The 57,260-nt window shown below is 63.7% G+C and carries 51 protein-coding genes (1 of these 51 running past the window's edge); 28 read left to right on the forward strand and 23 right to left on the reverse strand.

Annotation, left to right across the window (positions count from 1 at the left end; translation table 11 throughout):
• Positions 1-450 precede the first annotated feature (450 nt).
• Positions 451-1,650: a tyrosine--tRNA ligase gene (gene tyrS, locus L6D77_RS12420; protein ID WP_232883847.1), complete on the reverse strand. Its 1,200-nt coding sequence runs from the start codon at positions 1,648-1,650 to the stop codon at positions 451-453.
• A gap of 213 nt (positions 1,651-1,863) precedes the next feature.
• On the opposite strand from tyrS, the gene L6D77_RS12425 reads away from it, so the two are divergent.
• Both L6D77_RS12425 and L6D77_RS12430 read left to right on the forward strand, forming a co-directional pair.
• Positions 1,864-3,291: a peptidoglycan DD-metalloendopeptidase family protein gene (locus tag L6D77_RS12425; RefSeq protein WP_232883846.1), complete on the forward strand. Its 1,428-nt coding sequence runs from the start codon at positions 1,864-1,866 to the stop codon at positions 3,289-3,291.
• Between the two features lie 4 nt (positions 3,292-3,295).
• A complete protein-coding gene (locus L6D77_RS12430; protein WP_232883845.1) occupies positions 3,296-4,387 on the forward strand; it encodes an anhydro-N-acetylmuramic acid kinase in 1,092 nt (363 codons plus the stop codon).
• 60 nt (positions 4,388-4,447) lie between these two features.
• Here L6D77_RS12430 and erpA read toward each other — a convergent pair whose 3' ends face one another.
• A complete protein-coding gene (gene erpA, locus L6D77_RS12435) occupies positions 4,448-4,798 on the reverse strand; it encodes an iron-sulfur cluster insertion protein ErpA (protein ID WP_125462372.1) in 351 nt (116 codons plus the stop codon).
• 145 nt (positions 4,799-4,943) lie between these two features.
• The gene (argC, locus tag L6D77_RS12440; protein WP_232883844.1) at positions 4,944-5,978 is read right to left on the reverse strand and encodes an N-acetyl-gamma-glutamyl-phosphate reductase; all 1,035 of its coding nucleotides are present in this window, start codon (positions 5,976-5,978) and stop codon (positions 4,944-4,946) included.
• 140 nt (positions 5,979-6,118) lie between these two features.
• Between argC and hemJ the strand changes: the two genes are divergently transcribed.
• The 7 genes from hemJ to L6D77_RS12475 all read left to right on the forward strand — a co-directional run bounded on the left by hemJ (position 6,119) and on the right by L6D77_RS12475 (position 10,963).
• Positions 6,119-6,544 carry a protoporphyrinogen oxidase HemJ gene (gene hemJ, locus L6D77_RS12445; protein ID WP_110994259.1) on the forward strand — a complete coding sequence of 142 codons (426 nt, stop codon included), beginning with the start codon at positions 6,119-6,121 and terminating at the stop codon, positions 6,542-6,544.
• A 30-nt stretch (positions 6,545-6,574) separates the two neighbouring features.
• A complete protein-coding gene (locus L6D77_RS12450) occupies positions 6,575-7,531 on the forward strand; it encodes an NAD(P)H-dependent flavin oxidoreductase (RefSeq protein WP_232883843.1) in 957 nt (318 codons plus the stop codon).
• A gap of 51 nt (positions 7,532-7,582) precedes the next feature.
• The gene (locus L6D77_RS12455; RefSeq protein ID WP_232883842.1) at positions 7,583-8,359 is read left to right on the forward strand and encodes an SDR family NAD(P)-dependent oxidoreductase; all 777 of its coding nucleotides are present in this window, start codon (positions 7,583-7,585) and stop codon (positions 8,357-8,359) included.
• A 64-nt stretch (positions 8,360-8,423) separates the two neighbouring features.
• On the forward strand, positions 8,424-8,762 hold the full coding sequence (locus L6D77_RS12460; protein ID WP_232883841.1) for a histidine triad nucleotide-binding protein: 339 nt from the start codon (positions 8,424-8,426) through the stop codon (positions 8,760-8,762).
• Between the two features lie 65 nt (positions 8,763-8,827).
• Positions 8,828-9,475 carry a 2-polyprenyl-3-methyl-6-methoxy-1,4-benzoquinone monooxygenase gene (gene coq7, locus L6D77_RS12465; protein ID WP_110994262.1) on the forward strand — a complete coding sequence of 216 codons (648 nt, stop codon included), beginning with the start codon at positions 8,828-8,830 and terminating at the stop codon, positions 9,473-9,475.
• Between the two features lie 10 nt (positions 9,476-9,485).
• On the forward strand, positions 9,486-10,523 hold the full coding sequence (locus tag L6D77_RS12470) for a DUF2157 domain-containing protein (RefSeq protein WP_232883840.1): 1,038 nt from the start codon (positions 9,486-9,488) through the stop codon (positions 10,521-10,523).
• A 74-nt stretch (positions 10,524-10,597) separates the two neighbouring features.
• On the forward strand, positions 10,598-10,963 hold the full coding sequence (locus L6D77_RS12475; RefSeq protein WP_232883839.1) for a hypothetical protein: 366 nt from the start codon (positions 10,598-10,600) through the stop codon (positions 10,961-10,963).
• Between the two features lie 20 nt (positions 10,964-10,983).
• Here L6D77_RS12475 and L6D77_RS12480 read toward each other — a convergent pair whose 3' ends face one another.
• Positions 10,984-11,406: an OsmC family protein gene (locus L6D77_RS12480; protein WP_004376171.1), complete on the reverse strand. Its 423-nt coding sequence runs from the start codon at positions 11,404-11,406 to the stop codon at positions 10,984-10,986.
• 190 nt (positions 11,407-11,596) lie between these two features.
• Between L6D77_RS12480 and crp the strand changes: the two genes are divergently transcribed.
• Complete coding sequence (gene crp, locus L6D77_RS12485) at positions 11,597-12,241, forward strand: cAMP-activated global transcriptional regulator CRP (RefSeq protein ID WP_232883838.1); 645 nt, start codon at positions 11,597-11,599, stop codon at positions 12,239-12,241.
• On the opposite strand, the gene L6D77_RS12490 is transcribed toward crp, so the two are convergent.
• The 4 genes from L6D77_RS12490 to L6D77_RS12505 all read right to left on the reverse strand — a co-directional run bounded on the left by L6D77_RS12490 (position 12,238) and on the right by L6D77_RS12505 (position 15,510).
• The gene (locus L6D77_RS12490) at positions 12,238-12,942 is read right to left on the reverse strand and encodes a lipoate--protein ligase family protein (RefSeq protein ID WP_232883837.1); all 705 of its coding nucleotides are present in this window, start codon (positions 12,940-12,942) and stop codon (positions 12,238-12,240) included. The genes crp and L6D77_RS12490 overlap by 4 nt on opposite strands.
• Before the next feature lie 85 nt (positions 12,943-13,027).
• Complete coding sequence (gene trpC / locus L6D77_RS12495; protein WP_232883836.1) at positions 13,028-13,861, reverse strand: indole-3-glycerol phosphate synthase TrpC; 834 nt, start codon at positions 13,859-13,861, stop codon at positions 13,028-13,030.
• Positions 13,858-14,907 (reverse strand): anthranilate phosphoribosyltransferase, encoded by a 1,050-nt coding sequence (gene trpD / locus L6D77_RS12500; RefSeq protein ID WP_232883835.1) that lies wholly within the window; start codon positions 14,905-14,907, stop codon positions 13,858-13,860. Before trpD ends, trpC begins: the two co-directional genes overlap by 4 nt.
• A 9-nt stretch (positions 14,908-14,916) precedes the next feature.
• Positions 14,917-15,510, reverse strand: a complete 594-nt coding sequence (locus tag L6D77_RS12505; RefSeq protein ID WP_125857222.1) for an aminodeoxychorismate/anthranilate synthase component II — start codon at positions 15,508-15,510, stop codon at positions 14,917-14,919.
• Between the two features lie 369 nt (positions 15,511-15,879).
• Between L6D77_RS12505 and estP the strand changes: the two genes are divergently transcribed.
• Entirely contained in the window at positions 15,880-17,769 is a 1,890-nt protein-coding gene (estP, locus tag L6D77_RS12510; RefSeq protein ID WP_232883834.1) for an esterase EstP, read from the forward strand.
• Positions 17,770-17,835: 66 nt separating this feature from the next.
• Here estP and trpE read toward each other — a convergent pair whose 3' ends face one another.
• The 9 genes from trpE to L6D77_RS12555 form a co-directional block, all read right to left on the reverse strand.
• On the reverse strand, positions 17,836-19,317 hold the full coding sequence (gene trpE, locus L6D77_RS12515; RefSeq protein WP_232883833.1) for an anthranilate synthase component I: 1,482 nt from the start codon (positions 19,315-19,317) through the stop codon (positions 17,836-17,838).
• Between the two features lie 70 nt (positions 19,318-19,387).
• On the reverse strand, positions 19,388-20,206 hold the full coding sequence (locus L6D77_RS12520; RefSeq protein WP_232883832.1) for a phosphoglycolate phosphatase: 819 nt from the start codon (positions 20,204-20,206) through the stop codon (positions 19,388-19,390).
• Positions 20,203-20,877 carry a ribulose-phosphate 3-epimerase gene (gene rpe, locus L6D77_RS12525; RefSeq protein ID WP_232883831.1) on the reverse strand — a complete coding sequence of 225 codons (675 nt, stop codon included), beginning with the start codon at positions 20,875-20,877 and terminating at the stop codon, positions 20,203-20,205. Before rpe ends, L6D77_RS12520 begins: the two co-directional genes overlap by 4 nt.
• 220 nt (positions 20,878-21,097) lie before the next feature.
• Positions 21,098-21,925, reverse strand: coding sequence for an ABC transporter permease (locus tag L6D77_RS12530; RefSeq protein WP_232883830.1), 828 nt, complete (start codon positions 21,923-21,925; stop codon positions 21,098-21,100).
• Between the two features lie 11 nt (positions 21,926-21,936).
• A complete protein-coding gene (locus tag L6D77_RS12535) occupies positions 21,937-23,184 on the reverse strand; it encodes an ABC transporter permease (RefSeq protein ID WP_110994272.1) in 1,248 nt (415 codons plus the stop codon).
• 217 nt (positions 23,185-23,401) lie between these two features.
• Entirely contained in the window at positions 23,402-24,436 is a 1,035-nt protein-coding gene (locus tag L6D77_RS12540; protein ID WP_232883829.1) for an ABC transporter substrate-binding protein, read from the reverse strand.
• Between the two features lie 40 nt (positions 24,437-24,476).
• Positions 24,477-25,589, reverse strand: coding sequence for an ABC transporter ATP-binding protein (locus L6D77_RS12545; protein WP_110994274.1), 1,113 nt, complete (start codon positions 25,587-25,589; stop codon positions 24,477-24,479).
• Positions 25,590-25,883: 294 nt separating this feature from the next.
• Positions 25,884-26,516 (reverse strand): response regulator, encoded by a 633-nt coding sequence (locus tag L6D77_RS12550; RefSeq protein WP_232883848.1) that lies wholly within the window; start codon positions 26,514-26,516, stop codon positions 25,884-25,886.
• Complete coding sequence (locus L6D77_RS12555) at positions 26,510-28,909, reverse strand: PAS domain-containing sensor histidine kinase (protein ID WP_232883828.1); 2,400 nt, start codon at positions 28,907-28,909, stop codon at positions 26,510-26,512. Before L6D77_RS12555 ends, L6D77_RS12550 begins: the two co-directional genes overlap by 7 nt.
• Positions 28,910-29,004: 95 nt before the next feature.
• Here L6D77_RS12555 and L6D77_RS12560 point away from each other — a divergent pair, with 95 nt between their 5' ends.
• Positions 29,005-30,006 (forward strand): alpha/beta hydrolase family protein, encoded by a 1,002-nt coding sequence (locus tag L6D77_RS12560; protein ID WP_232883827.1) that lies wholly within the window; start codon positions 29,005-29,007, stop codon positions 30,004-30,006.
• Between the two features lie 33 nt (positions 30,007-30,039).
• Here L6D77_RS12560 and L6D77_RS12565 read toward each other — a convergent pair whose 3' ends face one another.
• Genes L6D77_RS12565 through L6D77_RS12575 form a run of 3 tightly spaced genes read right to left on the reverse strand, consistent with a single transcriptional unit; the run spans position 30,040 to position 32,493 of the window.
• Positions 30,040-30,804, reverse strand: coding sequence for a TerB family tellurite resistance protein (locus tag L6D77_RS12565; RefSeq protein ID WP_232883826.1), 765 nt, complete (start codon positions 30,802-30,804; stop codon positions 30,040-30,042).
• Between the two features lies 1 nt (position 30,805).
• A complete protein-coding gene (gene murU, locus L6D77_RS12570) occupies positions 30,806-31,477 on the reverse strand; it encodes an N-acetylmuramate alpha-1-phosphate uridylyltransferase MurU (protein ID WP_232883825.1) in 672 nt (223 codons plus the stop codon).
• Positions 31,474-32,493, reverse strand: coding sequence for an aminoglycoside phosphotransferase family protein (locus tag L6D77_RS12575; protein WP_232883824.1), 1,020 nt, complete (start codon positions 32,491-32,493; stop codon positions 31,474-31,476). The genes murU and L6D77_RS12575 overlap by 4 nt, the downstream gene beginning before the upstream one ends.
• A gap of 131 nt (positions 32,494-32,624) precedes the next feature.
• Between L6D77_RS12575 and L6D77_RS12580 the strand changes: the two genes are divergently transcribed.
• The 11 genes from L6D77_RS12580 (at position 32,625) to L6D77_RS12630 (ending at position 46,603) form a co-directional block, all read left to right on the forward strand.
• Positions 32,625-35,432 carry an LPS-assembly protein LptD gene (locus L6D77_RS12580; protein WP_232883823.1) on the forward strand — a complete coding sequence of 936 codons (2,808 nt, stop codon included), beginning with the start codon at positions 32,625-32,627 and terminating at the stop codon, positions 35,430-35,432.
• A complete protein-coding gene (gene surA, locus L6D77_RS12585; protein WP_232883822.1) occupies positions 35,413-36,732 on the forward strand; it encodes a peptidylprolyl isomerase SurA in 1,320 nt (439 codons plus the stop codon). Before L6D77_RS12580 ends, surA begins: the two co-directional genes overlap by 20 nt.
• Positions 36,729-37,718, forward strand: a complete 990-nt coding sequence (gene pdxA, locus L6D77_RS12590; protein WP_232883821.1) for a 4-hydroxythreonine-4-phosphate dehydrogenase PdxA — start codon at positions 36,729-36,731, stop codon at positions 37,716-37,718. Before surA ends, pdxA begins: the two co-directional genes overlap by 4 nt.
• Positions 37,715-38,518 carry a 16S rRNA (adenine(1518)-N(6)/adenine(1519)-N(6))-dimethyltransferase RsmA gene (gene rsmA, locus L6D77_RS12595; RefSeq protein WP_232883820.1) on the forward strand — a complete coding sequence of 268 codons (804 nt, stop codon included), beginning with the start codon at positions 37,715-37,717 and terminating at the stop codon, positions 38,516-38,518. The genes pdxA and rsmA overlap by 4 nt, the downstream gene beginning before the upstream one ends.
• 162 nt (positions 38,519-38,680) lie before the next feature.
• The gene (gene apaG, locus L6D77_RS12600) at positions 38,681-39,061 is read left to right on the forward strand and encodes a Co2+/Mg2+ efflux protein ApaG (protein ID WP_110994284.1); all 381 of its coding nucleotides are present in this window, start codon (positions 38,681-38,683) and stop codon (positions 39,059-39,061) included.
• Positions 39,061-39,942, forward strand: coding sequence for a symmetrical bis(5'-nucleosyl)-tetraphosphatase (locus tag L6D77_RS12605; protein ID WP_232883819.1), 882 nt, complete (start codon positions 39,061-39,063; stop codon positions 39,940-39,942). The genes apaG and L6D77_RS12605 overlap by 1 nt, the downstream gene beginning before the upstream one ends.
• A complete protein-coding gene (glpE, locus tag L6D77_RS12610; RefSeq protein ID WP_232883818.1) occupies positions 39,939-40,268 on the forward strand; it encodes a thiosulfate sulfurtransferase GlpE in 330 nt (109 codons plus the stop codon). The genes L6D77_RS12605 and glpE overlap by 4 nt, the downstream gene beginning before the upstream one ends.
• Positions 40,269-40,551: 283 nt before the next feature.
• Positions 40,552-42,474, forward strand: coding sequence for a PrkA family serine protein kinase (locus L6D77_RS12615; protein ID WP_236170059.1), 1,923 nt, complete (start codon positions 40,552-40,554; stop codon positions 42,472-42,474).
• A 134-nt stretch (positions 42,475-42,608) separates the two neighbouring features.
• Positions 42,609-43,880 carry a YeaH/YhbH family protein gene (locus tag L6D77_RS12620; RefSeq protein WP_232883816.1) on the forward strand — a complete coding sequence of 424 codons (1,272 nt, stop codon included), beginning with the start codon at positions 42,609-42,611 and terminating at the stop codon, positions 43,878-43,880.
• The gene (locus L6D77_RS12625; protein ID WP_232883815.1) at positions 43,877-45,445 is read left to right on the forward strand and encodes a SpoVR family protein; all 1,569 of its coding nucleotides are present in this window, start codon (positions 43,877-43,879) and stop codon (positions 45,443-45,445) included. The genes L6D77_RS12620 and L6D77_RS12625 overlap by 4 nt, the downstream gene beginning before the upstream one ends.
• Before the next feature lie 60 nt (positions 45,446-45,505).
• Entirely contained in the window at positions 45,506-46,603 is a 1,098-nt protein-coding gene (locus L6D77_RS12630; RefSeq protein ID WP_232883814.1) for a multifunctional CCA addition/repair protein, read from the forward strand.
• 48 nt (positions 46,604-46,651) lie between these two features.
• Here the strand turns inward: L6D77_RS12630 and folK are convergent, their stop codons facing one another.
• Positions 46,652-47,161 carry a 2-amino-4-hydroxy-6-hydroxymethyldihydropteridine diphosphokinase gene (folK, locus tag L6D77_RS12635; RefSeq protein WP_232883813.1) on the reverse strand — a complete coding sequence of 170 codons (510 nt, stop codon included), beginning with the start codon at positions 47,159-47,161 and terminating at the stop codon, positions 46,652-46,654.
• Positions 47,152-47,508 (reverse strand): dihydroneopterin aldolase, encoded by a 357-nt coding sequence (gene folB, locus L6D77_RS12640; RefSeq protein ID WP_232883812.1) that lies wholly within the window; start codon positions 47,506-47,508, stop codon positions 47,152-47,154. The genes folK and folB overlap by 10 nt, the downstream gene beginning before the upstream one ends.
• Before the next feature lie 74 nt (positions 47,509-47,582).
• Between folB and plsY the strand changes: the two genes are divergently transcribed.
• Positions 47,583-48,152: a glycerol-3-phosphate 1-O-acyltransferase PlsY gene (gene plsY / locus L6D77_RS12645; protein WP_232883811.1), complete on the forward strand. Its 570-nt coding sequence runs from the start codon at positions 47,583-47,585 to the stop codon at positions 48,150-48,152.
• Between the two features lie 26 nt (positions 48,153-48,178).
• Here the strand turns inward: plsY and tsaD are convergent, their stop codons facing one another.
• Complete coding sequence (gene tsaD, locus L6D77_RS12650; protein WP_232883810.1) at positions 48,179-49,204, reverse strand: tRNA (adenosine(37)-N6)-threonylcarbamoyltransferase complex transferase subunit TsaD; 1,026 nt, start codon at positions 49,202-49,204, stop codon at positions 48,179-48,181.
• Positions 49,205-49,409: 205 nt separating this feature from the next.
• Between tsaD and rpsU the strand changes: the two genes are divergently transcribed.
• The 4 genes from rpsU to L6D77_RS12670 all read left to right on the forward strand — a co-directional run.
• Positions 49,410-49,625: a 30S ribosomal protein S21 gene (gene rpsU, locus L6D77_RS12655; protein WP_003255575.1), complete on the forward strand. Its 216-nt coding sequence runs from the start codon at positions 49,410-49,412 to the stop codon at positions 49,623-49,625.
• Between the two features lie 275 nt (positions 49,626-49,900).
• Positions 49,901-51,886, forward strand: a complete 1,986-nt coding sequence (dnaG, locus tag L6D77_RS12660; protein WP_232883809.1) for a DNA primase — start codon at positions 49,901-49,903, stop codon at positions 51,884-51,886.
• Between the two features lie 67 nt (positions 51,887-51,953).
• Entirely contained in the window at positions 51,954-53,804 is a 1,851-nt protein-coding gene (rpoD, locus tag L6D77_RS12665) for an RNA polymerase sigma factor RpoD (RefSeq protein WP_232883808.1), read from the forward strand.
• 119 nt (positions 53,805-53,923) lie between these two features.
• On the forward strand, positions 53,924-57,260 hold the 5' portion of the coding sequence (locus L6D77_RS12670; protein ID WP_232883807.1) for a bifunctional diguanylate cyclase/phosphodiesterase. Its footprint extends 407 nt past the window's final position; 3,337 of the gene's 3,744 nt are visible here — the first part of the coding sequence; it begins with the start codon at positions 53,924-53,926; its stop codon lies off the right edge, out of view.

Below are 57,260 nucleotides of genomic sequence, written 5' to 3' on the forward strand. Positions count from 1 at the left end.
CAAGCACCCACACGAATTGCTTGATTCAATTTGTTAAAGAGCGTTTGGTTAAGAGCCTTTCGTCTCAACCGAGGCGCGCATTCTACGCTTTCCTCATTTGCTGTCAAGCGTTTATTTTGAAGTTTTTCCGAGAAATTCGTTTAGCTTCAACCGCTTAACTCGCTGCGATCTCTCGTAGCGGGAGGCGAATCATACAGCGTTACAACCTGCTGTCAACCACCTTTTTCACCGCTGCCGATCGTGAGACCGAAACGCTTCCGGATCTTTCGAATCGCTTAACTCGTTGAATCTCAAGGAATTTTGCGTTCCGTTGTCGCTGGAAGTGGGGCGCATTATAAGGGGATCTGAAACCCCGTCAACCTTTAATTTCACAAAACCTAAATACGACCGAAAACAAAGCGGGGAGGCCTGTCGGCCTCCCCGCTTCTATATAGCTATGCCGCCAGGTGATCACTCAGCCTTGAGGGTAACCCGAGCAAAGGCCTTCTTGCCCGCCTGGCACACGTGAGTGGCGCCCAGTACAAACATGAAATCACGCTCAACCACCGCACCATCAACCTTCACGGCGCCAGCACTGAGCAGATCCCGCGCCTGCGCCGAGTTTTTCACCAGCCCCGCCCGGTTCAATACAGCAGCAATCGGCAAGTCTTCAGCCGCAGCAACTTCGATTTCAGGCAGGTCTTCAGGCAGTTCGCCTTCCTTCATCCGGTTACCCGCCGCACGGTGAGCGTTGGCAGCAGCCTCTTCACCATGGAAACGCGCAACGATTTCCTCCGCCAGCTTGATCTTGATGTCACGCGGATTCGCGCCCTGCGCAACATCCGCACGGAACTGATCGATCTCCGCCATGGAGCGGAAGCTGAGCAGCTCGAAGTAACGCCACATCAAGGTGTCCGGGATCGACACGAGCTTGCTGAACATCACGCCCGGCGCTTCCTGGATGCCGACATAGTTGCCCAGCGACTTGGACATCTTCTTCACGCCGTCGAGCCCTTCGAGCAGCGGCATGGTGACGATGTTCTGTGCCTCCTGCCCATAGGCGCGCTGCAGCTCACGCCCCATCAGCAGGTTGAACTTCTGGTCCGTGCCACCCAGCTCGACGTCCGCCTTCAACGCCACAGAGTCGTAACCCTGCACCAGCGGGTAGAGGAACTCATGGATCGCGATCGGCTGATTGCTGCTGTAACGCTTGTCGAAGTCGTCACGCTCGAGCATGCGCGCGACCGTGTACTGCGAGGCCAGGCGAATGAAATCGGCCGGCGTGAGCGTGTCCATCCAGGTGGAGTTGAACGCAACCTCGGTCTTGGCCGGGTCAAGAATCTTGAACACCTGCTGCTTATAGGTCTCGGCGTTATCCAGCACCTGTTCGCGCGTAAGCGGCGGGCGAGTGGCGCTCTTGCCGCTCGGGTCACCGATCATGCCGGTGAAGTCACCAATCAGGAAGATGACCTGGTGGCCCAACTCCTGGAACTGGCGCAGCTTGTTGATCAGCACCGTGTGGCCCAGGTGCAGGTCAGGCGCGGTAGGGTCGAAGCCCGCCTTGATACGCAGCGGTTGGCCGCGCTTGAGCTTCTCCACCAGTTCCGACTCGACCAGTACCTCTTCCGCACCGCGCTTGATTAGCGCCAGCTGCTCTTCAACAGACTTCATAGACAGACCCGCAAGGCTCAGATTCAAGGGGAGCCAACCATACAAGATCGGCCATCAAATACAAGTTTCGCAACGGAATGTGACCCGAACGACGCAGCGCAACGTCTACGCGCCCTTGCGCGAGAATGGATTTGGTTATATTTTATACAGTTATTTCATCTTCATCATGTCATTCATCTTTTCCACTTCATCATTTTCAAAGTCACCTCACCTATGACCAACGAAACGCCTAAAGCGCCCCCGCTTTATCCGAAAAGCCATCTGTTGGCCGCCAGCGGCATCGCTGCTCTACTCAGCCTGGCATTGCTGGTATTCCCTTCCAGCGAAGTCGAAGCCAAGAAAACTACGCTCACCCTGGAGCTGGAAAGCCCGGCCGAGCAGCTGAAGGAAGAGTCCCGCGTCGCGCCACTGGTGCAATCCGAACAACAGACCGACTCCCCCTTCGCCCAGATCGAAGGCGATGAGGCGGACACCGCCCAAGCCAAGCCCGAAGGCAAGCCGGAGCCCGCTCCTGTCGCCAAACAGGAAGACAAGGCCCCCGGCCACCGCGAGGTAGTCGTTGCCCGCGGCGACACGCTGTCCACACTGTTCAACAAGGTCGGCCTCCCGGCCAACGCGGTCCACGACCTGCTGGCCAGCAACAAACAAGCCAAGCAGTTCAGCCAGCTCAAGCATGGCCAGGTGTTGCAGTTCGAGCTGGACAAGGACGGCCAACTGACCAGCCTGCACAGCAAGGTCAGCAACCTCGAAACCATCCGTCTGACCCGTACCGACAAGGGCTACAGCTTCGATCGCGAGGTCAGCAAGCCGGTCATGCGCACCGCTTACGCCCATGGCGTGATCAAGAGTTCACTTTCGGCCTCGGCGCAGCGCGCAGGCCTGTCCCACAGCATGACCATGGACATGGCGCGCATCCTCGGCTACGACATCGACTTCGCTCAGGACATCCGCCCAGGCGACGAATTCGACGTGGTCTACGAGCAGAAGATGATGGACGGCAAGGTGGTCGGCACCGGCAACATCCTCTCGGCCCGCTTCACCAACCGCGGCAAGACCTACACCGCCGTGCGCTACACCAACAAGCAGGGCAACACCAACTATTACACCGCCGACGGCAACAGCCTGCGCAAGGCGTTCATCCGCACGCCGGTGGACTTCGCCCGCATCAGCTCGCGCTTTTCCGCTGGCCGCAAGCACCCGATCCTGAACAAGATCCGCGCCCACAAAGGTGTCGACTACGCCGCCCCGCGCGGCACACCGATCAAGGCTGCCGGCGATGGCCGTATCGAGCTGGCCGGGCGCCGTGGCGGCTATGGCAACACCGTGATCATTGCCCACGGTAATTCCTACAAGACGCTGTATGGCCACATGCAGGGCTTCGCCAAGGGCATCAAGACCGGCAGCAGCGTGAAACAGGGCCAGGTCATCGGCTACATCGGCACTACCGGCCTGTCGACCGGCCCGCACCTGCACTACGAGTTCCAGGTCAACGGCGTGCACGTCGACCCGCTGAGCCAGAAGGTGCCAATGGCCGACCCGATCGCCAAGGCTGAGCGCGCGCGCTTCAACCAGCAGAGCCAACCCCTGATCGCCCGTATGGATCAGGAAAAGGCCACCCTGCTCGCCGCCAACAAGCGCTGACCACATGGCGCTCTATCTTGGCGTGATGTCCGGGACCAGCCTGGATGGCCTGGACATCGCCCTGATCGAACAACGCGAGCAGCTTCGGCTGCTCGCCACCCACTACATTCCCATGCCCACCGACCTGCGCCAGCAGCTGCTTGGCCTCTGCGCCAGCGGCCCGGACGAGATCGCCCGGGCGGCACTGGCGGAGAACCACTGGGCCACTCTCGCCGCCGAAGGGGCCAAGCACCTGCTGGACAAGCAAGGCCTGCAGCCCGAGGCCATCCGCGCCATCGGCAGCCATGGGCAGACCATTCGCCACGAACCTGCCCGTGGTTTCACAGTACAGATTGGCAACCCGGCGCTACTGGCCGAGCTCACCGGTGTCTGCGTGGTCGGTGACTTCAGGCGCCGCGACGTGGCGGCGGGCGGCCAGGGCGCGCCGCTGGTGCCGGCCTTCCATGAAGCGCTGTTCGGCCATCTGGGCCAGCGGCTGGCGGTTCTCAATGTAGGCGGCTTCAGCAACCTCAGCCTGATCGAAAAGGACAGGCCAGTGCATGGCTTCGACTGCGGGCCGGGCAACGTGCTGCTGGATGCCTGGATCGAGCGCAAGCGTGGCCAGGTCTTTGATGCCGATGGTGCCTGGGCGGCCAGTGGAGCGGTGCAGCACGACTTGCTCAATGCACTGCTGAGCGACCCGTTCTTCGCTGGCAGCGGCCCGAAAAGCACGGGCCGCGAGGTCTTCAACCTGCCTTGGCTCGACACCCATCTCGCCAAGCTGCCCCGCTACCGCGACGAAGATGTGCAGGCCACACTGCTGGAGCTGACTGCACGCAGCATCATCGACTCGCTAGGCCAGGCCCAACAGGGCACAGAAGCATTACTGGTGTGCGGTGGCGGTGCGCGCAACGGCGCGCTGATGGCCCGCCTGGCGCAGCTGCTACCGGGTGCCCAGGTGTCCAGCACTGCGGCGCACGGCGTCGATCCGGACTGGGTCGAAGCCATGGCCTTTGCCTGGCTGGCCCATTGCTGCCTGGAACGCATCCCTGCCAACCGGCCCAGCGTCACCGCCGCGAAGGGCCTGCGCGTCCTCGGCGCCATCTACCCCGCGTAATCAGCCTGCACAATGCAAAACGCCGCGCAAATGCGCGGCGTTTTCTTTATAGCCCTTGGATCAGATAGAGAACGACGAACCACAACCACAAGTGGTGCTGGCGTTCGGGTTCTTGATCACGAAGCGCGAACCTTCCAGGCCTTCCTGGTAGTCCACTTCGGCGCCCGCCAGGTACTGGAAGCTCATCGGATCGACCACCAGGGCGACACCTTCACGCTCGACGATGGTGTCATCCTCGGCAACGTCTTCATCGAAGGTGAAGCCGTACTGGAAGCCCGAGCAACCACCGCCCGTCACGAAAACGCGTAGCTTCAGACGCTCGTTGCCCTCTTCGCTGACCAGGGTCTTCACCTTGTGTGCAGCCCCTGGGGTGAACTCCAAAGCCGTGGGGGTGAAGGTTTCGACGCTCATGCTGATTCTCCCGGCGCAGTGCCGCCATAAAACTCGATGGCGCGTATTATCCGCTTGTCCGAGAAAATCGGTCAACAATTGTGCTGCTTTAGTCGCCCCCATGAAAAAGGCCCGCACATGGCGGGCCCAGGACAACAATGCAGGCTTACGGCAGCAGGCCGGCGTGGGACAGGCCCATGCGCTCGTCCAGGCCGAACAGGATGTTCAGGTTCTGCACCGCCTGGCCCGACGCGCCCTTGACCAGGTTGTCGATCACCGACAGCACCACCACCAGGTCGCCACCCTGCGGCCGGTGCACGGCGATACGGCAGACGTTGGCACCGCGCACGCTACGGGTTTCCGGGTGGCTGCCGGCCGGCATCACGTCGACGAACGGTTCGTTGGCGTAGCGCTTTTCGAACAGCGCCTGCAGGTCGACCGACGTATCAACCACATTGGCGTACAGGGTCGCGTGAATGCCGCGGATCATCGGGGTCAGGTGGGGCACGAAGGTCAGGCCGATGTCCTTGCCCGCCGCGAGGCGCAGGCCTTGGCTGATTTCCGGCAGGTGACGGTGCCCTTTGACCGCATAGGCCTTCATGCTTTCGCCGGCCTCACAGAACAGCGAACCTACCGCGGCACCACGGCCTGCTCCACTGACGCCCGACTTGCAGTCGGCGATCAGCCGCGAAGGGTCGGCCAGGCCAGCTTCCAGCAACGGCAGGAAGCCCAGCTGGGTGGCAGTCGGATAGCAACCCGGCACGGCGATCAGGCGCGCCTGGCGGATCTTCTCGCGGTTCACTTCAGGCAGGCCGTAGACCGCGTCCTTGAGCAGTTCAGGCGCGCCGTGCGGCTGCCCGTACCACTTGCCCCACTCCACGGCGTCCTGCAGGCGGAAGTCGGCGGACAGGTCGATGACCTTGGTGCCTGCCGCCAGCAGCTCGCCGGCCAGGGCGTGGGCGACACCGTGCGGGGTGGCGAAGAACACCACATCACAGGCGCCCAGCGCCTTGCTGTCCGGCACGCTGAAACTCAGCCCGTCGTAGTGGCCACGCAGGTTGGGGTACATGTCGGCAACCGCCACGCCCGCTTCGGAGCGCGAAGTAATGACCGCCACTTCGGCCTGAGGATGCTGCGCCAGCAGACGCAGCAGTTCGACACCGGTGTAACCCGTGCCGCCGACGATACCGACCTTGATCATAACGCTTGCCCCTTATCAACGAGCCCACTGGAAAGCGCACGATAATAGGGGCCCGGCAGGCCTGTAACAACTATTCCCATGACCCTTCGGCGCTTGCCCACTACTATTCGCACGACCGTGAAAACCTGAAGGAACCGCACATGCTCTATCTATGGATCAAGGCGCTGCACATCGTCAGCGTGGTTTGCTGGTTCGCCGGCCTGTTCTACCTGCCACGCCTGTTCGTCTACCACGCCCAGAGCCAGGACAGCATCAGCCTCGACCGCTTCATCACCATGGAGCGCAAGCTGTACCGGGGCATCATGAACCCGGCAATGATCGCCACCTATGTGTTCGGCGGCTGGATGCTCTACCTCAACCCCGGCTGGCTGAGCCAGGGCTGGCTGCACGCCAAGTTGACCCTGGTGGTGCTGCTGACCGCCTACCATCATATCTGCGGCGCCCAGCGCAAACGCTTCGCCGCCGGCACCAACACCCGCAGCCACGTCTACTACCGCTGGTTCAACGAAGCACCGGTACTGATCCTGCTGGGGATCGTAATTCTGGTGGTGGTCAAACCGTTCTGACGATAACCCGCCCTGCACAGGAGTTTCGCCATGTCCCTGCCCGCCTTGCTGCAACAGCGGCTGCGCCTGCCACTGGTGGCCGCGCCGATGTTCCTGATCTCCAACCCGCAACTGGTACTGGCCTGCTGCGCCAATGGCGTGGTGGGCAGCTTCCCTGCGCTCAACCAACGCGACAGCGCAGGCTTCAAGGCCTGGCTGGAGGAGATCGAGGCGGGCCTGACACAGCTGCAGGCGCCAGCACCCTATGCGGTCAACCTGATCGTCCATCCGAGCATTCCACGCCTGCAGGCCGACCTGGCCCTGTGCGTCGAGCATCGCGTACCCATCGTCATCACCAGCCTTGGCGCGGTGAAAGAGGTGGTGGATGCCGTGCACAGCTATGGCGGCCTGGTGTTCCATGACGTGACCACCCGGCGCCATGCGCAGAAAGCGGCCGAAGCGGGCGTAGATGGGCTGATCGCCGTGGCCGCCGGCGCGGGTGGCCATGCAGGGACCTGGAGCCCGTTCGCCCTGGTCGCCGAGATCCGCCAGTTCTTCGACAAGACCCTGCTGCTGGCAGGCTGCCTCAACCACGGCCACGAATTGCTCGCGGCGCAAATGCTGGGGGCAGACCTGGGCTACATGGGCACACGCTTCATCGCCACCCGTGAGAGCCGAGCACAGGAGGCCTATAAACAGATGATCCTCGGCGCCACTGCTGCCGATATCATTCACACCCCTGCGGTCTCCGGCATCCCGGCCAGCTTTCTGCGGCAAAGCCTGGAGCAGGCCGGCTACGACCTGGCGGCGCTCACCAGCAGCCATGAGACCGGCAAGCTCAAGCCGCTGGACGAGGAAGCCAAGGCCTGGAAGACGGTCTGGTCCGCAGGCCAGGGCGTCGGCGAGATCAACGACCTGCCCGGCGCCGCCGAACTAATCGAACGCCTGCACAGCGAATACCAAGGCGCCCTCGAGCGTGCCCAACAGCTACGCAGCAACGTCTTGTAGCAAAACAACCAGCCTGTACACTAGCCGCCCCTTACGCCCCAGGAGCCTTGCATGACCCGTTACGCCATGATTACCGGCGCTTCCACTGGCCTGGGCCTGGCCCTGGCGGAAGCCCTGGCGCGGCGCGGGCGCAACCTGATCCTGGTGGCACGCCAGCGCGAGACGCTGGAGCCGGTGGCCATCGAACTGACCCAACGTTTTGGCGTGGAGGTGTTGTTCCGCGCCTGCGACCTCAGCCAGCCCCTGCGCCTGTCGGGGTTCGTGCTTGAACTGGAGGAAGGCGAGCGGCGCATCGACCTGCTGGTCAACTGCGCAGGCCAACGCACCTACGGGCCCTTCCTTGCCCATGAATGGGCCGACGAGCAGGACCTGCTGGAGGTCAATATCCTGGCCATGAGCCGCCTGTGCCATGCCATCGGCAACCTGATGGCCGTGCAGGGTGGCGGGCAGATCCTCAACGTTGCGGGCCTGGCCGGGGTCGCGCCCGGCCCTTGGATGGCCGCCTACGCCGCCAGCAAGGCCTATGTACTGAACTTCAGTGAAGCCTTGCGCGAAGAGCTCGGGCGTACCGGGATCAAAGTCTCGGTGCTGTGCCCCGGCCCGGTTCGCTCGGCGCGCCGGCGCATCCCCCGCCTCGACGACAGCAGCCCAAGCCCCGAGGAGATCGCGCTGTACACCGTACGCGCGCTGGACAAGAACCGCGCGCGGATCATCCCCGGCCGCCGCAACCGCTGGCTGGCCTTCGCCCCGCGCCTGCTGCCGCGCTGGGTGACGCGCAAGCTGGCTGGCATGATCCACCGCCGCTACCGCCCGGTAGGCATGGAATAAGCACTGGGCGAGTGGCAGCGGGCTCAGTACACTCGGCCCGGACACTCACCATGGAGCATGTGCTGTGGACGATCTATTCCTCAAAATCATCAACCGGGAAATCCCGGCGGATATCATCTACGAAGATGACCAGGTCCTCGCCTTCAAGGACATTCACCCTGCGGCGCCGGTCCACTTCCTGGTCATCCCGAAAAAACACATCCGCACCCTCAACGACCTGACCGAAGAAGACAAAGCCCTGGCCGGCCACATCCTCTTCACCGCCCAGCGCCTGGCCGTCGAGCAAGGCTGCGAGGAAGGCTTCCGCGTGGTCATGAACTGCAACCCCAAAGGCGGCCAGACCGTCTACCACATCCATATGCACGTGCTTGGCCAGCGCCAGATGCACTGGCCGCCGGGCTGATCCAGGGCAAGCCCCCTCCAGCCGATTGCGGTAAACTGTCGGGCACACTCTAGTGGAGGTGCCCGATGGCTACCGAACGTCATTACTCACCGCTCGACCGCTTGTTGCTGCAGGCCGATACCGCCATGCGCACCCTGCTCCCCTTCAGCGGCCAACCTTCGCGCCCGTCACCGGCGATCATCCAGCCCGACGCCGAACTCGACGAACAGCAGAGCCGCCACGTCGCCGGCCTGATGCGCATCAACCACACCGGTGAAGTCTGCGCCCAGGCGCTCTACCAGGGCCAGGCACTGACCGCCAAGCTGCCCCAGGTGCGCAAGGCCATGGAGCACGCAGCAGAAGAAGAAATCGACCACCTGGCCTGGTGCGAGCAGCGCATCCGCCAGCTCAACAGCCACCCCAGCGTACTCAACCCATTGTTCTACGGCATGTCCTTCGGCATTGGCGCGCTCGCCGGCCTGGTCAGCGACAAGGTCAGCCTGGGTTTCGTCGCCGCCACCGAGCATCAGGTGTGCAAGCATCTGGACGAGCACCTTGAGCAGATCCCCGAAAGCGATGGTAAGTCCCGCGCCATCCTCGAACAGATGCGCGTCGACGAAGAGCACCACGCCGAATCCGCGCTGGAAGCTGGCGGCTATCGCTTCCCGGCGCCCATCCGTTTCGGCATGAGCCTGATGGCCAAGGTCATGACCAAGAGCACCTACCGAATCTGAGGCACAGCGCATGGAACGCTTCGACGCCAAGGACCTGGCACGCGCGGTAGACGCTGGCGTACTGCAACCGGGCCAGGACCAGGCACTGCTGGACTTCCTCCGCCAGCAGCCGCAGAGCCGTGGTAGCTTCCAGCTGGCCCACGTCGCCTTCTACTTCGGCGCCCTGTTGATCATGGGCGCGATGGGCTGGCTGCTTACCGAAGCCTGGATGCGCATCGGCGATAGCGCTCTTTTGGCCATCGCCCTGCTCTACATCGCCGCACTCACCCTGTTCGCCCTGTCACTGCAACGCCGTGGTCAGCCCATTGCTGCCGGCGTGCTGGCGGCCGTTGCGGTGAGTATCGTGCCGCTGGCGGTATTCGCCGTGGAACGGCTGGTGGGCTGGTGGCCGTTGGACGATGCCCAGGGCGAGTATCACCAGTACTACACCTATGTGCAGGGTGGCTGGCTGGCCATGGAAGCCGCAACCGTGGTGGCCGGCCTGCTGATGCTGCGCCTGGTGCCCTTCCCGTTCATCGTCATGCCGATCGCCTTGGCGCTGTGGTTCATGTCCATGGACTTGACGGAATGGGTGTATGGCGATGTGTTCAGCTGGGAGCAGCGACGTACGGTATCGGTGTGGTTCGGCCTGGCCGTGCTGGTGGTGTTTGTCGGCGTCGATGGCCGTACCCGCCAGGACTACGCTGGCTGGGGCTATCTGGCCGGCCTGCTGGCGTTCTGGGGCGGGCTGACGTCGATGGACAGCGCCAGCGAACTGGGCAAGGCACTGTATTGCCTGATCAACCTGGGGTTGATGGGGCTGGCCGTGTTGCTGCGCAGGCCGGTGTTCATGGTGTTCGGGGCGATGGGCGTGGCGGCTTATCTCGGCTATCTGTCCTACGAGGTATTTGCCGACTCGCTGCTGTTCCCGCTGGTGGTCACCCTGATCGGCCTTGGCGTTATCGGCCTGGGCCTGCTGTACCAGAAACAACGTGAAGCCTTGAGTGCACAGCTGCGGGCAAGGCTACCCGCCAGCCTGTTGCGGCTGCTGCCGGCGCTGCGCCGTTGAAGTATCGATTGATCACGGCTCGGTTGCTGCAAAGCCTCGGGCTGATACCGGTTGCGTATGCATTTGTCTGCCTGATGACAGCGACCATCAGGCAAACCGCTTTCAGCCTGGAACTGCCCGACCTCGGCGAGCCCGACAGCCACAGCGTGTTTGAAATGCTGCTATTCACAGTGCCTGGGCTGCTGCTGTTCCTGCTGCTGTTCCTGCTGCTGGCCTGCAACTGCCGCAAGCGTCGTACACTCATCGCCCTGTTCGGGTTGGCTTCGGTGGTCACGGCACTGCTGCAGTGCATGTTGTTTGCCCAATGCTTCGGCAGCACCTGGAGCACCAGCGAAATACTTGGGCTACTGCTGTTCAACAGCCCATCGCTGCTGCTCGCCCTCGGCCCGGGCGTTGTCTGGCTGCTGGCCGCTGAGCGACTGAACCGGCAAGGCGCCTGATTGCCAGGCGCCATCGCCCTTCAACCGAGTTCGACAATCTCGTAACCGTGGGTAATCTCGACACCAGCACGCTCGAGCATGATCGATGCCGAGCAGTACTTCTCGGCCGACAGCTCCACTGCGCGCTTGACCTGTGCCTCTTTCAGCCCGCGCCCCTTGACCACGAAGTTCATGTGGATCTTGGTGAACACCTTGGGGTCTTCACTGGCGCGCTCGGCTTCCAGGAAGGCTTCGCAGCTCTCCACCGCCTGGCGCGACTTCTTCAGGATGCTGACCACGTCGAAGCTGCTGCAGCCGCCCAGCCCCAACAGCAGCATTTCCATCGGGCGCACGCCAAGGTTGCGGCCTCCGGCTTCAGGCGGGCCGTCCATGACCACGACATGGCCACTCCCCGACTCGCCGAGGAACATCGCTTCACCCGCCCACTGGATGCGTGCCTTCATCTATCCGGACTCCCGATCTCGTAAAAGGGTGCCAGCTTAGACCTTGTGACGCTGTCGGAAAAGCTCAAGGCGCAGTGCTTTAATGCCGATACAAGGGGATGTGTCTGATAAGCTGGCGCCAAATGACTGGCACATCGCGCCAGACAGCCTCAATAAAAAGCCAACGCCTCCCATCGAACAGGATTTCGTGATGGTTTCTTCAGCCCTTGCGCCCAAGATCAAGAACATCGAAAAGCTGCTGGTGCACTGCCAGCGCCGTCGCTATGCCGCCAAAAGCAACATCATCTGCGCGGGCGACCGGGCCGAGACCCTCTCGTTCATCATCAAGGGCTCGGTGACCATCCTGATCGAGGACGACGACGGCCACGAGATGATCATCGCCTACCTCAACAACGGCGACTTCTTTGGCGAACTGGGCTTGTTCGAACCCGTCGGCCAGGAGCATCAGCGTAGCGCCTGGGTGCGAGCCAAGACCGAATGCGAAGTGGCCGAGATCAGCTACGACAAATTCCGCGAACTGGGCCGCCAGGACCCGGAGATCCTCTACGCCCTCGGCGCTCAGATGGCCCAGCGGCTGCGCAACACCACCCGCAAGGTCGGTGACCTGGCCTTTTTCGACGTCACCGGCCGCGTCGCCCGATGCCTGCTCGATCTGTGCAAGCAGCCAGACGCCATGACCCACCCCGACGGCATGCAGATCAAGATCACCCGCCAGGAGATCGGGCGCATCGTCGGGTGTTCGCGGGAAATGGTCGGCCGCGTCCTCAAGGATCTCGAAGAACGCAGCCTGGTGCAGGTGAAAGGCAAGACCATGGTGGTCTACGGCACCCGCTAGTCCTTGGGCAGCCCTGCGATAACCTCGGCATAGGCCTGGGAAAGGCGCTCGAACCAGGGCGCCTGGGGCGCCACTTCATGCAGGGCGATATGGCTGTCGGCCCGGCAACGCTGTTCAAGCTCGCAACATTCATTGAAACGATTGACCGCTGCCACCATCGATTCGCGTTCGTTGTCCAGCAACAGTGCGCCGTGCACCAGCACCACCGGGCGCTTACCGCCCAGGCCCTGGCGCCAGCGCTGGGCTGTGCCGACCAGTTTGCGGCCGTTCAGGTTGACGTTGTAGCGGCCATCGCAGAACGCACCATCGATTTCCCCCACCGACGCTACCCCGCCCCACTCGCGCAGGACATCGCACAGTGGCAGGCACAGCCGCTCGTAGGCATTCTCGATGCGCCCGTGATCGCCTTCGCTGCGCGGTGCCACATAGACCAGCGCCACGTTCACGGTTGAATGCGATTGCGGCACAGGTTCACCACCCGTTTCGCGCAGCAGTACCGGCCAGCCGGCGATTGCCAACTCAGCGCAGGCAGCTTCGAAATTTTCCAGGCGGCTCATTCGGCGTGGCATCACCAGGGCGTGATCGGTGGGGCGCCAGAACAGCACGCCAGCGTCACGCTCGCCACGGCATACGGCGGCCAACAGTTCCTGTTCGGCGTGCAGGCCCTGCTCGACAGTGAGGGCCAGGGGGTGATCGGTCATTGATCCACCTATGTTGTTGTCTTTACCCGCGAAAGGGCCATTGCAGGCACATAAAAAAGCCGGCAAAAACGCCGGCTTCATTTGCTCAGTCCAGTTGCTGAACAGTCTTCTTGACCTGGTCAGGGAAGAACAACCGCTGCAGTTCCAGCCCCGGCTGCTCGGCGCGCATGAACGCCTCGCCGACCAGGAACGAATACACCTCGTTGATGGCCATCAGCTCGACATCGGCCCGGTTGAGAATGCCGCTCTCGGTGATGGCCAGGCGATCGCGGGGGATGCGTGGCAGCAAGTCGAGGGTGGTCTCCAGGCTGACTTCGAAGGTGTGCAAGTTGCGGTTGTTGACGCCGACCAACGGGGTATCGAGGGTCTTCAGCGCACGCTCCAGCTCATCGCCATCGTGCACTTCGACCAGCACGTCGAGGCCGACGTCCTTGGCCGTGGCGGCCAGCTCGGCCATCTTCACGTCATCCAGCGCCGACACGATCAACAGCACGCAGTCGGCACCCAAGGCGCGGGCTTCGACGATCTGGTACGGGTCGACCATGAAGTCCTTGCGGATCACCGGCAGCGACACGGCGGCGCGGGCCTGCTTCAGGTACTCGTCGGCGCCCTGGAAGTAATCCACGTCGGTCAGTACCGACAGGCAGGTCGCCCCGCCTTTTTCGTAGCTGACCGCGATGTCGGCCGGCACGAAGTCCTCGCGAATCACACCCTTGCTTGGCGAGGCCTTCTTGATCTCGGCGATCACCGCCGGCTGCTTGCGCTTGGCCTGCTCGATCAGGGCATGGGCGAAGCCACGCGGGGCGTCAGCCGCCTTGGCCATACGCTCCAGTTCGGCGAGGCTGACCCGCGCACTGCGCTCGGCCACTTCCTGGAACTTGCGGGCGATGATCCGCTCCAGCACCGTCGGCACGCTCATGCTTCGTTCTCCACTTTGAATACCGCGGTAAAGGCGCCCAGCTCCTGCAGCTTTTCCCAGGCCAGCCCGGTGTGCAGCACGTCGTGGGCCAGCTCCACGCCCTGGGCCAGGGTCATGGCGTGATCGGCGGCGTACAGCGCCGCACCGGCATTGAGCACGATCATTTCGGCGGCCTTCTGGCCGTTCTCGGTCTTGCGCCGGCCCAATGCGTCACGGATCAGCTCCAGCGACGCCTGCGGACCATCGACTGCCAGGCCGTGGAGGCTCTGGCTCTTCATGCCGAGGTCTTCGGGCTCGACCCAATACTCGGTGATCTGGTCATTCTTCAGTTCGGCAACGAAGGTAGGCGCCGCCAGGCTGAACTCGTCCAGGCCATCCTTCGAGTGCACCACCAGCACATGCTTGCTGCCCAGGCGCTGCAGCACTTCGGCCAGCGGGCGGCACAAGGCCTGGTTGAACACGCCGACCACCTGATGCTTCACCCCGGCCGGATTCGTAAGCGGGCCGAGCATGTTGAACAGGGTACGCAGCCCCAGCTCGCGACGCGGGCCGGCGGCATACTTCATGGCCTTGTGATGGCTCTGGGCGAACATGAAGCCGATCCCCAGGCTGTCGATGCAGCGGGCGACCTGCACCGGAGTCAGGTTCAGGTAGATGCCTGCGGCCTCCAGCAGATCGGCGCTGCCGCTCTTGCCGGACACCGCGCGGTTGCCGTGCTTGGCCACCGGGCAACCGGCGGCCGCAAGGACGAACGACGACGCGGTGGAAACGTTGAAGATGTTGGCGCCATCACCGCCGGTGCCGACGATGTCGACCACGCCGTCGAGGCTCTTGAGCTCGACCTTGTCGGCCAGCTCGCGCATTACCGACACCGCACCGACGATCTCGTCGATGCTTTCGCTCTTCATGCGCATGCCCATCAGGAAGGCGCCGATCTGCGCCTCGCTGCACTGGCCGGTCATGATCTGGCGCATGACCTCGCGCATTTCCTCGGTGCTCAGGTCCAGGTGGCCGACGATACGGCTCAACGCAGTCTTGATATCCATGATCGATCCTTAACGGCGGCCGCCGGTCTGCTTGAGGAAGTTGGCGAACAGCTCGTGGCCCTGCTCGGTGAGGATCGACTCGGGGTGGAACTGCACCCCTTCGATGTTCAGTGTCTTGTGGCGCAGGCCCATGATCTCGTCGACCGAGCCATCGGCGTGGGCGGTCCAGGCGGTTACTTCCAGGCAATCGGGCAGCGTCTCGCGCTTGACCACCAGTGAGTGGTAGCGGGTAACGGTCAGCGGGTTGTTGAGGCTGGCGAACACGCCCAGGTCACGGTGCACCACCGGGCTGGTCTTGCCATGCATCACCTGGCGGGCACGTACCACGTCACCGCCGAAGGCCTGGCCGATCGACTGGTGGCCAAGGCAAACCCCCAGAATCGGCAGCTTGCCGGCAAAGTGCAGGATGGCCTCGATGGACACACCGGCTTCGCTCGGGGTACAGGGGCCGGGGGAAACCACGATGCGCTCGGGGTTGAGGGCTTCGATCTGGGCGATGGTCATCTCGTCATTGCGGATGACCTTGACCTCGGCACCCAGCTCGCCGAGGTACTGCACGACGTTGTAGGTGAAGGAGTCGTAGTTGTCGATCATCAGTAACATCTGGAACGAACCTCTTGAATACTGACTTTTGATTCGAGCCTTCCGCTGCCAACCATGGGCGCGGGTGGTCCCGCACGAGGCGAGAGTTGCAACGAAAGGGAGAGAAGCAAGCGGGCCGGGTGAACCGGCAGGGGAAAAGTCAGGCGCGCCAACGCCAACGGGCGTGGGCCTTGATTACGCGCATCAAGAGTTTGCTGACGATCAACACAGGGTAGGTCTCGTTCATACGTCCCGGCACAGTAGCCTACCGGCGCGATGGGCGCAATACGCCTGTAAATACGGGGTAACGAATGGAGCGGCCAGCAAAGACCCTGTATCTGCTAGGGTCATGCGGCTGGTCCTTATAAAAACAAAGAAAAGGATATCTACATGTTCAAAGCAGCGTCCTTGCGCGCAACCTTCGCCGTACTGGCCATCGCCGGTGGTCAAGCCATGGCCTCCCCCTCGCCCTACTCATCACTCATCGTCTTCGGCGACAGCCTCAGCGACGCCGGGCAGTTTCCCGACCTGACTGGCGCCAGCGCAGGCATGCGCTTCACCAACCGCGACGCCAATGGCGACTTCGCGCCCGTTTCACCGATGCTGCTCGGTGGCCGGCTGGGCGTCTCGGCCACCGACCTCAACCCCTCCACTTCCCTGGGGATTCGCCCTGACGGCAACAACTGGGCGGTCGGTGGCTACACCACGCAACAGATCCTGGACTCGATCACCGGCACCTCGCGGCTGGTCATCCCCCCCGGAAATCCCGGCGCAGGCACGGTACTGCGCGAACGCCCCGGCTACCTGGCCAACGGCCTGCGGGCCGCCCCCAACGCCCTCTACTACCTGACCGGCGGCGGTAACGACTTCCTCCAGGGCCTGGTCAACAGCCCTACCGACGCCGCAGCCGCCGGTGCGCGGCTTGCGGCAAGCGCCCAGGCGCTGCAACAAGGCGGTGCGCGGTACATCATGGTCTGGCTGTTGCCAGACCTGGGGCAAACACCCAACTTCAGTGGCACCCCCCAACAGGGCCCACTGTCACAGCTCTCCAGCGTGTTCAACCAGGCATTGGTCAGCCAGCTGGGTCAGGTCGACGCCGAAATCATCCCGCTGAATGTCCCCGTCCTGTTGCGCGAGGCCCTCGCCAGCCCGGCGCAGTTCGGCCTGGCCACCGATCAGAACCTGGTCGGCACCTGCTACAGCGGTAACGGCTGCGTGGGCAACCCGGTGTACGGTCTGAACGGCACTCAGCCGGACCCTGAGCGCCTGCTGTTCAACGACGCCGTGCACCCCACCATCGTCGGCCAGCGACTGATCGCCGACTACGCCTATTCCATCCTCGCCGCGCCCTGGGAGTTGACCCTGCTGCCAGAAATCGCCCACGCCAGCATTCGTGCGCACCAGGACGAGCTGCGCAACCAGTGGCAAACACCCTGGCAGGCCGTCGGCCAATGGCAGGCGTTTGTCGCTACCGGCGCACAGAACCTGGACTTCGACAGCCAACACAGCATCGCCAGCGCAGATGGGCGCGGCTACAACCTCACCCTCGGTGGCAGCTATCGACTCGACGACGCCTGGCGCCTGGGCCTGGCGGCGGGGGTCTACCGCCAGAAGCTGGAAGCCGGCCAACAGGATTCGCAGTACAAACTCGACAGCTACCTGGCCAGCGCCTTCGCCCAGTACCGCCGGGACCGCTGGTGGGCAGATGCCGCCATCACCGCCGGCCACCTGGATTACCACGACCTCAAGCGTACATTCGCCCTGGGCGTGAACGATCGCAGCGAAAAAGGCGACACCGATGGCCAGGCGTGGGCAGTCAGCGGCCGGCTTGGCTACAACCTTGCGAATGAAGGCAGCCGCTGGCAACTGGCACCTTTCATCAGCGCCGATTATGCGCGGGCGAAGGTCGATGGCTACAACGAAAAAAGCGGCCGTTCGACCGCGCTCGGCTTCGACGACCAGGAACGCACCTCGCGACGCCTGGGCGCGGGGCTGCTGGGGAGCGTTGAAGTGCTGCCGACGACCACAGTGTTCGCCGAGTTGGCCAGGGAGCATGAGTTCGAGGATGACCAGCAAGACCTGACGATGAAGCTGACCACGCTGGCGAACAACGACTTCACCCTCACCGGGTATACCCCGGACAGCAACCTGACCCGCGCCAGCCTGGGGGTTAGCCATGAGCTGGTGGCAGGGATAAACCTCAGAGGGCATTACAACTGGCGTAAAAGCGATGACCAAACGCAGCAGGGGGTGAGCGTGGCGCTCAGCGTCGACTTCTAAGGCTGCGCTGTTCGCGGGGCAAGCGCGCTCCCACGGCTGGGAGAGCGCTTGCCCCACGAACACGGGTCAAGCTTTGGGCTGCTGCTCAGCCAATGCCACCGCGCGGAACATTGCGCGGCGCTTGTTGATGGTTTCTTCCCACTCCAGTACTGGCACCGAGTCGGCGACGATGCCGCCACCAGCCTGCACATGCAGCTCGCCGTCCTTGATTACCGCAGTGCGGATGGCAATGGCGGTATCCATGTTGCCGTTCCAGGCGAAATAGCCGACGGCGCCGCCGTAGACGCCGCGCTTGACCGGTTCCAGTTCGTCGATGATCTCCATGGCACGGATCTTCGGTGCCCCCGACAGGGTGCCCGCCGGCAGGATCGCCCGCAGCGCGTCCATTGCCGTCAGCCCTTCGGCCAGCTGGCCGGTGACATTGGAGACGATGTGCATCACGTTCGAATAGCGCTCGATCACCATCTTCTCGGTCAGGCGCACGCTGCCGGTGGCCGACACACGGCCCACGTCGTTGCGGCCGAGGTCGATCAGCATCAGGTGTTCGGCGATTTCCTTGGCATCCGACAGCAGGTCGTCTTCCAGGGCGCGGTCGGCCTCTTCGGTGGCGCCGCGCGGGCGGGTACCGGCGATCGGGCGCACGGTGACCAGGTTGTCCTCGACCCTCACCAGTACTTCCGGCGAGCTGCCAACTACATGGAAGTCGCCGAAGTTGAAGAAGTACATATAGGGCGTCGGATTGAAGCAGCGCAGGGCACGGTACAAGTCGATCGGCGCAGCCTTGAAATCGATGGACATGCGCTGCGACGGCACCACCTGCATGCAGTCGCCGGCGAGGATGTACTCCTTGACAGTGTCCACCGCGCGCTCGTAGTCACCCTGGGTGAAACTGGAGCGGAAAGCCGGCTCGGCCGCCATTGGGCCACCAAGATCGAGGCCGCGGCGCGGGGTGATTGGCTGACGGAGCTTTTCCAGCAGGCCTTCAAGACGGGCCTGGCCTTGCTCGAAGGCCTGCTCGTCGCTGGGGTCGACCAACACGATGGCGTGCATCTTGCCCGCCAGGTTGTCGAACACCACCACGGCGTCGGAGACCATCAGCAGGATGTCCGGCACCCCCAGCGGGTCCGGGTTCGGGCAGGCGCCCAGGCGTTTTTCCACGTAGCGCACGCAGTCGTAGCCGAAGTAGCCGACCAGGCCGCCGTTGAAGCGCGGCAGGCCCGGAATGTCGGCCACCTTGTAGCGATCCTTGAAGGTCTCGACGAAGGCCAGCGGGTCTTCGACGTCATGGCTTTCCACTTCCACGCCATCCTGCTGGATGCTCACGTGGTAGCCATGCACACGCATGACGGTGCGCGACGGCAGGCCGATCATCGAGTAACGGCCCCATTTCTCGCCGCCCTGCACGGATTCGAGCAGGTACGAGTTGGGCTGGTCGGCCAGTTTGAGGTAGATCGACAGGGGGGTATCGAAGTCGGCCAGGGTTTCACGGGCCAGGGGGATGCGGTTATAGCCGGCAGCAGCCAGGCGCAGGAATTCTTCGCGGGTCATGTGTAGCCTCGTGGCAAGCAGCAATGGGGTCAGGCAAGCGGACGGGCCGGCAGGCGCCGGCGGGCATACGTCAGGCGCGCCAGCGCCAGCGGGCCAGGGCCTTGATGACTTTCATCCAGAATTTGCCAGTAACCACCACGTCGTCGTCTCTGCTGTGCGGGGCTTGAAGGTCCGCCAACGTTATCCCAGTGTCGGTGACTAAGCAACCGGGCAGCAGCAGGCGCAGGTCGCTGAGCACAAGGCTGGGGGATTCCTCGTCGATGGGCCGGCCATGGTTGTAGCCATAGGTCAGGCCGACGCACTGCACCCCGGCCGCCTTCGCCGCCAGCACGTCGCTGCGCGAATCACCGACGAACAGCGACTGCGCAGGCTCGACGCCGGCCATCTTCATCACGAACAGCAGTGCCGCCGGGTCGGGCTTCTTCTGCGGCAGGGTGTCGCCGCCGATGATCCAGCGGAAGTAACGGCCGATCTTCATCTGGTCGAGCAAGGGGGCAACGAAGCGCTCGGGCTTGTTGGTGATCAGCGCCATCTCCACGCCCTGTTTGCTCAGCCAGCGCAGGGTGTCGCGCACACCGGGGTAGACCACGGTCAGTTCATGGCTGTCGGCATAGGCCTCCATGAACAGCGCCAGCGCGCGCTCGGCCAGCGCATCGTCCACGCTGTCGTGGTCCAGGCCACCGGCCAGTGCCCGGCGCACCAGCACCTGGGCGCCGTTGCCCACCCAGTGGCGCACGGCGTCGAGCCCGGCGGGCTCGCGCCCGAGTTCGAGCAGCATGCGGTCGACGGCTGCGGCCAGGTCGGGGACCGAGTCGATCAGGGTGCCATCCAGATCGAACATCACCAGCCTGGGCAGCGTCCCCGGGAACAGCTGCTCGAAGCCGCTCATGCGCGTGCCAGCGCCATTTCGGCACGCATCTTGGCGATCACTTCCTGGTAGTCCGGGGCGTTGAAGATCGCCGAACCGGCAACGAAGGTGTCGGCGCCAGCCGCGGCGATTTCGCGGATGTTGTTGACGTTGACGCCGCCGTCGATTTCCAGGCGGATATCACGGCCGCTGGCATCGATCAGCGCACGGGCTTCACGCAGCTTGTCGAGGGTGCCGGGGATGAACTTCTGCCCGCCGAAGCCTGGGTTGACGCTCATCAGCAGGACCATGTCGACCTTGTCCATCACGTACTTCAGCGCATCCAGGCTGGTGGCCGGGTTGAACACCAGGCCGGCCTTGCAGCCGCCGTCGCGAATCAGCTGCAGCGAGCGGTCGATGTGCTGGGAGGCTTCCGGGTGGAAGGTGATGTAGGTGGCGCCGGCTTCGATGAAGTCGCCGATGATGCGGTCGACCGGGCTCACCATCAGGTGCACGTCGATCGGCGCGGTCACACCGTACTTGCGCAGCGCGGTGCAGACCATCGGGCCGATGGTCAGGTTGGGGACGTAGTGGTTGTCCATGACATCGAAGTGGACGATGTCGGCCCCGGCGGCCAGAACCTTGTCGACGTCCTCGCCCAGGCGGGCGAAATCGGCGGAAAGAATGGAGGGGGCAATAGCGTAGGGCTGCATGGCGCACCTGTTGGGCAGAATCACGGTGGCGCGCATTGTAACCCAGGGAAGCGGATCGGGGCTGATTGGTGTCAATCGGTGTCGACCACTGCACCTTCGATCGCCTTACCGGCCCTTTCGCGGGCAAGCCCGCTCCCACAGGATCACCAATGCCTTCGAGGCTGCGCTGTACCTGTGGGAGCGGGCTTGCCCGCGAAGGGGCCGGTACGGGCAATCAACATCAGCCCGGTTGCTGGGTCCTCAACTTCTCGCTGCGCCCGCGCAGCCACTCCAGGGTCAGCAGCAGCACCACCGAGAACGCGATCAGCAAAGTCGCCGCCGCCGCAATGGTCGGGCTGAGGTTCTCGCGAATGCCGCTGAACATCTGCCGCGGCAGGGTGGCCTGCTCCGGCCCGGCAAGGAACAGCGTGACCACCACTTCATCGAACGAGGTGGCAAAGGCGAACAGCGCCCCGGAGATAACCCCCGGCGCAATCAGCGGCAAGGTCACCCGACGGAAGGTCAACAATGGCGATGCGCCCAGACTGGCGGCGGCACGTACCAGGTTGTAGTTGAAGCCCTGCAGTGTGGCCGACACGGTGATGATCACGAACGGCACACCCAGCACCGCATGCACCAGGATCAGCGAAATGAAGCTGTTGCCCAGCCCCAGTGGGGCAAAGAACAGGTAACTCGCCACACCGATGATCACCACCGGTACCACCATGGGCGAGATCACCAGCGCCATCACCAGCGATTTGCCGGGGAAGTCGCCGCGGGTCAGGCCGATCGACGCCAGGGTGCCGAACACCATGGCCAGTACCGTCGCCGCGGGGGCGACGATGATGCTGTTCTTCAGCGAGCGCATCCACTCGGCCGAGGCGAAGAAGTCCTGGTACCAGTGCAGCGAGAAGCCCTGCAACGGGTACACCAGGAAACTCCCGCTGTTGAACGACAGCGGCACGATCACCAGCACCGGCAGCACCAGGAACAGCAGCACCAGCCCGCAGAGAATGCGCAAGGTGTAGAACCACACCCGCTCCACGGGCGACATGTAGGGGCTCAGCATGACAAGGCTCCTCAGCTCAGGCGCAGGCGGCTGGCGCCGACCAGCCAGCTATAGATCAGGTACAGCACCACGGTGGCCAGCAGCAGCAACCCGCCCAGCGCGGTGGCCATGCCCCAGTTGATGCTGGTGTTGGTGTAGAAGGCGACGAAGTAGCTGACCATCTGGTCGTTCGGGCTGCCCAGCAGTGCCGGGGTGATGTAGTAGCCGATCGAGATGATGAACACCAGCAGGCAGCCGGCCCCCACGCCTGCATAGGTCTGCGGGAAGTACACCCGCCAGAAGCTGGCGAACGGGTGGCAGCCCAGCGAGATCGCCGCGCGCATGTAGCTGGGCGAAATGCCCTTCATCACGCTGTACAGCGGCAGGATCATGAACGGCAGCAGGATGTGCACCATCGAGATGTACACGCCGGTGCGGTTGAACACCAGTTCCAGCGGCTGGTCGATGATGCCCATGGCCATCAGCGCGCTGTTGATCAACCCGCCCGACTGCAGCAGCACGATCCACGCCGCCACCCGCACCAGGATCGAGGTCCAGAACGGCAGCAGCACCAGGATCATCAGCAGGTTGCTCTGCCGGGTGGGCAGGTTGGCCAGCAGGTAGGCCAGCGGATAGGCCAGTACCAGGCAGATGGCGGTGATCACCACGCCCATCCACAGGGTGCGGGCGAAGATGTCGAGGTAGATGGCCTGGTCCGGGGTGGCCTTGGCCAGCTCACCGAGGTCGTCGATACGGTGATCGAGCGCCGCCAGCAGGTAGAACGGCGTGACGCTGCTGGTGTTGCGGCGGATCGCCTGCCAGTAGGCCGGGTCGCCCCAGCGCTCGTCCAGCGTCTGCAAGGCGTCTTTATAGGAAGCAGGCTCCGCCTTGAACGGCAGCGCCCGCGCAGTCTTGGCCAACAGGCTGCGGTAGCCGGCCAGCTCCATGTTCAGGCGTTTGGACAGATCGCCCAGGGTCTGGTTCTTGCGGGATTCGGCCAGGTCCTGGCTCAGGGCCTTGTAGGCCTCCTCGCCGGGCAGGCTCTTGCCGTCCCACTGCGCCACGGCCTCGACGGTGCGCGGCAGGCCGGCGACTACTTCAGGGTTGCCGACACTCTTGTACAAAAGCGCCGCGATCGGTACCAGAAACACCAGCAGAAGGAACAGCGCCAGCGGCGCGATCAATGCCTGGGCCTTCCAGCGGTTGACCCGCTCGGCATGCTTGAGGCGCTGTTTGAGGCTTTTACCTGCGCCTTCGTTGAGGGGCACTGCAATGGCCATGGCGAACTCCGGGAAAACAGGGAAACGTTGAGGCCGCTTGAAAAGGACAGCGGTGATCTCGGGCTTGACGCGCTAACTGCAGGAGCGGCCTTGTGTCGCGATAGGGCTGCAAAGCAGCCCCAGCATTTTGTGCATCACGGCTGAGATCCTGGGGCCGCTTCGCGACCCATTCGCGGCACAAGGCCGCTCCTACAGGGATTTAGCGGCTGCGCGTCGTTTACTTCTTCGCCGCCCAGGCGTTGAAGCGTTGCTCCAGCTGCTCGCTGTTGTCGGCCCAGAAGGCCACGTCGATCTGCACCTGGTTGGCAATGTTCTCAGGCGTGGTCGGCATGTCTTTCTTCACTGCGTCCGACAGCAGGCTCACGGCTTTGCTGTTGGCCGGGCCGTAGGCGATGTTTTCGGAGTAGGTCTTCTGCTGCTCGGGCTGGACGCTGTAGGCGATGAATTTCTTCGCCTCTTCGGCATCCTTGGCACCTTTCGGGATGGCCCAGGCGTCGAAGTCGTAGATGCCGCCGTTCCACACCACCTTGAGGTTGCTCTCTTTCTGCACCGCTGCGATGCGGCCGTTGTAGGCCGAGCTCATGACCACGTCACCCGAGGCCAGGTACTGCGGCGGCTGGGCACCGGCTTCCCACCACTGGATGCTCGGCTTGAGCTCGTCGAGTTTCTTGAAGGCGCGGTCCTGGCCTTCCTTGGTGGCCAGCACCTTGTAGACTTCCTTCGGCGCGACACCGTCGGCCATCAGGGCGAATTCGAGGGTGTACTTGGCGCCCTTGCGCAGGCCGCGTTTGCCCGGGAATTTCTTGGTGTCCCAGAAATCGGCCCAGCTGGTAGGCGCGGTCTTGAGTTTGTCGGCGTTGTAGGCCATGACCGTGGACCAGACGAAGAAGCCCACGCCGCAGGGCTGGATGGCGCCCGGCACGTAATCAGCTTCATTGCCGAACAGCGCCGGGTCGAGTTCCTCGAACATGCCCTCGTCGCAACCGCGGGCCAGCTCTGGCGACTCCACCTCCACCAGGTTCCAGCTCACGCTCTTGGTGTCGACCATGGCCTTGATCTTGGCCATCTCGCCGTTGTACTCGCCGGCGACGATCTTGCCCTTGCCCGCCTTCTCCCATGGCTCGTAGAACGCCTTGGTCTGGGCGGCCTTGTTGGCGCCCCCGAAAGAAATCACGGTGAGGTCGGCCGCCATGGCTTGGCCTGCGGCGAACAACCCCAGGGCCAGGGCGGTCAGTTTCAACTGCTTGCGCATTATTATTCTCTCCACAGTACAGGGTTGGTGAAGCAATCCATCAGTGGGCTTGTGCAATCGGATCGAGCGCGCGGGCGTGCTCCACCTCCCAGCCCAGCGGTACCACATCGCCCACGGCCAGGGCCGGGTCGAGTTCGGCAATCGGCTGCTTCACGAAGAAGTCGGCCTTGCCGCAGACTTCCAGGCGCACCCGCACGTGGTCGCCCAGGTAGATGAACTCGGCCACCCGGCCAGAGAAGCGGTTGACGCAGCTTTCGCTGTGGCCGTTGAGGCGCACGCGCTCGGGGCGAATCGACAGGGTGACCGGCTCGCCGGCCTGGCCGACGTTGACCGCCAGCGCCTCGACCCGCTCGCCGCGGCCCAGTTGCACCTGGCAACGCTTGCCATCGCTGGCCAGCAGGGTGCCGTTGATACGGTTGTTCTCACCGATGAAGTTGGCGACGAAGGTGTTGCACGGTTCTTCGTAGAGGGTGCGCGGGTCGGCGATCTGCTGAATCTCGCCCTGGTGGAATACCGCCACCCGGTCGGACATGGTCAGCGCCTCGCCCTGGTCGTGGGTCACGTACACCACGGTCACGCCCAGGCGCTGATGGATGTGCTTGATTTCCATCTGCATGTGTTCGCGCAGTTGCTTGTCCAGGGCGCCGAGCGGTTCGTCCATCAGCACCAGCTGGGGTTCGAACACCAAGGCCCGGGCCAGCGCCACGCGCTGCTGCTGGCCGCCGGACAACTGCCCCGGGTAGCGCTTGGCGAAAGCATCGAGCTGGACCATGTTGAGCACGCGCTTGACCCGCTCGCTGACGTCGGTCTTGCTCAGGTTGCGCACGGTCAGCGGGAAGGCCAGGTTCTCGGCCACGGTCATGTGCGGGAACAGCGCGTAGTTCTGGAACACCATGCCGATGTCGCGCTTGTGCGGCGGCACGTTGTTGATCGAGCGCCCGGCCAGCTGGATCTCGCCGGCGGTAGGGGTTTCGAAGCCGGCCAGCATCATCAGGCTGGTGGTCTTGCCCGAACCGGAGGGGCCGAGCAGGGTCAGGAACTCACCCTTGCGAATGTCCAGGTTGAGGTCTTTGACGATCAGCGATTCGCCGTCGTAGCTCTTCTGCACACCACGGAAGCTGACCAGCGTCTCGTTCGAATTCGCCTCGCTCATGCCCTGCACCTTCTTGTTGGAATGACTGCGTAGGCAAAAGAGTAGAAGAGGCGCAAACGCCCGGAAATCGGGGGTGCTGAGAGAATGCCATCATCCGGATGGAAGACTTGCTGTAGGGATCGCCCTACAAGGATGGCGCATTCAGAACATACCAAGATCCCTGTGGGAGCGGGCTTGCCCGCGAAGAGGCCAGCCCAGGCACCGCTGATGGCAGGCCAGGCCCTTTCGCGGGCAAGCCCGCTCCCACAAGGTTCTACGGTGCCCTGAAGATTGCAGCTGTCGCAACCAGAACACTCACACCAGCTTGTGCTCCATGGCGTACTTCACCAGCTCGGCCAGCGAGTTGACCTTGAGTTTCTGCATCAGCCGCGCCTTGTGGGTGCTGATGGTCTTGCTCGACAGCGCCAGCTGCTGGGCGATGTCGTTGACGTTGGCCCCCTGGGCCAGGCGCTCGAACACCGAGAACTCCCGTTCCGACAGCAGCGTGTGCAGCGGCCGGGTCTCGGTCAGGCCCACCTCGAACACCATGCGGTCGGCCAGGGCCGGATCGATATAACGCCCTCCCCCGGCCACCCGGCGGATGGCCGTGAGCAGCAGCGCCGGATCGCTGTCCTTGGTGGCATAGCCGGCCGCCCCGGCCTTGAGCGCCCGCGCCGCCATCTGCGCCTCGTCGTGCATCGACAGCATCAGGATCGCCGGCGGGTTGTTCAGCGCGCGTATCCGCGGGATCGCCTCCAGCCCGTTCACCCCAGGCATTGAGATATCCAGCAGCACCACCTCGCACGGCGTATGGCGCAGGGTTTCGAGCAACTGCTCACCATTGCCCGCCTCGCCCGCCACCTGCATGTCCTTGGCCAGGCCGATCAACTGCTTGATGCCTTCCCGGACGATGGTGTGGTCTTCGGCCACCAGCACTCGAATCACGATTGTTTCTCCTGCTTCAAAGGAATCGCCACGCTCAGGCTGGTGCCCTCGCCCGGCTCGCTGTCCAGGCTCATGCTGCCACCGAGCATCAGCACCCGCTCACGCACCCCCACCAGGCCGAATGAAGCCGGCCGCGCCGCCTCCATGGCAAACCCCACGCCGTCGTCGATCACGGTCATGCGCAACTGCTCGGCCTCACGTACCAGCTCGATCTGCACCGTGTGCGCCTGGGCATGGCGCATGACGTTGGTCAGCGCCTCCTGCAGGATGCGGAACAGGCCGATGGCCTTGGCATCGCTCAAGGGTGGCAGATTGTCCGGTACCTGCACCAGACAGGGGATCTGTGTGCGCGCTTCGAAACGCCGCGCCTGCCACTCGATGGCCGAGGCGATGCCGGCATCGAGGATTGGCGGGCGCAGGGCCGTGGCCACGTCACGCACCAGCTGGAACAACTGGGCGATCAGGCGCTTCATGCTGGCCAGGCGCTCGTTGAGGGCGGGATCCAGCTCGGCGAACGCCAGCTCGCACATCGACACTTCAAGCTTGAGCACCGTGAGCATCTGCCCCAGTTCGTCGTGCACCTCGCGGGCAATCCGTGCCTTCTCTTCTTCACGCACGCTCTCCAGGTGCGCCGACAACTCGCGCAGTTGCTCCTGGGACCCGGCCAGCGCCAACTCGGCCTGCTTGCCCTGGGTGATGTCCCAGACCACGCCGTCCCACACCACCCGGCCATCAGCCAGGCGCCGGGTGGTGGCCTTGATGTCGGCCCAGCGCTGCTCGCCCTCACGGGTGAGGATACGGCCCTGCCACGACCAGTCCTGGTCAGTGGCCAGGGCCATGTCCTGGACCCGGTGATAATCGGCGCGGTCCTGCGGGTGCACCAGGTTGCGCAAGCCCATGTCAGGGTGCTGGATCGCCGCCGGGGTGTAGCCGACCAACGCTTCGCTGCCCTCACTGATATAGGGGAACTCCAACTCGCCTTCGGCGGCGTCGCGCTCCAGGCGAAACACCAGCCCCGGCACGTTGCCGGCAATACCCTTCAGCCGGGCTTCGCTTTCGCGCAGCGCGGCCAGTGCCCGGCGGCGCTCGGTGACATCGGTGAGGAACACCACCAGGTATTCGGCATCGCGAAAACGCAGGAACGACAACGACAGGTCGACCGGTAGCAGGCTGCCGTCGGCGCAGCGGCACTGGCTCTCGAACTGCAACTCGCCTTCACCGCCGCGAGCGCGCTTCCAAAGCGCCAGCCAGCGGTCCATGCCCAGGGTGGGCTCGATGTCGATCAACGGGCGCTCCAGCAAGGCGCCTTCGGCAAAACCGAGCATGCGCTCGGCGGCGTGGTTGGCGTAGCGCACATGGCTGTCCCAGTTGACCCAAAGAATCCCGACGGTGCTCTGGTCGATGGAGAACTGGCTCAGGCGCAGGGCCTGCTCGCGGGTCTGGCGCTCGGCCAGGCTCTCGCGTGCAGCCAGCAGCCCGCGCTCCAGCCCCCGCTGTTGGCGGCGTTGCCAGACCAGCGTGGCCAGGGCGCACAACAGCAACAGGCCGAACAGCAGGGCGAGGTTCTGCCAAAAGCCGGGCGACTCGGAGAACCGCGGGTATTTGGGTTGCAGCCAGCGTTGGTGGATCTGCTCGAGGTCCTTGGCCGGCAGGGCCTGCAACCCCCGCTCGAGGACGTCGGCCAGCAGCGGCCAGTCGCGCCGTGAGCCCACCCGCAGCAGTTGCGGCAAGCCGATGTCGCCGACCACGGCCAACTCGCCAAACTCACTCTCGCGGGACAGACGGCTGAGCTGTGCCTCGTCCAGCACGGCAAAGCCGGCCTGCCCACCCGTCACCAACTGCAGGGCCTCGCGCTCGTTGGGCACACCCTGCAGGTTGAGGTTGCCGTAGTTGCCGCGCAGGTAGTCGGCGAGCCTGGAAGGCATGCGCACCGCCACTCGGTCATTGGCGGTGAGTTTTTCCAGGTCCACCGCCACCGCACCGCTGCGCAGGCCCACCACCAATTGCGGCACGCGCATGTAGGGGTCGCTGAACAGCCAGGCGCGCAGGCTGGCCGGGGTCTGGGTCAGGCCTGGGGCGAAATCGATCTCACCGGCCTGCAATGCGTGCTCCAGGGCTGCCTCATCGGTGAAGCCGCGCCAGGTCAGGTCAAGCCTGAGGGCCTGGGCCAGTGCATTGACCAGCTCGACATTGGCCCCGTAGAACTGCTGTAAACGCCTGTCGAACTGGGCGTAGGGCGCTTGCAGCACCAGGCCGACCCGCAGGCTGCGATGCGCCTCCAACCAGTGTTGCTGGGTGGGCTCCAGCACTACCGAGGACGGCGCCTCCGGGCGCGCCAAAGCGATCAAGGGTAGACACAACCAGCCGATAACCCACAGGCAACGCACTCGCTTCATCGCTACGCTCGTCTTGGCAAGGACGGTCACCTGGCGTGGCCGTCGCGAACAAATACTATTAGGCTGCCGGTAACTTTATGGCCTTGGACCGATCCATGCTCACACTCTATCGCACGACGCTGGCCATGTTCTGCCTGGCTTCGCTGCTGCCCCTCGGCGCGCAAGCGGCCGATGCCGAAAAAACCGAAGCTGGCGCCGAGGCCGCACCTGCCCCCGTGGTGCGCCCGGCGCTGGCCGAGCGCAGCCAGGACGATGCCCTCGCCCTCGAGCGTCAGGTGCCCAAGGCCGAACAGCAGACCCTGCAGGCTAACGGTGAACACTTCCTGGCGCTGTGGAAGCCGGCCAATGACAGCGACCCGAAAGGTGCGGTGATCATCGTCCCCGGTGCCGGCGAAAGCGCCGACTGGCCGACCACCGTCGGGCCGTTGCGTCGCGGCTTCCCCGATGCCGGCTGGCACACCTTGAGCGTGAGCCTGCCGGACCTGCTGGCCGAACGCCCGCAGGCGCGCGCCGAAACCAAGGCTGCAGCCGAGCCGGCCCAGGGCACGGGAGAAACAGCCCCGACCAAGGATACGCCCGCGGACGCCAACGCCAACGTTGCCCAAGCCACGGCCGCCGAGGCGGACGCCGCCGAAAGCACCGATGCCGCCAAGGCCGACGAACAGGCCGACCAGGCCGACGCCGAGCGCATCTTCGCCCGCCTCGATGCCGCCGTGGCCTACGCACAACAGCAGCAGGCACGCAGCATCGTGCTGCTCGGCAACGGCAGCGGCGCCTACTGGGCGGCGCGCTATCTCAGCGAGAAGCAGCCGCCACAGGTACAGAAGCTGGTGATGGTCGCGGCCCAGACGCCCGCACGGGTCGAGCACGACCTGCAAAGCCTGACCCCGACCCTGAAAGTGCCGACCGCCGACATCTACTACGCCACCCGCCCCCAGGACCGCCTGGCCGCCGAGCAGCGCCTGCAGGCCAGCAAGCGGCAGAAGGACAGCGCGTACCGCCAGCTTTCGCTGATGGCCATGCCGGGCAACAAGGCGGCGGAGCAGGAGCAGTTGCTGCGCCGGGTTCGCGGCTGGCTGACACCGCAGGAACAGTGACGGTCATCGCGCGGCAAGCCCGCGATAACCTGGTTACAGCCCACGCCGCTTGCGGATCAGGGCATAGGCCTGGTGCAGCTCGCGCGTGTGCTCGGTCGCCTCGCGCACCTTGGCTTCGCTGGCACCACTGCCCACCAGCTTGTCCGGATGGTGCCGGCTGAGCAGTCGTCGATAGGCCTGCTTGACCTCGCTGGCCTCGGTGTCCGGCTGCACGCCAAGAAGCCGCAGGGCTGCGGCATAGGTCATCACACCGCCTTCGACGGACGACCGGCGTGGCTCGTACTCCTTGGCCAGGGCCTGTACCTGCTGACGACTGAGGCCTAACTGCTCGCCCCACCGCAGCAGCAGGTCGTGCTCATGCCGTCCGGCCTTGCCATCCGCCCAGACCATTCGCCAGCAGGCGCGCAAGGTCCCCTCGGCAGCATGTGGCTGCAGCTTGATCCGGCGCAGGTAATGGCCTAACCGACCTTTGCCCGACTTGCCTCGATTGAACGCTGCGATCGCCCGCAGCCGCGCGGGCTCGGCCAGGTCCAGGCGGGTCATTTCCTGGCGCGCCTGCTGGATATGCCCCTCGGCGACTCGGCCATCGCTCTTGGCCAGGCGGCCCAGCAGCACGAACAGCAATTCTTCATCGCGCAGCGCCGGGCGCCCGCCCAGGCGCTCGCGCATATCGTCCCATCCCTGCAGACGCAGGCGCCGATCCATGGCCTGGCCCAGCAGCGCCCCGAGCAAAGCCCCGGGGATGCTGGCCATGGCGAAACCGGCCCCGGCACCAATCACTGTGCTTGGCCACCACATGTCAGGCGCGCTCGCCGATCAGGCGTTCGACATAGGCCAGGCGCTCGAGGGTGCCGACATCGACCCAGTGCCCCTGGTAACGCTCGCCGCTCACCTGGCCCGCAGCCATGGCCTCGCGCAGCAGCGGTGCGAGCTTGAAGGCGCCAGGCTTGCAACCGTCGAACAACGCTGGGGCGAGCACCGAAATGCCACTGAAGGTCAGCGCCCCGGGCGCGTCATCGCCATCAGCCACTCGCCCACCGTGCAGGCGGAAATCGCCACGCCCGTTGTGCCCGGGGTTGTCCACCAGCACCAGGTGCGCGAGCCCCTGCAACGGCACCTGCAAGGCGCTGAAGTCGTAGTCGGTCCAGATATCGCCGTTGACCAGCACGAACGGAGCATCCCCCAGCAATGGCAGGGCCTTGAAGATGCCGCCGCCGGTCTCCAGCGGTTCGCCTTCCGGCGAATAGCGGATGCTCAGGCCGAAGCGGCTGCCATCGCCCAGGTGATCCTCGATCTGCTGGCCGAGCCAGGCATGGTTGATGACCACCTCGGTGAAGCCAGCGCGGGCCAGCGCCTCCAGGTGGTACTCGATCAATGGCTTGCCGGCGGCCGGCACCAGCGGCTTGGGAGTGTGCAGGGTCAGTGGGCGCATGCGCTCGCCCTTGCCCGCCGCGAGGATCATTGCCTTCATGAATGGGCCCCGGCCTTAAGTTCGCTGATCAGCGCGCCCAGCTCGGCCAACTCCGGACGACGACCAATCACTTCATCTATATAGGCGAAGAAACGCGGTACGTCAGTGAGGTAGCGTGGTTTGCCATCACGGTGGCAGATGCGGGCGAAGATGCCGATCACCTTGAGGTGGCGCTGCACGCCCATCAGGTCGCTGGCACGGTGGAAGTCGTCGAACGCGGGCTGTACTGGAATGCCGGCGGCCTGGGCCTTTTGCCAGTAATCGCTCAACCACCCCTCGACGCGGGCCTGGGGCCAACTGAGGAAAGCGTCCTTGAACAGGCAGGTGATGTCGTAGGTGACCGGGCCGTAGACCGCGTCCTGGAAGTCCAACACGCCAGGGTTCGGCGTGCTTTGCATCAGGTTGCGCGGCATGTAGTCGCGGTGCACCAGCACTTTCGGTTGCGCGAGGGCGCTGTCGATCAACAGTTGGCTGACCCGCTGCCAGCTGGCCTGCTGGGCCTCGGTCAGCTTCACGCCCAGCTCGCGGCCAACGTACCACTCTGGGAACAACTCGACTTCACGGCGCAGCAGCGCATCGTCGTAGCTGGGCAACGGCGCATTCATCGGCAGGCGCTGGAACGCCAGCAGTGCGTCAATGGCGTCCTTGAACAGGGCGTCGGCGTTGTCGGCATCGATGACGTCCAGGTAGGTTTGCCGGCCCATATCGCCCAGCAGCAGGAAGCCGCGCTCAAGGTCCTGGGCATGGATCTGCGGCACGTGCACGCCAGCACTGGCCAGCAAATGATCGATGGCCACGAACGGGCGGCAGTTTTCCTGGGGCGGTGGCGCATCCATGACCACAAAGCTGTGGCCGGCGCCCTCCCAGCGGAAGTAGCGGCGGAAACTTGCATCGCTGCTGGCGGCGGTCAGGCTGCCGGCGGGCACGTCACCCCAGCCGTTGCTGCGAAATAGAATCTCGAGCTGCTCGGCGAGCCAGGCAGTCAGTTGTTGCAGACGTACATCGTGGTCGGGCATTACAAGGGTCTCCGACGGCGCTAGCCGTCAAGCGGGTCATGCTTTATTATCCAGCATCTTTTTCAGACCATCGAGAGGCGTGCGGCCCCCACACGCGGGCAGATGGCACGCAGGAAGCCCGGACTAATAAGATGGCATTGAAATCCCCCGCGTTTCGTAGAAAGTTTCCATTGCTGGTCACTGGCGGTCTGCTGGCCCTGCAACCTATGGCCATGCCGCATGCAGTAGCAGCCGAGCAGTTCGACTGCCAAGTGTCCGCCGCTGGTGGCTGGGACTGCAAGCCCAAGGCTGCCAGTAACCTGCCGCCACGTCCGGTTCATGCCGGTGCCGCTGCCGCCAGTTCCGGTGATCAAACACCGGAGCAAGCGGCCGAAGCGCAGGCCGACAAGCCGATGCTGGTTACCGAGAGCAAGGGCCGCGCCCTGAAGTCGCGCAGCGAAGACTACAGCCACCTCGACTGGGTACCCCGCGAGAAGCTCACGGCCGCGCAATTGGCCGAGACCGGCCCGTACTGCGGTGGCGCCTACATCGAGCCGATCCGTCCTGGCATGGATGACAACACGCCCAAGGACGAATCCCCGACCTACATCAACGCCAAGGTCTCCAAGTACCAGCAGGAGCAGCAGATCGCCACCCTCGCCGGTGACGTGGTCATGCGCCAGGGCAGCATGCAGGCCGAAGCGGACGAAGCCAACCTGTACCAGGCCGAGAACCGTGGTGAGCTCAAGGGCAACGTCAAGATCCGTGACAACGGCTCGCTGGTAGTCGGCGACGAGGCACAGATTCAGCTCGACACCGGCGAGGCCCGGGTCGACAACGCCGAATACGTGATGCACAAATCGCACATCCGCGGTAATGCGCTGTACGCCAAGCGCGCGGAAAACGCGATCATCCGCCTCAAGGACGGTACCTATACCACCTGTGAGCCGGGCAGCAACGCATGGCAGCTCAAGGGCAACAACATCACCCTCAACCCGGCCACCGGCTTTGGTACTGCTACCAACGTCACGCTGCGGGTCAAGGATTTCCCGGTCTTCTACACGCCGTACATCTACTTCCCGATCGATGATCGCCGGCAGTCCGGCTTCCTGCCGCCATCGTTCAGCAGCAGCAGCGATACCGGCTTCATGCTGGTTACCCCGTACTACTTCAACCTGGCACCGAACTACGATGCCACGTTGTACCCGCGCTACATGGCCAAGCGCGGCATGTTGATGGAAGGCGAGTTCCGCTACCTGACCAAATCCAGTGAAGGCCAGTTCGGCGGCGCCTACCTGAGCGACCAGGACGACGATCGCAAGCTGCAGACGGACTACAAGAAAGAACGCTGGATGGTCAACTGGCAGCACAAGGGCGGGCTGGATGAGCGCCTGCTGGCAGAGGTCGACTACACCGACATCAGCGATCCGTTCTACTTCCAGGACCTGGAGTCGGACCAGATCGGTGTCGAGAGCCGGGACGTGGTCAATCAGCAAGGTGCGCTCACCTACCGCGGGGACAGCTACACCGCGCGCCTGAACGTGCACGCTTACGAAATGGCGACCATTTCGCAGATCACGCCGTATGACAAGCTGCCGCAGATCACCTTCAACGGCACACTGCCCTACAACCCTAACGGGCTGCGCTTCGACTACGAGACCGAAGCGGTTCGGTTTGATCGCGATCTGAAGAACGACTTCGTCACGACCAAAGACGGCCTGCCTGACACGACCGCCGGCGGCCCTGGCCGACGCCTGGACGAAAACGTCAGCGGCATCGCCCGCGCCAACGGCACACGCCTGCACGCCGCGCCGTCCATGAGCCTGCCGATGGAAGCCAGCTATGGCTACATCACGCCAAAAATCAAGTATGCCTACAGCCACTACGACCTCGATCTGGACAGCCAGGGCAAAGCCCAGGCGGCAGCCCAATCGACGCGTCCAGGCTTCGGCAGCTACAGCAGCACTCTTAACCGCGACATCCCGATCTTCAGCGTCGACAGTGGCCTGTATTTCGACCGCAACACCCAGCTGTTCGGCACCAACTACCGCCAGACCCTCGAGCCACGGCTGTTCTACCTCTACGTCCCGTACAAGGACCAGAAGGACATCCCGATCTTCGACTCCGGCGAGACGCTGTTCAACTACAGCTCGTTGTTCCGCGACAACCGCTTCAGCAGCGTCGACCGTATCGGCGACGAGAACAAGCTGTCGCTGGGCGTGACCAACCGCTGGATCGAAGACAACGGTTTCCAGCGTCAGCGCTTCAGCATCGGCCAGGCTTACTACTTCAAGGATCGCAAGGTCCAGCTGCCGGGCATCGACTACCGCACCCGCAAGGACAGCCAGTCGGACGTTTCGCCATACGCGTTGGAATACGAATACGCCTTCAACCGCGACTGGCGCTTCAATTCGGACTTCAACTGGGACCCGGACAGCCGCAGCACCCGCTCGGGCAGCGCGATGTTCCACTACCAACCTGAGGGCGAGCCGAACAAGATCGTCAACCTCGGTTACCGCTATCGCAACGACTTGGTCACCTACGACTCGCTGACCGGTACCTGGAAAGTGGGCGGCGGTGACTACGGCACCCCGGGCGACCCGAACTACATCAAGGACTACTACAAGATCCAGCAGCACGACTTCTCGGTCATCTGGCCGATCGTGCCGCAATGGAGCGTGATTGCTCGCTGGCAGCATGACTACAACCGCAACCGCACCCTCGAGGCGATGGGCGGTTTCGAGTACGACAACTGCTGCTGGAAGCTGCGCCTGATCAACCGTTACTGGATGGACTACGACGACTTCAGCCAGGCTACCCCGAGCAACGAGAAGGGCGACCATGGCATCTTCCTGCAAGTCGTGCTCAAGGGCCTCGGCGGTGTAGTGGGCAACAAGGTTGAGTCGTTCCTGGACAAAGGCATTCAAGGTTATCGTGAACGTGAAGACCAAGCTTATTGATCGTCTGCGCCCGCTGATGCTGGGCGCCGTTTTACTCAGTGGCGCGGCCCATGCCGCAATGCAGCCCGTGGACCGCGTGGTGGCCATCGTCGACAACGACGTGGTCATGAAAAGCCAGCTGGACCAGCGGGTACACGAAGTCCAGCAGACCATCGCCAAGCGCGGCGGCGGCAAGCCACCAGCCGGTGCACTGGAGCAGCAGGTCCTGGAGCGCCTGATCGTCGAGAACCTGCAACTGCAGATCGGCGAGCGCTCGGGCATCCGCATCACTGACGAAGAGCTGAACCAGGCCGTGGCCACCATTGCCCAGCGCAATGGCATGTCGCCCGAGCAGTTCCGTGCCGCCCTGGCCCATGATGGCCTGTCGTTCGACGACGCCCGCGAGCAGATCAAGCGCGAGATGATCATCAGCCGCGTGCGCCAGCGTCGTGTCGCCGAGCGTATCCAGGTGTCCGAGCAGGAAGTGAAGAACTTCCTGAACTCCGACCTCGGCAAGATGCAGATGTCGGAAGAGTACCGCCTGGCCAACATCCTCATCCCGACCCCGGAAAGCGCCAGTTCGGACGCCATCCAGGCCGCCGCGCGCCAGGCCGGCGATGTCTACCAGCAGCTCAAGCAGGGCGCGGACTTCGGCCAGCTGGCCATCGCCCGCTCGGCCAGCGAGAACGCCCTGGAAGGCGGCGAGATGGGCTGGCGCAAAGCTGGCCAGTTGCCGCCTGATTTCGCCAAGATGCTCAGCAGCATGCCGGTCGGCGATATCACCCAGCCGATCCGCATCCCCAACGGCTTCATCATCCTCAAGTTGGAAGAGAAGCGCGGTGGCAGCGAGAGCGTGCTGCGTGACGAAGTGCATGTGCGCCACATCCTGATCAAGCCAAGCGAGATCCGTAGCGAAGCCGCCACCAAGGAGCTCGCAGAGAAGCTTTACGACCGCATCACCAGCGGTGAAGACTTCGCCACCCTGGCCAAGAGCTTCTCGGAAGACCCGGGTTCGGCGCTCAACGGTGGCGACCTCAACTGGGTCGACCCGGACAGCCTGGTCCCTGAGTTCCGCGAGCAGATGGCCGACGCCAAGCAGGGTGTGGTGACCAAGCCGTTCCGCACTCAGTACGGCTGGCATGTGCTGGAAGTGCTGGGCCGTCGCGCCACCGACAGCACCGAAAAAGCCCGCGAGCAGCAGGCCATGAGCGTCCTGCGCAACCGCAAGTACGACGAAGAGCTGCAGACCTGGCTGCGTCAGATCCGCGACGAAGCCTACGTTGAAGTCAAGCTGCCTGGCGCTGACCAGGCTACCCAGTGAAGCCCCTGCGCTTCGCCGTTACACCCGGCGAACCAGCCGGCATAGGCCCCGACCTGTGCCTGCTGCTGGCCGCCGAGGCCCAGCCCCATCCCCTGATCGCCATCACCAGCCGTGACCTGCTCGCCGAGCGGGCCACGCAGCTGGGGCTGGCCGTCAGTCTGCTGAGCGTCACCCCGGACAGCCTGCCCGAGCACCCTGCCCCGGCGGGAAGCCTCTACGTCTGGGACACGCCCCTGGCCGCCCCGGTAGTCGCAGGGCAGCTGGACCAGGCCAACGCCGCTTTCGTCCTGCAAACCCTGACCCGCGCCGGGCAAGGCTGCCTTGACGGGCATTTTGCCGGGATGATCACCGCGCCAGTACACAAGGGGGTGATCAACCAGAGCGGTATCCCCTTCTCCGGGCATACCGAGTTCCTCGCCGAACTCACCCAAACCGCACAGGTGGTCATGATGCTGGCCACCCACGGCCTGCGCGTGGCCCTGGTGACCACGCACCTGCCGCTGCGCGACATTGCCGACGCCATTACTACCGAGCGCCTGGAGCGCGTGACCCGCATCCTGCATGCGGACATGCGTGACAAGTTCGGCATCGGCAAACCACGCATCCTGGTCTGCGGGCTCAACCCGCATGCCGGCGAAGGCGGCCACCTTGGCCGCGAAGAAATCGACATCATCGAGCCCGTACTGGAGCGCCTGCGCACCGAAGGCATGGACCTGCGCGGCCCCTTACCGGCCGATACCCTGTTTACCCCCAAATATCTGGAGCACTGCGACGCAGTGCTGGCGATGTACCACGACCAAGGCCTGCCCGTACTCAAGTACAAGGGCTTCGGCGCCGCGGTCAACGTGACGCTGGGCCTGCCGATCATCCGCACGTCGGTCGACCACGGCACCGCCCTGGACCTGGCCGGTACCGGCAAGATCGACACCGGCAGCCTGCGCGTCGCCCTGCAAACCGCCTACCAGATGGCCGAGAACCGACCATGACCGAGCATTACCAACACCGGGCGCGCAAGCGCTTCGGCCAGAACTTCCTGCATGACGCCGGAATCATCGACCGCATCCTGCGGGCGATCCACGCCAAGGCCGGCGAACACCTGCTGGAAATCGGCCCCGGCCAGGGCGCCCTCACCGAAGGCCTGCTCAACAGCGGCGCACAACTGGATGTGGTGGAGCTGGACAAGGACCTGGTGCCGATCCTGCAACACAAGTTCGCCGGGCGTGACAATTTCCGCCTGCACCAGGGCGACGCCCTGAAGTTCGATTTCAATCAGCTGGGCGCGCCGCAACGCAGCCTGAAAGTGGTGGGCAACCTGCCCTACAACATTTCCACGCCACTGATCTTCCACCTGCTGGCACACGCCAACCTGATCCGCGACATGCACTTCATGCTGCAGAAGGAAGTGGTCGAGCGCATGGCCGCAGGGCCTGGCGGTGGCGACTGGGGCCGGTTGTCGATCATGGTGCAATACCACTGCCGCGTGGAACACCTGTTCAACGTCGGCCCTGGCGCCTTCAACCCGCCGCCGAAGGTCGACTCGGCCATCGTGCGCCTGGTCCCCCATGAAGTGCTACCGCACCCGGCCAAGGATCCACAACTGCTGGAACGCGTAGTACGCGAAGCCTTCAACCAGCGCCGCAAGACCCTGCGCAACACGCTCAAGGGCCTGCTCGGCAGCCAGGCCATCGAAGCTGCCGGCGTCGATGGCAGCCTGCGCCCCGAGCAACTGGACCTGGCAGCGTTCGTGCGCCTGGCCGACAAGCTGGCTGAACAGCACAGCGCGTAACGCCCAGCGCTGGCAAGCCGGCTCCCACAGGGCACGCCCCTCACTGTGGGAGCCGGCTTGCCGGCGATAGGTTGGCACAGCCACGCATCCCCTGCGCGCTAGCCCTCCCCCCCGCCAATGGCCTAGACTGCATTATTGCGTCAGTTCGCCCAAGGCCCTTGCATGTCCGACCCCCGCTACCAGATCGACGTCAGCGTCGTGACCCGCTACCTCAAAGAACAATCCGACCCCGAAAACAGTCGCTTCGCCTTCGCCTACACCATCACCGTGCAGAACAACGGCACGGTCAAGGCCAAGCTGATGTCACGTCACTGGCTGATCACCAATGGCGATGGCGAAGTGGAGGAAGTGCGCGGCGCCGGCGTGATCGGCCAGCAACCGCTGATCGACCCGGGCCAGAGCCACACCTACAGCAGCGGTGCGGTCATCAGCACCCGCGTCGGCACCATGCAGGGCAGCTACCAGATGTTCGCCGAAGACGGCAAACGCTTCGATGCCGAGATCGCGCCGTTCCGCCTGGCCGTCCCAGGAGCCCTGCACTGATGGCCACTTACGCGGTCGGTGACCTGCAAGGCTGCCTGCAGCCGCTCAAGTGCCTGCTCGAACGCGTACGCTTCGACCCCGCCGTCGATCGCCTATGGCTGGTGGGCGACCTGGTCAACCGCGGCCCCGAATCACTCGAAACCCTGCGCTACCTGTACGCCATTCGCCATGCGCTGGTGTGCGTGCTGGGCAACCACGACCTGCACCTGCTGGCGGCCTGGCATAACGTCGAACGCCTGAAGAAGAGCGACACCCTGCGCGAGATCATCGAAGCGCCGGACGCCGACCAACTGTTCGACTGGCTGCGCCAGCAGAAGCTGCTGCACTATGACGAGCCCCGTGGCATCGCCATGGTTCATGCCGGCATCCCGCCGCAGTGGACCTTGGGCAGAGCGCTGGAGCTGGCTGCCGAGGTCGAGGAAGTGCTGCGCGACGACAACCGCCTGAAGCTCTACCTGGACGGTATGTACGGCAACGAGCCGAACAAGTGGAGCAAGGACCTCGCCGGCGTCGAACGCCTGCGGGTGATCACCAACTACTTCACCCGCATGCGCTTCTGCACCGCCGCCGGCAAGCTCGACCTCAAGAGCAAGGAAGGCCTGGACAGCGCACCGAAAGGCTACAAGCCCTGGTTCGAACATTCCGACCGGCGCGCTCGCCACGTGAAGATCATTTTCGGCCACTGGGCCGCCCTTGAAGGCCGCGTCAATGTACCGGGCGTCATCGCCCTGGACACTGGTTGCGTCTGGGGTGGCGCCATGACCCTGTACAACGTCGACAGCGGCGAGTACCACCGCTGCGACTGCACACGCGAGGGCACCCCTCGCCCGCCGGCCCCCCTGGCCGCCCCAACGATCAGACCTGAAGGAACCGCCCCATGAGCGAATTCAAGCGCATCCCCCCCGAGCAAGCCCTCGCCCTGCGCGCAGAAGGCGCGGTCGTGGTCGACATTCGCGACCCGCAAGCCTTTGCCGCCGGCCACATCACCGGCGCCACTCATCTGGATAACCACTCGGTCGCCGACTTCATCCGCAACGCCGACCTCGACGCACCTACACTGGTGGTCTGCTACCACGGCAACTCCAGCCAGAGCGCCGCCGCCTATCTGGTGGGCCAAGGCTTCTCCAACGTCTACAGTGTCGACGGAGGCTTCGAGCTGTGGCGCGCCACCTACCCGGGCGAAACCGCCCAGGGCAGCGCTGAATAATTTTTTCATTTTTCCTGCAGCCCGCGTTCCGTGCGGGCTCGCGGCCGACCTGACGAACGGTCGTCGGCGTCTTCTTCGCCCCCCGCCCTTGACCTCTCGTATAACCAACTATCCTTAAGCCCAGGCCATCCAAATAAAGGGGAGAGCCGGTACACCGGCGTGCGGGTCATCGGTAGCGTTACAGGGTGTTCTGGGGGGTATACAGCAACTGGCAAACCCGGTTGCATGCCAGCATCGGCTGACTGATCCGGCGTCGTCTCCACGTATCGAGCGAGGTGACGTCATGAGCATTTTTAGCCACTTCCAACAACGTTTCGAGTCCACCCGCCAGGAAGAACTCTCGCTGCAGGAGTACCTCGAGCTGTGCAAAGAGGATCGCAGCGCCTACGCCTCGGCGGCCGAGCGGCTGTTGCTGGCCATCGGCGACCCAGAGCTGATCGACACCTCAAGCAACTCCAGGCTGTCGCGGATCTTCTCCAACAAGGTGATCCGCCGCTATCCGGCCTTTGCCGACTTCCATGGGATGGAAGAATGCATCGACCAGATCGTGTCCTACTTCCGCCATGCCGCCCAAGGCCTGGAAGAGAAGAAACAGATCCTCTACCTGCTGGGCCCGGTGGGCGGCGGTAAATCGTCGCTGGCCGAAAAGCTCAAGCAACTGATGGAGAAGGTGCCGTTCTACGCCATCAAGGGTTCGCCGGTATTCGAGTCGCCGCTGGGGCTGTTCAACGCAGCCGAGGACGGCACCATCCTCGAAGAGGAGTACGGCATCTCGCGGCGCTACCTGAACACCATCATGTCGCCCTGGGTCACCAAGCGCCTGCAGGAGTTCGGCGGTGACATCACCAAGTTCAAGGTGGTCAAGCTCTACCCGTCGATCCTCAACCAGATCGCCATCGCCAAGACCGAACCCGGCGACGAGAACAACCAGGACATCTCGGCCCTGGTCGGTAAGGTGGATATCCGCAAGCTCGAAGAATTCCCGCAGAACGACGCCGACGCTTACAGCTACTCGGGCGCACTGTGCCGGGCCAACCAGGGCCTGATGGAGTTCGTCGAAATGTTCAAGGCGCCGATCAAGGTCCTGCACCCCTTGCTCACCGCCACCCAGGAAGGCAACTACAACAGTACCGAAGGCCTGGGGGCCATCCCCTATACCGGTATCCTGCTGGCCCACTCCAACGAATCGGAGTGGCACACCTTCCGCAACAACAAGAACAACGAAGCCTTCATCGACCGTATCTACATCGTCAAGGTGCCCTACTGCCTGCGGGTCAGCGACGAGATCAAGATCTACGACAAGCTGTTGGTCAACAGCTCACTGGCCAAGGCCCACTGCGCACCCGACACCCTCAAGATGCTGGCCCAGTTCACCGTGCTTTCGCGACTCAAGGAGCCGGAGAACTCCAACATCTACTCCAAGATGCGGGTCTATGACGGCGAGAACCTCAAGGACACCGACCCCAAGGCCAAATCGATCCAGGAGTACCGCGACTCGGCAGGCGTCGACGAGGGCATGAACGGCCTGTCGACCCGCTTCGCCTTCAAGATCCTGTCCAAGGTGTTCAACTTCGACCCGCACGAAATCGCGGCCAACCCGGTGCACTTGCTGTATGTGCTGGAGCAACAGATCGAGCAGGAACAATTCCCCGCCGAAGTGCGCGAGCGCTACCTGCGCTACCTCAAGGAATACCTGGCGCCGCGCTACATCGAGTTCATCGGCAAGGAGATCCAGACCGCCTACCTCGAGTCCTACAGCGAGTACGGCCAGAACATCTTCGACCGCTACGTGCTGTACGCCGACTTCTGGATTCAGGACCAGGAGTACCGCGACCCGGAAACCGGCGAGATCCTCAACCGCATCGCCCTCAACGAAGAGCTTGAGAAGATCGAGAAACCGGCCGGCATCAGCAATCCGAAGGATTTCCGCAACGAAATCGTCAACTTCGTGCTGCGCGCCCGGGCCAACAACAACGGCAAGAACCCCAGCTGGCTCAGCTACGAGAAGCTGCGGGTGGTGATCGAGAAGAAAATGTTCTCCAACACCGAGGACCTGCTGCCGGTCATCAGCTTCAATGCCAAGGCCAGCAAAGAGGATCAGCAGAAGCACAACGACTTCGTCACCCGGATGGTCGAGCGCGGCTACACCGACAAGCAGGTGCGCCTGCTGTCGGAATGGTACCTGCGGGTCCGCAAATCGCAATAAAGCGGCAAGCGACAAGCCGCAAGCTGCAAGCCGTGCAGCGCCAGGCTCAGCGCTGGCGCTACGGCTTTCAGCAGCGGTGGCTGCTCCATCTTGCAGCGTGAGGCTGGTAGCTGCATCCAGTCACCGGAGGGATCATGAGCTACGTAATCGACCGACGCCTGAACGGCAAGAACAAGAGCACGGTCAACCGCCAGCGCTTTTTGCGGCGGTACCGTGAACACATCAAGAAAGCCGTCGAAGAGGCCGTTAGCCGCCGCTCCATCATGGACATGGAGCATGGCGAGCAGATCAGCATCCCAGGCCGTGACATAGACGAACCGGTGCTGCACCACGGTCGCGGCGGCAAGCAGACCGTCGTCCACCCCGGCAACAAAGAGTTCACTGCAGGCGAACATATCGCCCGGCCACAAGGCGGCGGCGGAGGTGGCGGGCGCGGCAAGGCCGGCAACTCCGGCGAGGGCATGGACGACTTCGTCTTCCAGATCACCCAGGAAGAGTTTCTCGAATTCATGTTCGAGGACCTTGAGCTGCCCAACCTGGTCAAACGCCACCTGACCGGTGCCGACACCTTCAAGACCGTGCGCGCCGGTATAGCCAACGAAGGCAACCCCTCGCGTATCAACATCGTGCGTACCCTGCGTTCGGCCCATGCCCGGCGCATCGCGCTGACAGGCAGCAGCCGTGCACTGCTGCGCGAGGCACAAAAGGAGCTCGATCGGCTGAAAGTCGAGGAGCCCGACAACTTCACCGACATTCAGGACACCGAAGCCGAGATCGAGCGGCTCAAGGCACGTATCAATCGCCTGCCGTTCCTCGACACCTTCGACCTCAAGTACAACCTGCTGGTCAAACAGCCCAACCCCAGCTCCAAGGCGGTGATGTTCTGCCTGATGGACGTTTCCGGCTCCATGACCCAGGCCACCAAGGATATCGCCAAGCGCTTCTTCATCCTGCTGTACCTGTTCCTCAAGCGGAACTACGACCGCATCGAAGTGGTGTTCATCCGCCACCACACCAGCGCCCGCGAAGTCGACGAGGAAGAATTCTTCTACTCCCGTGAAACCGGCGGCACCATCGTTTCCAGCGCGCTCAAGCTGATGCAGGAGATCATGGCCGAGCGCTACCCGGCCAGCGACTGGAACATCTACGCCGCCCAGGCATCCGACGGCGACAACTGGAACGACGACTCGCCGATCTGCCGCGATATCCTGTCCAAGCAGATCATGCCGCACGTGCAGTACTACACTTATGTCGAAATCACCCCGCGCGAGCACCAGGCGCTGTGGTACGAATACGAGCGCATCGGCGAGGGTTTCCCCGACACCTTCGCCCAGCAACAGTTGGTATCGGCCGGTGACATCTACCCGGTCTTCCGTGAACTCTTCCAGCGCAGGTTAGCCACATGACCGCCAGAGAGCAGAGACGCCAACCGATTTCCACCGGCTCCGAATGGACATTCGAGCTGATCCAGACCTACGACCGCGAAATCAGTCGCCTGGCCGCGCGTTATGCGCTGGATACCTACCCCAACCAGATCGAGGTGATCACCGCCGAGCAGATGATGGACGCCTACGCGTCCGTGGGCATGCCGCTGGGTTATCACCACTGGTCCTATGGCAAGCAATTCCTCAGCACCGAGAAATCCTACAGCCGCGGGCAGATGGGCCTGGCTTACGAGATCGTGATCAACTCCGATCCGTGCATCGCCTACCTGATGGAAGAGAACACCATGTGCATGCAGGCACTGGTGATCGCCCATGCGTGCTACGGTCACAACAGCTTCTTCAAGGGCAACTATCTGTTCCGTACCTGGACCGACGCCAGTTCGATCATCGACTACCTGGTCTTCGCCAAGCAGTACATCGCCCAGTGCGAGGAGCGCCACGGCATCGACGCCGTCGAGGACCTGATCGACTCCTGCCACGCCCTGATGAACTATGGCGTCGACCGCTACAAACGCCCCTATCCAATCTCGGCCGAAGAGGAGCGCCGCCGGCAGAAGGAGCGTGAAGAACACCTGCAGCGCCAGATCAACGACTTGTGGCGCACCATCCCCAAAGGCACCGAAAAGGGCGGCGAGCGCGACGATGCGCGCTTCCCCGCCGAACCCCAGGAAAACATCCTGTATTTCATCGAGAAACACGCACCGCTGCTTGAGCCCTGGCAACGTGAGGTCGTGCGCATCGTGCGCAAGATTGCGCAGTATTTCTACCCGCAGCGGCAAACCCAGGTAATGAACGAAGGTTGGGCGACCTTCTGGCACTACACCTTGATGAACGACCTGTACGACGAAGGGCTGATCACCGAAGGCTTCATGATGGAGTTCCTGCAGTCGCACACCAGCGTGGTGTTCCAGCCGGGCTTCGACAGCCCCTACTACAGCGGCATCAACCCCTACGCCCTGGGGTTCGCCATGTATACCGACATCCGCCGCATCTGCGAAAACCCCACAGAGGAGGATCGCCGCTGGTTCCCGGACATCGCCGGCAGTGATTGGCTTTCCACCGTCAAATTCGCCATGAGCAGCTTCAAGGACGAGAGTTTCATCCTGCAGTACCTGTCACCGAAGGTGATCCGCGACCTCAAGCTGTTCAGCATTCTCGACGACGACCAGCGCGATGACCTGCTGGTACCGGCGATCCACGACGAGGACGGCTATCGCACCATCCGTGAACAGTTGGCCGCCCAGTACAACCTGGGCAACCGTGAACCCAACGTGCAGATCTGGAGCATCGACCGCCGCGGCGACCGCTCCCTGACCCTGCGCCACCAGCAGCACAATCGCAAACCGTTGGGCGACTCCACCGAGGAAGTACTCAAGCACCTGCATCGGCTGTGGGGCTTCGACATCCATCTGGAGACCGTTCAGGGCGACCAGGTGATGAAAACCCACCACATGCCACCGCGCAGCGAACACGGCGAGGCAGGCGACTACGGGCGCATGGACCTGGCCGTGGTGCACCACCTCTAACGCTACGCACCCTCCATTACTGGCGACAGGGTATCCTGTCGCCAGTAATGGAGGTTCCACATGCAGATCTACAAGGTTGGCGGCGCCGTGCGCGACCGCCTGCTCGGCCGCCCGGTCAGCGACATCGACTGGTTGGTGGTCGGCGCCACGGTCGAACAGATGCAGGCCCTGGGCTTTCGGCCCGTCGGTGCCGATTTCCCGGTGTTCCTGCACCCGAAGACGGGTGAGGAATATGCCTTGGCCCGCACCGAGCGCAAAAGCGGGCGCGGCTATGGCGGCTTCACATTCCACGCAAGCCCGGATGTCACCCTCGAAGAAGACCTGATACGGCGCGACCTGACCATCAACGCCATGGCCGAGGACGAACAGGGCACGCTGTACGATCCCTACCACGGCAAACGCGACCTGGATGAACGCACCCTTCGCCATGTTTCCCCGGCGTTCGCCGAAGATCCCCTGCGAGTGCTCCGTGTTGCCCGGTTTGCTGCCCGCTATGCGCCGCTGGGTTTCAAGGTGGCCGAAGAGACCCTGGGGCTGATGCGCCAGATCGCCGAATCGGGCGAACTGCAGGCGCTGACTGCCGAGCGCAGCTGGAAGGAGATCGAGCGTGCGTTGATGGAGAGCGAGCCTCAGGTGTTCATCGAAGTGCTGCGTAGCTGTGGCGGCTTGAGGGAGCTGATGCCCGAACTTGCGGACGGCCTTGACACATTGGCAGCACTGCACCAGGCCGCAAGTCAGCATCAACCGCTCTCAGTGCGCTGGGCGTGCCTGCTGCGAGGGCTGCAGCCTGCCGCGATCAAGGCGCTCAACCAGCGCTTCAAAACTCCGCGTGAATGCCAGGAACTGGCGGCGCTGGTGGGGGAATATGCCGAGCGAGCGGACCATGCGCTGGCACTGGCGCCCGCAAGCCTGCTGGACATGCTGCAGAAGTTCGATGTGTACCGGCGGCCGCAGCGCTTCGAGGACTTTATCGCCGCGTGCGAGATGGCCGTGCTGGGCTCAGCTTATCCACCAGGCGAGTACTTGCGCGGGGCCGCTGAAGCGGCGCGCACCGTGAATGTGAAGCCATTGCTGGAGGCCGGGCTTACCGGTCAGGGCCTTGGCGAAGCGCTCAAAGCTGAGCGACTGAAAGCGCTCGAAGCTTACACATCCGCTTGATCTGCCCGGCCTCTTTGCGGCTAAACCCGCGAAGAGGCCGGTACAGCCTCACGCCGGGGTCAACTGCAACCCACGCCATTCGAAGGGCACCGGCGCCAGCACCTGGTCGATGCTCGCCTCACGCCACAGCTGCGCCATGCCCTTGCCCACGCCCGGATGCACCAACTCAGGCGCCAGCAGCGAAAGCGGCCAAAGCACAAAAGCATTCTTGAGGATTTCCGCACGCGGCAGCACCAACCCATCGAAGGTGCCGTGCAGGTCGCCGTACATCAGCACATCGATATCCAGCGGCAGACCTTTGCGGTCCGGCGCGTATCGGCCATTTTCCGCCTCGATGAACTTGAGCCGACGGTCGAACTCCAGCAGCGGCAACTCGGTCTGCCCGCGCACCACCAGGTTGTAGAACGGGCCGCTCTTGATGCCCACCGCCTGGCTCTCGAACACGGCCGAACACTGCATGCCGCTGAGCATGCCAGCCAGCGCATCGAGCCCCGCACACAAGTGCCGCTCGCGGTCGATGTTGCTGCCCAGGCCCAGGTAAACCGTGTTCAGAGACATCCGCGCTCGATCTCCACGCCAACACCGCCGCGAGCCGCCGGCACTGCGCCCGGTTTGGTGAGTTTCAACCGCACCCAAGGGATGTCGAACTCAGCCATCAGCACCGCCACCAGGCGCTCGGCGAACGTCTCGACCAGTTCGAAGCGAGCCTGCTCGGCAAACGCCTGGACCCGTGCCGAAACGCTGGCATAGTCCAGCGCCAACGACAGGTCATCACCGGCCGCCGCCGGGCGGTTATCCCAGGCGAAACTCAGGTCCAGGCGCAGGCACTGGCGAATATCCCGCTCCCAGTCGTAGGCGCCGATCACGGTATCGACTTCCAGGCCTTCGATGAACACTCTGTCCAAGCACTTCTCTCCACAGCACGACAAGGGCGACGGGCGCCGTTAGAATCAGGGCGTCCTCGCCCGGAATAGTTAGCATGTTTTGGTCACTGGCGCTGCTTGCCTACCTGCTTGGCTCTCTGTCCTTCGCCATCGTCCTGAGCCGCCTCAGTGGCAGCCCCGACCCGCGCTCCAGCGGCTCGGGCAATGCCGGCGCCACCAACATGTTGCGCCTGGCCGGGCGCAAGCTGGCGATCCTGACGCTGCTGGGCGACCTGTGCAAGGGCATGCTGCCGGTGCTGCTGGCACGCCTGGCCGGGCTCGACCTGCAAGAGCAGGCCTGGGTCGGCATCTGCGCGGTAGTCGGCCATCTGTTCCCGATCTACTTCCGCTTCCAGGGCGGCAAGGGCGTGGCCACTGCCGCTGGCATGCTCATGGCCCTGTACTTGCCGGCCGCCCTGCTGGCCATCGGCGCCTGGCTGCTGACCTTCTACCTCACGCGCACCAGCTCGTTGGCCGCGCTGATCGCCACGCCCCTCACCCTGCCCCTGCTGGCCTGGCGCGAGCCCGCAGCCCTGCTGCCAATGACCGTACTCACGGTGATGATCGTCTGGCGCCATCGCAATAATCTGCGTGACTTGTTTGCCGGGCGCGAACGGCACTTCTGAAACGCACACCCGAACCCAGCCCTGCCTTACAGTGCCGGCAATTGCTCCATCGGCCAACGCGGCTGCACGCTGATCGCCAGATCCTGCTGCTGCCCGGCCATCAGGCGCTGACAGCCAGCATAGGCGATCATCGCGCCGTTATCGGTGCAGAAGCGCGGGCGGGCGTAATAGACGTTGCCCTTGAGGCCGGCCAGCATGGTCTCCAGTGACATGCGCAGGGCGGTGTTGGCACTGACGCCGCCGGCAATGACCAGGCGCTTGAGACCGGTCTGCTTGAGCGCGCGCTTGCACTTGAAGGTCAGAGTCTCCACCACCGCCTGCTGGAACGCCAGCGACACGTCGCAACGGGTTTGTTCGTTGTCGTCCCCGGCATCGCGGCATTTCTGCCAGGTGTTCAGGGCGAACGTCTTGAGGCCGCTGAAGCTGAACTGCAGGCCTGGCCGGTCGCACATCGGCCGTGGGAACACGAAGCGCCCTGGGGTGCCTTGCTCGGCCAGGCGGGCGATTTCAGGCCCACCCGGGTAATTGAGGCCGATCAGCTTGGCGGTCTTGTCGAACGCCTCACCGGCCGCATCGTCCAGACTCTCACCCAGCAGCTCGTATTGGCCGATGCCATCGACCCGTACCAGCTGGGTATGGCCGCCCGACACCAACAAAGCGACGAACGGAAACTCCGGCGGCTGCTCTTCGAGCATCGGCGCCAGCAAGTGCCCTTCCATATGGTGCACACCGATCGCCGGGATATCCCAGGCAAACGCCAGGGCCTGGGCGCAGGAGGCACCCACCAGCAACGCGCCGACCAGGCCAGGACCCGCGGTGTAGGCGATGGCGTCGATCTCGGTGGCGACGCAGCCGGCCTCCTCCAGCACCTGCTTGATCAGCGGCAGCATGCGCTTGACGTGGTCGCGCGAGGCGAGCTCGGGTACCACACCACCATAAGCGCGATGCAGGTCGATCTGGCTGAACAGCGCGTCGGCCAGCAAGCCACGTTCACTGTCGTATAATGCGACGCCAGTTTCGTCGCAGGATGTTTCCAATCCCAGTACTAGCATGGGTTCGTGCCCTGTCGAGGCTGAATTCGAAGGCGCGCATGATAGTCCCCGCACCCTGTGCCGACCAGCGGTTTTCGATCAGAGGCTTTGCATTCCTGCCAGCTAAGGGTTAACATCCGCAACCCTTGAAAACCGACGTACTCCAGCACACCTTATGTTTTGCCAGGAGCACGTCTACCCCGGTAATGAATTAAGGTAGCCCTGGATGCCAGCCGTCAAAGTTAAAGAGAACGAACCCTTCGACGTAGCTCTGCGTCGTTTCAAGCGCTCCTGCGAAAAAGCCGGTGTACTGGCTGAAGTTCGTAGCCGCGAGTTTTACGAGAAGCCGACTGCCGAGCGTAAGCGCAAAGCCGCTGCCGCTGTAAAGCGTCACGCGAAGAAGGTTCAGCGCGAACAGCGCCGCGCAGTTCGTCTGTACTGATACAGCCGTTCTACGCAAAGCTTCTGCCCCGCCCGGCCTCGTGCCGGGCAGATGGCAGCGGTCGCTTCAAACCCTTGGCCATGCGCCTGGGGGGCCCCGGCAAAAGCCATGGGCAACCTGCATCAACACGTCAGACCTGGCCGCTGGCCAGACGTGCACGTCCTTTCTGACGAGCCCTCACAGGCTGGTGACGAGCACATACCCCTTCGCAACACCCCACGCCAAACCCGAGCACAAGCGTTTAGACTTGCCAGTTGCCAGATGACGAGGCTGCCATGGCCGGGCTGATTCCCCAGAGCTTCATCGATGACCTTCTGAACCGCACCGACATCGTCGATGTGGTGAGTTCGCGCGTCCAGCTGAAGAAGACCGGCAAGAATCTTTCCGCCTGCTGCCCGTTCCACAAGGAGAAGTCACCCTCCTTCACCGTCAGCCCCGACAAGCAGTTCTACTATTGCTTTGGCTGCGGCGCCGGTGGCAACGCGCTGGGCTTCATCATGGACCACGACAACCTGGACTTCCCCCAGGCGGTCGAGGAACTGGCCCGCGCAGCCGGCATGGAAGTGCCTCGGGAAGAGGGCCGCCGCGGGCAGAAGCCGCGCCAGCCGACCGACTCCCCCCTGTACCCACTGCTCGAAGCGGCCAGCGAGTTCTACCGCCAGGCCCTGCGCAGCCACCCGACCCGCAAGGCGGCGGTGGACTACCTCAAGGGCCGTGGCCTGTCCGGCGAGATCGCCCGCGATTTCAGCCTGGGCTTCGCCCCGCCGGGTTGGGACAACCTGCTCAAGCACCTGGGCGCCGACACACTGCAGCAGAAAGTGATGATCGATGCCGGCCTGCTGATCGAGAACGCCGAGAGCGGCAAGCGTTACGACCGTTTCCGCGACCGCGTGATGTTCCCGATCCGCGACAGCCGTGGCCGGGTCATTGCCTTCGGTGGCCGGGTATTGGGCGACGACAAGCCCAAGTACCTGAACTCCCCGGAAACCCCGGTGTTCCATAAAGGCCAGGAACTGTATGGCCTGTACGAGGCACGCAAGAACAACCGCAACCTCGACGAAATCATCGTCGTCGAAGGTTACATGGACGTCATTGCCCTGGCCCAGCAGGGGCTGCGCAACGCCGTGGCGACATTGGGCACGGCCACCAGTGAAGAGCACCTCAAGCGCCTGTTCCGCGTGGTACCCAGCGTCCTGTTCTGCTTCGACGGTGACCAGGCGGGGCGCAAGGCCGCCTGGCGCGCACTGGAGTCGACCCTGCCAAGCCTGCAGGATGGCCGCCGCGCACGCTTCCTGTTCCTGCCCGAAGGCGAGGACCCGGACAGCCTGGTCCGCGCGGAAGGCACCGACGCCTTCCATGCCCGCATCAACCAGCACGCCCAGCCGCTGGCCGACTACTTTTTCGAGCAGCTGAGCAACGAGGCTGATCCGCGGTCGCTGGAAGGCAAGGCACACATGGTCACCCTGGCCGCCCCGCTGATCGAACAGGTTCCGGGGGCAAACCTGCGCCAGCTGATGCGCAACCGCCTGAAAGAGATTACCGGCCTGGACCCGCAGCAGATGGAGCAACTGGTGCAAAGCGCACCGGCCACCAGCAGCGTGCCGGACTACGACCCAGGCTATGACTACGACGCCATGGCCAGCTACACCCCGGACTACGGCGACCTGCAGCACCAGCCCGACTACGCCCCGGCACAGCAGGAGCAGCGCCCCTGGACACCGAACAAAGGCGGCAAGAAGCAGTGGGACGGCAAACCCTGGGACAAGAAAGGCGGCAAGCCCTGGCAGCGCGATGGCCAACGCGAGGCGCCACCGCGGGTACCGGCGCCGGTGGAACCCCCCTCGTTGTCGGCCCTGCGCACCCTGCTGCATCACCCGCTGCTGGCCGGCAAGGTCGAGGACGCCGGCCACTTCGCCGACGAACAGCAGCTGTACAGCCAACTGCTGGTGGCCCTGATCGAGGCCGCGCAGAAGAATCCTAAGCTAAGCTCAATGCAGTTGATCGCACGCTGGCACGGCACCGAGCAGGGCCGTTTGCTGCGCGCCCTGGCGGAAAAGGAATGGTTGATCGATGCCGACAACCTTGAACAACAGTTTTTCGACACTATAACTAGTTTGTCCGCCCGCCAACGCGAGCGCAGCCTGGAACATTTGATCAGCAAATCCCGTCTAACAGGCTTGGACGAAGACGAAACTGCCAAGCTTCGTGACTTGCTCCGCCGCAATGTTCCCGCACAAAACCCGACCTCATCTGGCGCGTGAGGTCCATGCTCGGGTATAATCCTCGGCTTGTTTTTTGCCCGCCAAGACCTTCAGTGGATAGGGTGTTATGTCCGGAAAAGCGCAACAGCAATCTCGTATCAAAGAGTTGATCACCCGCGGTCGTGAGCAGGGCTACCTGACTTACGCGGAGGTCAACGACCACCTGCCCGAGGATATTTCAGATCCGGAGCAGGTGGAAGACATCATCCGCATGATCAACGACATGGGGATCAACGTATTCGAGAGTGCTCCGGATGCGGATGCCCTGTTGTTGGCGGAAGCCGACACTGACGAAGCCGCAGCCGAAGAGGCCGCCGCAGCGTTGGCGGCAGTTGAGACCGATATCGGCCGCACGACCGACCCGGTGCGCATGTACATGCGTGAAATGGGTACCGTCGAGCTGCTGACCCGCGAAGGCGAAATCGAAATCGCCAAGCGCATCGAGGAAGGCATCCGTGAAGTCATGGGCGCCATCGCTCACTTCCCGGGTACAGTCGACTACATCCTCAGCGAATACGACCGCGTCACCACCGAAGGTGGCCGTCTGTCCGACGTCCTCAGCGGTTATATCGACCCTGATGACAACATCGCCGCACCGACCGAAGAAGTACCGATCCCGGGTACCAAGGCTGCTGCCGCGAAGGAAGACGAAGACGAAGACGAAGAAAACGCCGAGAGCAGTGACGACGAGGAAGAGACCGAGAGCGGTCCGGACCCAGTCGTTGCAGCGCAGCGTTTCGGTGCGGTTTCCGAACAGCTCGTCATCACCCTCAAGGTGCTGAAGAAGCATGGCCGCACGCACGCCGAGAGCGTTGGCGCCATGCAGGCCCTGGCCGATCTGTTCATGCCGATCAAGCTGGTACCGAAGCAGTTCGAAGCACTGGTAGAGCGCGTTCGCAGCGCCCTGGACCGTCTGCGCCAGCAAGAACGCGCCATCATGCAGCTGTGTGTGCGTGACGCACGCATGCCGCGTGCCGACTTCCTGCGCCTGTTCCCGAGCAACGAGACCGACCAGACCTGGAGCGGCGACCTCGCCAAGCGCAGCACCAAATGGGCCGCCGCCCTGGGTGAGAAAAACGCCGCGATTGTTGCTTGCCAGCAGAAACTGATCGACCTCGAGACCGAGACCGGCCTGACTGTCGCCGAAATCAAGGAAATCAACCGTCGCATGTCCATCGGTGAGGCCAAGGCCCGCCGCGCCAAGAAGGAAATGGTCGAGGCGAACCTGCGTCTGGTGATCTCCATCGCCAAGAAGTACACCAACCGTGGCCTGCAGTTCCTCGACCTGATCCAGGAAGGCAACATTGGCTTGATGAAGGCGGTGGACAAGTTCGAATACCGTCGCGGCTACAAGTTCTCGACCTACGCCACCTGGTGGATCCGCCAGGCGATCACCCGCTCGATCGCCGACCAGGCGCGCACCATCCGTATTCCGGTGCACATGATCGAGACGATCAACAAGCTCAACCGTATTTCCCGGCAGATGCTGCAGGAAATGGGCCGTGAACCGACCCCGGAAGAGCTCGGTGAGCGCATGGAGATGCCCGAGGACAAGATCCGCAAGGTATTGAAGATCGCCAAGGAGCCGATCTCCATGGAAACGCCGATTGGTGACGACGAAGACTCGCACCTGGGCGATTTCATCGAGGACTCCACCATGCAGTCCCCGATCGACGTGGCCACGGTCGAAAGCCTCAAGGAAGCGACCCGTGACGTGCTCTCGGGCCTGACCGCACGCGAAGCCAAAGTGCTGCGCATGCGTTTCGGCATCGACATGAACACCGACCACACCCTCGAAGAAGTCGGCAAGCAGTTCGACGTGACCCGTGAGCGGATCCGTCAGATCGAAGCCAAGGCGCTGCGCAAGCTGCGCCACCCGACGCGAAGCGAGCATCTGCGCTCCTTCCTCGACGAGTGATGACGAACCCCGGCCCAGGCCGGGGTTTTTCTTATGTGACAAAAGGTCATGACTGGCGCCACCCTGCTGGCAGGATGCCCGTCTACACTCGACTCAGACCCCCTGATCGAGAGGCCGCTATGCCCTTGATGCCGGCTCTCCTGTTGCTGCTCCTGATGGTCTGGAACACAACGGCCGGCGCCCTGACCCTGACCGACGAGGAACAAGCCTGGCTCAGCGCGCATCCGCAGCTGCGCCTGGGCATAGACGCTTCATGGCCGCCCTTCGAATTTCGCGACCAGGAAGGCCGTTACCAGGGACTGGCCGCCGATTACATCGCCCTTATCCAGGAGCGCCTGGGCGTCACGCTCAAACCGGTCGAGCCCAGCAGCTGGACCGAGGTGCTCGAGCAGGCGCGCAACAACCGCATCGACCTGCTGCCCGGCATCATGTCTACCCCGGAACGCCAGAGCTACCTGGCCTTCACCCGCCCCTACCTGGACTTCCCGATCGTCATACTCGCCCACGCAGGTGGCGCGCAACCGCGCAGCCTCAAGGACCTCTACGGCCTGAAGATCGCCGTGGTGCAGAACTACGCCCCCCACGAGCTGCTGCGCACGCACCACCCCGACCTCAACCTGGTGGCCATGCCCAACGTCAGCTCGGCGCTGCAGGCGCTGGCCACCGACGCCGTGGACGCCGTGGTCGGCGACCTTGCCTCGAGCATCTGGAGCCTGCGCCAACTCAAGCTTGACGGCCTGTATGTCAGCGGCGAAACGCCCTACCGCTACCAACTGGCCATGGCCGTACCCCAGCAGCAGAAGATTCTTGTGGCCATCCTCGACAAGGTCATGGCCGACATGAGCAACAGCGAGATCAGCCACATCCAGCAACGCTGGGTGGGCAATGTCGTCGATCAGCGCACCTTCTGGCATGACATGTTGCTCTACGGCCTGCCAGCCGTGCTGTTGCTGGTGGCCATTCTCGCCGCGGTGATCCGCATCAACCGTCGACTGAGTTCGGAAATCTCCCGACGCATCGCCCTGGAACAGGAGCTGCGCAGCAGCGAATACCACTATCGCGGCCTGGTCGAGAGCCTGTCGGCCATTGCCTGGGAGGCCGACGCCAACGACTTCACCTACAGCTACGTATCGCCCCACGCCGAAGACCTGCTCGGCTACCCGCTGGGTGAATGGCTCAAGCCCGGTTTCTGGCGCAGCATCCTGCACCCGGAGGACGCGCTCTGGGCCCAGGCCTACAGCGACAGCGAGACCGCCGCCGGGCGCGATCACAGCCTCGACTACCGGGTGATCCGCGCCGACGGTCACGCCCTGTGGGTGCGCAACATCGTCAGCATGATCGAGCACGGCCACAAGCCACTGATGCGCGGCCTGATGATCGACATCAGCGAAACCAAGCACACCGAGGATGCCCTGCGCCTGTCAGAACAGAAGTTCGCCTCGGTGTTCCAGCAGTGCCCGGACATCCTGCTCATCGCCCGGCAAAGCGACGGTTGCCTGCTGGAGGTCAACGAGGCATTCGAAGAACAGATCGGCCTGAGCCCGAACCAGGTGCTTGGCCGTACGGCCACCGAGCTCGACCTGTGGGGCGTCGCCGGCACCGGCCCGATCATGCTCGAACGCCTGCAGCACAGCGGTGTGCGCAACATCGAGATGACCTTCCGCCGCAGCAACGGCCAGCTGTTCACCGGCCTCACCTCTGCCGAAGCGTTCGACCTCGATGGCACCCGGGCCCTGGTGGTGGCGGTGCGCGACATCAGCCAGCTGAAAGAGACCCAGCAGCAATTGCAAACTTCCGAAGAGAAGTTCGCCAAGGCCTTCCATGCCTCACCCGACGGTTTGCTGCTGTCGCGCCAGAGCGACGGCCTGCTGCTGGAAGTCAATGAAGGCTTCCATCGCCTGACCGGGTACGACATCAGCCCGAACGTCGACCAGACCTCCCTGGACCTTGGCATCTGGGTCGACCTCAATGAACGCCAGCGCCTGGTCGAGCGGCTCCAGCGCGACGGCGCGGTGCGCGATTTCAGTTGCCATATCCGCCGCAGCGACGGGCAGATCCGCCTGTGCGAGCTGTCCGCCCGGCCACTGCCGATCGGTGGCGTCGACTGCATGCTGACCATCGCTCGCGACATCACCGAGCGCCACCTGATGCAGGAGAAGCTGCAGCTGGCGGCCACGGTGTTCGAGAACACCGCCGAAGGCGTGCTGATCACCGACATCGACCAGCGCATCAGCGCGGTCAACCGCGCCTTTAGTGAAATCACCGGCTACAGCGAGATCGAAGCCCTCGGCCAGACCCCTCGCCTGCTTGCCTCGGGCCAGCACGACAGCGCCTTCTACCTCGCCATGTGGCACCAGTTGACCGCCGAAGGCCACTGGCAGGGCGAAATCCACAACAAACGCAAGAACGGCGAGCTCTACCCCAGCTGGCTGACCATCAGCGCCGTGCGTAACAGCGAGCGTGAGATCACCCATTTCGTCGCCGTGTTTGCCGACATCTCCAGCCTCAAGCACGCCCAGGCCAAGCTCGACTACCAGGCCCATCACGACCCGCTGACCGGCCTGCCCAACCGCACGCTGTTCGAAAGCCGCCTGCAGGCCGTGCTGACCTGCGCCCAGGTCTCCAACCGCCAGGGTGCGGTGCTGTTCCTCGACCTCGACCGCTTCAAGCACATCAACGACAGCCTCGGCCACCCGGTCGGCGACCTGCTGTTAAAAGGTATCGCCCAACGCCTGAAGGAGCAGGTGCGCGATGTCGATACCGTGGCCCGCCTGGGCGGTGACGAATTCATCATCCTGCTGCCCGGCCTGCACAAGCCCGACGACGCCAGCGCCATCGCCAACAAACTGCTGGCGTGCTTCCATGCACCGTTCCAGGCCGGGGAGCATGAGTTCTTCACCAGCGCCAGCATCGGCATCAGCCTTTACCCCCAGGACGGCACCGACGTTGCCACCCTGATCCGCAACGCCGACGCCGCGATGTACCGCTCCAAAGCCAAGGGCCGCAACCGGGTCGAAGCCTACACCCGCGACCTCACCGCCCAGGCCAGCGAACGCATCGCCCTGGAGCACGAGCTGCGCCGCGCCATCGAGCGCAACGAGCTGAGCCTGTGCTATCAACCCAAGTTCAGCCTCAAGACCCAGGGTTTGGTAGGCGCCGAGGCGCTGATCCGCTGGACCCACCCGACCTTCGGCGAGGTGCCGCCCGAGCAGTTCATCCACCTCGCCGAGGAGAACGGCACCATCCTCCAGCTTGGCGACTGGGTGCTGGAACAGACCTGCCGCCAGATGCACGCGTGGAAGAAGAGCTACCACTCCTTCGGCCCCCTCTCGATCAACCTCGCCGGCGCCCAACTGCGCCAGCCGAACCTGGCCAAGCGCATCGAGCAGTTGCTCAGGACCTACCAGCTCAAGGCGGGCGACCTGCAGTTGGAAATCACCGAGAACTTCATCATGA

The sequence above is a fragment of the Pseudomonas parasichuanensis genome (assembly GCF_021601385.1).
In the GTDB taxonomy this organism is placed as follows: Bacteria; Pseudomonadota; Gammaproteobacteria; order Pseudomonadales; family Pseudomonadaceae; genus Aquipseudomonas; species Aquipseudomonas parasichuanensis.

What these genes read in the sequence shown, in the direction of transcription:
- plsY (WP_232883811.1), top strand. Translation starts at nt 47,583, where the DNA reads ATGTTTTGGTCACTGGCGCTGCTTGCCTACCTGCTTGGCTCTCTGTCC.
- rsmA (WP_232883820.1), top strand. Translation starts at nt 37,715, where the DNA reads ATGACCGAGCATTACCAACACCGGGCGCGCAAGCGCTTCGGCCAGAAC.
- coq7 (WP_110994262.1), top strand. Translation starts at nt 8,828, where the DNA reads ATGGCTACCGAACGTCATTACTCACCGCTCGACCGCTTGTTGCTGCAG.
- apaG (WP_110994284.1), top strand. Translation starts at nt 38,681, where the DNA reads ATGTCCGACCCCCGCTACCAGATCGACGTCAGCGTCGTGACCCGCTAC.
- trpD (WP_232883835.1), bottom strand. Translation starts at nt 14,907, where the DNA reads ATGGATATCAAGACTGCGTTGAGCCGTATCGTCGGCCACCTGGACCTG.
- murU (WP_232883825.1), bottom strand. Translation starts at nt 31,477, where the DNA reads ATGAAGGCAATGATCCTCGCGGCGGGCAAGGGCGAGCGCATGCGCCCA.
- L6D77_RS12545 (WP_110994274.1), bottom strand. Translation starts at nt 25,589, where the DNA reads ATGAGCGAGGCGAATTCGAACGAGACGCTGGTCAGCTTCCGTGGTGTG.
- trpC (WP_232883836.1), bottom strand. Translation starts at nt 13,861, where the DNA reads ATGAGCGTGCCGACGGTGCTGGAGCGGATCATCGCCCGCAAGTTCCAG.
- folK (WP_232883813.1), bottom strand. Translation starts at nt 47,161, where the DNA reads ATGTCTCTGAACACGGTTTACCTGGGCCTGGGCAGCAACATCGACCGC.
- L6D77_RS12615 (WP_236170059.1), top strand. Translation starts at nt 40,552, where the DNA reads ATGAGCATTTTTAGCCACTTCCAACAACGTTTCGAGTCCACCCGCCAG.
- L6D77_RS12430 (WP_232883845.1), top strand. Translation starts at nt 3,296, where the DNA reads ATGGCGCTCTATCTTGGCGTGATGTCCGGGACCAGCCTGGATGGCCTG.
- L6D77_RS12560 (WP_232883827.1), top strand. Translation starts at nt 29,005, where the DNA reads ATGCTCACACTCTATCGCACGACGCTGGCCATGTTCTGCCTGGCTTCG.
- L6D77_RS12580 (WP_232883823.1), top strand. Translation starts at nt 32,625, where the DNA reads ATGGCATTGAAATCCCCCGCGTTTCGTAGAAAGTTTCCATTGCTGGTC.
- L6D77_RS12520 (WP_232883832.1), bottom strand. Translation starts at nt 20,206, where the DNA reads ATGAGCGGCTTCGAGCAGCTGTTCCCGGGGACGCTGCCCAGGCTGGTG.
- L6D77_RS12530 (WP_232883830.1), bottom strand. Translation starts at nt 21,925, where the DNA reads ATGCTGAGCCCCTACATGTCGCCCGTGGAGCGGGTGTGGTTCTACACC.
- L6D77_RS12625 (WP_232883815.1), top strand. Translation starts at nt 43,877, where the DNA reads ATGACCGCCAGAGAGCAGAGACGCCAACCGATTTCCACCGGCTCCGAA.
- erpA (WP_125462372.1), bottom strand. Translation starts at nt 4,798, where the DNA reads ATGAGCGTCGAAACCTTCACCCCCACGGCTTTGGAGTTCACCCCAGGG.
- L6D77_RS12480 (WP_004376171.1), bottom strand. Translation starts at nt 11,406, where the DNA reads ATGAAGGCACGCATCCAGTGGGCGGGTGAAGCGATGTTCCTCGGCGAG.
- L6D77_RS12575 (WP_232883824.1), bottom strand. Translation starts at nt 32,493, where the DNA reads ATGCCCGACCACGATGTACGTCTGCAACAACTGACTGCCTGGCTCGCC.
- rpe (WP_232883831.1), bottom strand. Translation starts at nt 20,877, where the DNA reads ATGCAGCCCTACGCTATTGCCCCCTCCATTCTTTCCGCCGATTTCGCC.
- L6D77_RS12535 (WP_110994272.1), bottom strand. Translation starts at nt 23,184, where the DNA reads ATGGCCATTGCAGTGCCCCTCAACGAAGGCGCAGGTAAAAGCCTCAAA.
- L6D77_RS12425 (WP_232883846.1), top strand. Translation starts at nt 1,864, where the DNA reads ATGACCAACGAAACGCCTAAAGCGCCCCCGCTTTATCCGAAAAGCCAT.
- rpoD (WP_232883808.1), top strand. Translation starts at nt 51,954, where the DNA reads ATGTCCGGAAAAGCGCAACAGCAATCTCGTATCAAAGAGTTGATCACC.
- glpE (WP_232883818.1), top strand. Translation starts at nt 39,939, where the DNA reads ATGAGCGAATTCAAGCGCATCCCCCCCGAGCAAGCCCTCGCCCTGCGC.
- L6D77_RS12505 (WP_125857222.1), bottom strand. Translation starts at nt 15,510, where the DNA reads ATGTTACTGATGATCGACAACTACGACTCCTTCACCTACAACGTCGTG.
- L6D77_RS12630 (WP_232883814.1), top strand. Translation starts at nt 45,506, where the DNA reads ATGCAGATCTACAAGGTTGGCGGCGCCGTGCGCGACCGCCTGCTCGGC.
- L6D77_RS12565 (WP_232883826.1), bottom strand. Translation starts at nt 30,804, where the DNA reads ATGTGGTGGCCAAGCACAGTGATTGGTGCCGGGGCCGGTTTCGCCATG.
- rpsU (WP_003255575.1), top strand. Translation starts at nt 49,410, where the DNA reads ATGCCAGCCGTCAAAGTTAAAGAGAACGAACCCTTCGACGTAGCTCTG.
- estP (WP_232883834.1), top strand. Translation starts at nt 15,880, where the DNA reads ATGTTCAAAGCAGCGTCCTTGCGCGCAACCTTCGCCGTACTGGCCATC.
- hemJ (WP_110994259.1), top strand. Translation starts at nt 6,119, where the DNA reads ATGCTCTATCTATGGATCAAGGCGCTGCACATCGTCAGCGTGGTTTGC.
- tsaD (WP_232883810.1), bottom strand. Translation starts at nt 49,204, where the DNA reads ATGCTAGTACTGGGATTGGAAACATCCTGCGACGAAACTGGCGTCGCA.
- L6D77_RS12450 (WP_232883843.1), top strand. Translation starts at nt 6,575, where the DNA reads ATGTCCCTGCCCGCCTTGCTGCAACAGCGGCTGCGCCTGCCACTGGTG.
- L6D77_RS12470 (WP_232883840.1), top strand. Translation starts at nt 9,486, where the DNA reads ATGGAACGCTTCGACGCCAAGGACCTGGCACGCGCGGTAGACGCTGGC.
- crp (WP_232883838.1), top strand. Translation starts at nt 11,597, where the DNA reads ATGGTTTCTTCAGCCCTTGCGCCCAAGATCAAGAACATCGAAAAGCTG.
- dnaG (WP_232883809.1), top strand. Translation starts at nt 49,901, where the DNA reads ATGGCCGGGCTGATTCCCCAGAGCTTCATCGATGACCTTCTGAACCGC.
- L6D77_RS12540 (WP_232883829.1), bottom strand. Translation starts at nt 24,436, where the DNA reads ATGCGCAAGCAGTTGAAACTGACCGCCCTGGCCCTGGGGTTGTTCGCC.
- L6D77_RS12620 (WP_232883816.1), top strand. Translation starts at nt 42,609, where the DNA reads ATGAGCTACGTAATCGACCGACGCCTGAACGGCAAGAACAAGAGCACG.
- tyrS (WP_232883847.1), bottom strand. Translation starts at nt 1,650, where the DNA reads ATGAAGTCTGTTGAAGAGCAGCTGGCGCTAATCAAGCGCGGTGCGGAA.
- L6D77_RS12455 (WP_232883842.1), top strand. Translation starts at nt 7,583, where the DNA reads ATGACCCGTTACGCCATGATTACCGGCGCTTCCACTGGCCTGGGCCTG.
- L6D77_RS12605 (WP_232883819.1), top strand. Translation starts at nt 39,061, where the DNA reads ATGGCCACTTACGCGGTCGGTGACCTGCAAGGCTGCCTGCAGCCGCTC.
- trpE (WP_232883833.1), bottom strand. Translation starts at nt 19,317, where the DNA reads ATGACCCGCGAAGAATTCCTGCGCCTGGCTGCTGCCGGCTATAACCGC.
- L6D77_RS12475 (WP_232883839.1), top strand. Translation starts at nt 10,598, where the DNA reads ATGACAGCGACCATCAGGCAAACCGCTTTCAGCCTGGAACTGCCCGAC.
- argC (WP_232883844.1), bottom strand. Translation starts at nt 5,978, where the DNA reads ATGATCAAGGTCGGTATCGTCGGCGGCACGGGTTACACCGGTGTCGAA.
- L6D77_RS12490 (WP_232883837.1), bottom strand. Translation starts at nt 12,942, where the DNA reads ATGACCGATCACCCCCTGGCCCTCACTGTCGAGCAGGGCCTGCACGCC.
- L6D77_RS12555 (WP_232883828.1), bottom strand. Translation starts at nt 28,909, where the DNA reads ATGAAGCGAGTGCGTTGCCTGTGGGTTATCGGCTGGTTGTGTCTACCC.